This is a genomic window from Mycobacterium gordonae (genome assembly GCF_017086405.1).
GTDB classification, from domain to species: Bacteria; Actinomycetota; Actinomycetes; order Mycobacteriales; family Mycobacteriaceae; genus Mycobacterium; species Mycobacterium gordonae_D.
The window spans coordinates 1-57,671 of the sequence record NZ_CP070973.1 but is presented as its reverse complement, the minus strand read 5'-3'; the positions used below and the strand labels follow the sequence as shown (position 1 = coordinate 57,671).

The window sequence follows — 57,671 nt, the reverse complement described above, 5'->3', positions numbered from 1 at the left end:
GCGTAGGCCGTGGCCATGTCGATCACCCGGGTTTGGTACTGCCCCAACACGATTCCGTTGTTGGGCGGGCCACCCTTGCCGTCTTCGGACAGGGTGTGCGGGACGCCGGGGAAGCTCTCGGCGACGCCGGCCTGGTGCGCGGCGTCGGCGACGGCCTGCGGTCCGCCTTTGAGCTTGAGCATCAGCCGGTAGTAGGAGGTGTTGAGCGACATCTTCAGCGCTTCGGCCAGATTGCAGGTGCCGCAGCTCTCGCCCTCGACGTTGGTGATCTTGATGCCGTCGACGGTCAGCGGCGAACTGTCCACCTGGTAACCCAGCCCGATGCCCTGTTCGAGTGCGGCCACCAGGGCGAACACCTTGAACGACGACCCGGTCTGCAGGCCGGCCTGCGCGAAATCGAAGCCCAGTGCGTTGTTTCCGCCGTAATAAGCCTTCACCGCGCCGGTGCGCGGGTCGATCGAGACCGCCGCGGCGCGCATGTCGGGCTCTTGCCCGTCGAGGTACTTCGACACCGCCTTCTCCGCGGCCTGCTGCGCCTGTGGATCGATCGTGGTGGTGACCTGCAAGCCCTGGGTGTTCAAGGTCTGCTCGTCGATGTTGAACAGCTCGAGCAGTTCCTTGGTCACCTGGCGTTCGATCAGCCCGTTGGGCCCGGTGGTCTGATTCTCGGCGCGGGCCTGATCCGGCGAGACCGTCTTGGGGAAGACCTGTGTGGCGCGGTCATCGGCCGGCAGGGCCTTGGTCTCCACCATGCCGTCTAGGACCCAGTTCCAGCGCGCCAGCGCGCCCTCGGGATCGACGGCCGGGTCCAGCGTGGACGGCCGCCGGATCAGCGCGGCCAGCAGCGCGCCCTCGGACACGGTCAGCTGCTCGACGGGTTTGTCGAAGTAAGCCTTGGACGCCGCCGAGATCCCGTAGGCACCGCGGCCGAAGTAGATGATGTTCAGGTACGCTTGCAGCACATCGTCTTTGGACCACTCCCCCGCCATCTTGGTGGCGATGACCAGTTCCTTGGCCTTGCGCATCACACCGCTCCATCCGTGCTGCGCGGAGCCCACCAGGGCGTTCTTGACGTATTGCTGGGTGATCGTGGAGCCGCCCTGCAGATCGCCACCGAATAAATTGTTGCCGACCGCCCGGGCGAATCCACTGAACGAGAAGCCCGGATTGGAGTAGAAGCCGCGGTCCTCGGCGGCGATCACCGCCTGACGTACGTGCACCGGGACCTGGCTGAGGTTGACGTCGACCCGGTTACCTTCGGGCGGCACGATTTTGGCGATCTCCGAACCGTCACTGGCCAGGATCGTGGACACCTGGTTGGTGCGAATGTCCCCCGGCCGCGGCACGTCGACGATGAAGTAGGCCATGGTGAAAGTGACGATCGGGAGCAGGATCAGGACCGCCAGGCTCAGATACAACGCGCGCCGGACCCATCGCCAGTTGATTTGCTGGGACCAGGTCGGCTTCGGTCGGGGGCCCCGGCTGCCGGGGGACCCAGCCGGTCCCGACGGCGGCGGCCCGCCCGGCGGGCGTCGCCCGCCACTGAGCCGTTCGTGCCCGGGCCGCGGCGACGGGGAGTCCAGCGCGGCTTTGACCTGGCCGAGCGGGTCGGCAGGAGACGGCGAATCGAGAGCCGCCTTGACCTGGTCGATCGGGTCGGCGTGCCGGCCGGGGCGATCGTCGGACACCGTCGGGATGACCGTAGTCAGCCGGTCATCGGGCGGAACCGGACGGCGCGGGGGCGGCGGCTCACCCTGCTGCTCGCCACCGGAGTGTCCGCCGCCATCCGCTGTCGTCGACCCATCCGGTGAATCGCTGGACGACTGGTGGTGGCGCCCTCCGCTATTCACTGGCCGTGCGGGCGCCGTTGCGCGCCGTCCGCTTGCCGCCCGAGCCCCGCGGTGGGTGGGCGGGCACTGCCGCGCCCAGGACGTAGGACTTCACCAGGTGGTTCCAACTGCAGGTCCGGCACACTTCAACAACGTGCACAGCAAATTCCGAGAACCGCGTCGCCAGTAGCACCAACTCTTCTGCGGTACGCGCCGAACCCGAAACCGCACCGAGATGTTCGCCGAAAACCCAGGACACCAGCGTCAGCTGCTCTTTGCGGCAGATCGGGCACATCGTCTGGCTTTGTTTCCCGTGAAACTTCGCCGCGCGCAGCAAATAGGGATTGGCGTCACAGACCTCGGAGACACCGGTGCGTCCCGAGTAGACCTCGGCCAGCAGTGAGCGCCGCCGAAGGGCGTAGTCCACTACCTGTCGCTGCAGTCGCACGCTGACCAGAGTACGTCGCCCTCCCCGGCACCGGCACGCAACTGCGGCTGTTGTCGCGTGGGTGAGCAGGTATCCGGTGATCACAGGCTGTGCCGGTTGCGGGCCCGACTTCTACGATCATCCCGTGTCGAAATATCGGGGTGGGTCAGGTACCACGCGAGCCAAGGACAGCGACCGGCAGGACGCGTGCCGGATCCTGGACAACGCGCTCAACGACGGCGAGTTGTCGATGGAAGAGCATCGCGAGCGAGTCAGCATGGCCACCAACGCCGTGACACTAGATGACCTGCAGCTCCTGGTCGACGATCTGCAATCTGCGCAGAGCGCACCGGCCCAGAAGCCGGTGCAGGTGCCGATGATCCGCGCCAGGCGCAACGGGCTGGGCCTGGCTGCCGCCGCATTCGGCGTTACGGTGCTGCTGGGCATCGGGATCGGCTGGGGTCTGTACGGCAACACCACCTCGCCGCTGGACTTCACCTCCGATCCCGGTGCCAAGTCCGACGGGATCGGGCCGGTGGTGCTGACGCCACCCAAGCAACTGCAGTCCCTCGGCGGGCTGACCGGCTTACTGGAGCAGACCCGTAAGCGTTTCGGCGACACCATGGGCTACCGGCTGGTGGTTTATCCCGACTACGCCTCGCTTGACCGCATGGATCCGACCGACGACCGCCGGGTCCTCGACTACAACTACCGCGGCGGATGGGGCGATCCGAGCAGCTCCGCCCGCAACAGCAGCACCGACGCTGCCGTGGTCGACCTGGGCAAATTCGACGTCAAGACGGTGGTGGGCATCCTGCGCGGGGCCCCCGAGACCGTCGGCATCAAGCAGCAGGACGTCAAATCGATCTACTTGATCGTGGAGCCGGCGAAGGATCCCACCGCCCCCGGGGCGCTGTCGCTGACCGTCTACGTCTCCAGCGATTACGGCAGCGGGTACATCGAGCTGGCTGGCGATGGGACCGTCAAGCAGGTCCATTTTGTGAACTGAAGCCCGCCACCCGGGTGTGACAAACAGCGCATTAACGGACGGTGCTGTTGTCGCTAATATATCGGAGCGATACTATGACGCGAGACGTCGGATCGTCGTAACAAGCCAATGCACCGGGAGGTGAATCGATGCTGGAACTGGCAATTTTGGGGCTGCTCATCGAGTCACCCATGCATGGCTACGAGTTGCGCAAGCGGTTGACCGGCCTGCTCGGGGCCTTTCGGGCGTTTTCCTACGGCTCGTTGTACCCGGCGTTGCGGCGGATGCAGGCCGACGGGCTGATCGCCGAGAACGCGGCGCCGGCGGGGACGCCGGTGCGGCGCGCCCGGCGGGTCTACCAGCTGACCGATGAGGGCCGCCGACGCTTTACCGAACTCGTTGCCGACACCGGTCCGCACAACTACACCGATGACGGCTTCGGAGTGCATCTGGCATTTTTCAACCGCACTCCGGCGGAGGCGCGCATGCGCATCCTGGAAGGCCGGCGCCGTCAGGTCGAGGAGCGCCGGGAAGGTTTGCGTGAAGCAGTCGCGCGGGCCAGTAGCTCGTTTGACCGCTACACCCGCCAGTTGCATCAACTGGGGCTGGAGTCCAGCGAGCGTGAGGTCAAGTGGCTCAACGAGCTCATCGCCGCGGAACGGGCTGCTCCCAACACCGTCGAACAGACGTAGTCCACGCCAGATCCCCTCGCACCAACAACGATTACCAAGACAAACAAAGTTACCAAGACAAACAAAGTTACGAAGGTTAGGAGAACGCCCCATGAGTGGGAACACACAGGCGTCGACCGAGGTACGAGTCGCCATCGTCGGCGTCGGCAACTGCGCGTCCTCGCTGGTCCAGGGCGTCGAGTACTACTACAACGCCGACGACACCGCGTCCGTCCCTGGTTTGATGCACGTCCGGTTCGGCCCTTATCACGTCCGCGACGTCAAGTTCGTGGCCGCGTTCGACGTGGACGCCAAGAAGGTCGGCTTCGACCTGTCCGACGCCATCTACGCCTCGGAGAACAACACCATCAAGATCGCCGACGTGCCGCCGACCAATGTGGTGGTGCAGCGCGGCCCGACCCTCGACGGCATCGGCAAGTACTACGCCGACACCATCGAGTTGTCCGACGATGAGCCCGTCGATGTGGTGAAGGTCCTCAAAGACAACAAGGTCGACGTGCTGGTGTCCTACCTCCCGGTGGGCTCGGAGGAGGCCGACAAGTTCTACGCCCAGTGCGCCATCGACGCCGGCGTGGCATTCGTGAACGCGTTGCCGGTGTTCATCGCCTCGGACCCGGTCTGGGCCAAGAAGTTCAAGGACGCCGGTGTGCCAATCATCGGCGACGACATCAAGAGCCAGGTGGGCGCGACGATCACCCACCGCGTGATGGCCAAGCTGTTCGAGGACCGCGGCGTGACGCTGGACCGTACCTATCAGCTCAACGTCGGCGGCAACATGGACTTCAAGAACATGCTCGAACGCGAGCGCCTCGAGTCGAAGAAGGTCTCCAAGACCCAGGCCGTGACGTCCAACCTGACCGGCTCGCTCGCCGGCAAGGTCGAGGACAAGAACGTCCACATCGGCCCGTCCGACCACGTCGCCTGGCTGGACGACCGCAAGTGGGCCTATGTGCGCCTGGAAGGCCGCGCCTTCGGTGACGTGCCGCTGAACCTGGAGTACAAGCTCGAGGTCTGGGACTCCCCGAACTCGGCCGGCATCATCATCGACGCGGTGCGCGCGGCCAAGATCGCCAAGGACCGCGGCATCGGCGGTCCGGTGCTCCCGGCCTCGGCGTACCTGATGAAGAGCCCGCCGGAGCAGCTGGCCGACGACATCGCGCGTACGCAGCTCGAAGAGTTCATCAACGAGGGCTAACACCCTAGGGTGACTCGCCGAAACTGAAGAACCGCAGACCGTTACTCGTTTGATCGCTGCAGATCTTCTGCCTGGATGAATGCGCTGTGCGTCCAGGAACCTGGTGGTAGCCGTGTGCCAGTTCGTAGAGTCGGTGGGGTGACCGACGCCTCGCACACCGATGCAACGAGCAGTGCCGACGTTTCCGGGCTGTCGGAGTTTGATCTGCTGGCCGAAAACGCCGAGCAGGCGGGTGTTTCGGGACCGCTGCCGACGGTCGAGCGAGTGGATGCCGGTGCCATCAGCGCGCTGCGTTGGGGTGGCCCCCGGCCGCGGGTGGTCTTCCTGCACGGCGGCGGTCAGAACGCCCACACCTGGGACACGGTGATCGTCGGCCTCGGCGAACCCGCGCTGGCCGTGGACCTGCCGGGTCACGGCCATTCCTCCTGGCGGGACGACGGCGACTACTCACCGCAGCACAACGCCGACGCGTTGGCCCCGGTGTTGCGCGACCTCGCCCCCGATGCCGAGCTGGTGGTCGGGATGTCGCTGGGCGGCCTGACCGGCATCCGACTCGGTGCGCTGGCTCCGGAGCTGATCAGTGAACTGGTGCTCATCGACGTCACCCCGTCGGCTCTGCAGCGCCATTCCGAGATGACCAAGGAGCAACAGGGCACGGTCGCACTGATGCACGGGGAGCGGGAGTTCCCCAGTTTTCAGGCCATGCTGGACCTGACGATCGCCGCCGCACCGCACCGTGAGGTGAAGGCGCTGCGCCGCGGGGTTTTTCACAACTCACGTCAATTGGACAACGGCAACTGGACCTGGCGTTACGACGCCATCCGGGTCTTTCCGGACTTCAGCACCTTATGGGACGACGTCGATGCGCTGTCCGCGCCGGTGACCCTGATCCGGGGCGGCTCATCGGGGTTCGTCAACGACGACGACGTCGCCGAACTCGGCAGGCGTGCAACGCGTTTCAAGGGTGCTCACCTGGTCGCGAACTCGGGCCACTCGGTGCAGAGCGACCAGCCGCGCGCCCTGATCGATCTCGTTCGCACGGTGATCGACACGGCCCGATGAGGGCCTACGGTGGTGAGTATGAACTCCCCCGTCCTCCTCGACTTTCCCGTCCGCATCGGGGTGCAGTTGCAGCCCCAGCACGCCCCGCAATACGACCAGATCCGTGACGCCGTCCGCCGCTGCGAGGACATCGGCGTGGATGTCGCGTTCAACTGGGACCACTTCTTTCCGCTTTACGGCGATCCCGACGGTGCCCATTTCGAATGTTGGACCATGCTCGGGGCTTGGGCCGAACAGACCTCACGCATCCAGATCGGCGCATTGGTCACGTGCAACTCCTACCGCAATCCCGAATTGCTGGCCGACATGGCCCGCACCGTGGATCACATCTCCGACGGTCGGCTCATTCTCGGCATCGGCTCAGGCTGGAAACAGAAGGACTACGACGAGTACGGCTACGAGTTCGGCACCGCCGGCAGCCGCCTCGACGATCTGGCAGGCGCACTCCCCCGCATCACGGCGCGCTTGGCCAAGCTGAACCCGCCGCCGACCAGGGACATTCCGGTGTTGATCGGCGGGGGCGGCGAGCGCAAGACGCTGCGCCTGGTCGCCGAGCACGCCGACATCTGGCACAGCTTCGCCTCCGCTGATGAATTCCCGACCAAGGCCGCGGTGCTGGCCCAGCACTGCGAGGCCGTCGGCCGGGACCCGGCCACCATCGAACGGTCGGCCTCGGCCGGCAACGGCTCAGGGGTGGTGCACAATGCCGAAGCGCTGGCCGCACTGGGCGTCACGATGCTGACTGTCGGCTGCGACGGACCCGAATACGACCTCACCGACGCCGAGGCGCTCTGCCACTGGCGCGACAGTTTGTCTTAAGCCGCGCTTCATCTACGAAACATCTCAACCTACCCGGCCAGTCGTGAGAAACTTGCCGCGCACAGAGGCCGTCGGGTGGCTGGAAAAGAGATGCAAAAAACTGATGCCTAAGAAGTATGGGATCAAAGAAAAAGACCAGGTGGTCACGCACCTGCTGAACATGGTGCTCACCGGAAAACTGCGCAGCGGCGACCGTGTCGACCGCAACGAGATAGCGCAGGATCTGGGCATCAGCCGAGTTCCGATCCAGGAGGCGCTGGTCCAGCTGGAGCACGACGGCATCGTTTCCACGCGGTATCACCGCGGTGCGTTCGTCGAGCGCTTCGACGAGTCGACCGTACTGGAACACCACGAACTCGATGGCCTGCTCAACGGCATCGCCTCGGCCCGGGCCGCGGCCAATCCCACGCCGCGGATCCTGAGCGAACTCGACGCCCTGATGCGTTCACTGCGCATCGCCAAGGAGCCACGAAACTTCGCCGAGATCGCCTGGGAGTACCGGCGGGTGGTCAACGACGAATACGCCGGGCCGCGACTGCACGCCACGATTCGGGCGTCGCAAAACCTCATCCCCCGCGTCTTTTTCATGACTTATCAGCACGGCCGCGAGGACATGCTGCCGTTTTACGAAGAAGAGAATGCGGCCGTGCACCGGCGCGATCCCGAAGCCGCCCGGTCGGCATGTATCGGCCGCTCCGAGCTGATGGCCAAGACCATGGTGGCCGAGTTGTGCCGGCGTGGAGTCTTCGCTCCACGCGAGGAGCCTACGGACGCCAAAGTAGCCGTCCTTCCGGTGCCCCCTGATCCGGACCACAGCGCCGGGCGCTCGCCGGTCGTGCTTTGAGCGGGGCCCGCCACCGGCGCTCGACACGGCGGCGGTGATGGGGCGCAGTTGTTCGGACTGGCGGCGACGATCATGATCGTCGCCGGTCTGGCGTGCACTGCTCTCCATCGCGGACCGCAGTCAGGTGCGCACCACGCGCGCCCAGCCTCGGATTCCGTCGTCTTCATGGACCACGGCAAAGTCGTAGAGTCCGGGTCTCCGGAGCAGATCAATGCCGCCGCCGAGACCGGGGAGCTGCAGCGGTTCCTCTCCCAGATACCTTGACCCGGGCTTTTCGGGAACGGGCACGCCCGCATCACGCATTGTCTCCACCCGTGGGCGCAGCGGGTTAGACTGCCGACTTATGGCGGACAGCGAACCTACGGCCCCGGAGGTCTCGGAGCTGGCGGAAGGGTTGCACCGCTCCCTTTCCAAGCTGTCCACGATCCTGCGACGCGGCGATCCGGCCGGCGGTGCGGTGGCCGGTGAGTTGACGTTGGCTCAGCTTTCGATCCTGATCACCCTGCTCGACCGGGGTCCGATCAGGATGACCGATCTGGCCGCGCACGAACGGGTCCGCACTCCCACCACCACGGTGGCGATCCGCCGCCTGGAGAAGATCGGGCTGGTCAAGCGCTCGCGTGACCCCTCGGACCTGCGTGCGGTGCTCGTCGACATCACGCCGCAGGGCCGGGCGGTGCACAACGAGTCGCTGGCCAATCGTCACGCTGCCCTGGCAGCGATGCTCAGCCAACTGCCGAAGTCCGACCTGGACATTCTGATGGAAGCGTCAGCGCCGCTGGCCCGGCTCGCCAGCGGTGAACCGGCCGCACCGGCGACAGTCCCCGACGAGGCGTGAAAGTGTTTGTTGCCAATAGGATTGGTAATTACTGAACGATGCCCTCCGCACTCATCACCGGCGCCAGTGGCGGCATCGGCGCCGCCATCGCGGCGGCGCTGGCGCCCACACATACCCTGCTGCTGGCCGGTCGGCCCTCGTCGCGTCTGGATGCTGTCGCTGAAAGGCTGGGGGCCACCACGTTTCCGCTGGACCTGACCGACACGGATTCGATCGAATCCAGCTGCGAAGTCATCGATGAGCTCGACGTGCTCGTGCACAACGCCGGGGTGTCGATACCGGGCCGGGTCGACGAGTCCCACGTGGACGAATGGCGTGCTACGTTCAGCGTCAATGTCTTTGGCGCCGTGGCCCTTACGTTGACGCTGCTGCCCGCGCTGCGGCAGGCCCGGGGCCGGGTGGTGTTCATCAACTCCGGTTCGGGCCGCAATGTGTCGCCGGGCATGGCGTCGTACTCAGCCAGCAAATTCGCCCTGCGGGCTTTCGCCGATTCGTTGCGCGCTGATGAGCCGGACCTGCTGGTGACGTCGATACATCCTGGCCGAGTGGACACCGACATGCAGTGGGAGCTGGTCGCCTACGAAGGAGGCGAGTACGACCCGGCGAGATTCCTGCGCCCCGAGACCGTCGCCGAGGTGGTGGCCAACGTGGTGGCCACCCCCCGCGACGGTCAGGTGCACGAGGTGGTCATCCGCCCGCGCGGATGATCCTGGTCACACGACCAGGTTCACCATCCGGCCGGTTACCACGATCACCTTGCGCGGCGTGGCGCCCGCGAGGAAAGCCCGCACCTTTTCGTCGGCCAGCGCCGCGGCTTGCACCGCCTCGTGGGCCGCGTCGGACGCCACCACCACCCGACCGCGCACCTTGCCGTTCACCTGCACCGGGTACTCGACGGTGTCGTCCACCAGGTACGCCGGGTCGGACACCGGGAACGGGCCATGCGCCAACGAGGTGGTGTGACCCAGTCGCAGCCATAATTCCTCGGCCAGGTGCGGGGCCAGCGGCGCCAGCATCAAGACCAGCGGTTCGACCGCGGCGCGCGGCACCCCGTCGCGGCATTGCTTGGTGAGGTGATTGGTGTACTCGATCAACTTGGCGGCCGCGGTGTTATTCCGCAGTGCCACATAGTCTTCGGAGACACCGGCGATGGTGCGGTGCAACGTGCGAAGCGTCTCGGCGGTCAGATCGGCGTCGATGACCCGGGTGCCACCGCTCTCCTCGTCGATAACCAGCCGCCAGACGCGCTGCAGAAAGCGGTGTGCGCCGACGACATCCTTGGTGGCCCACGGCCGTGACGCCTCCAGCGGGCCCATCGACATCTCGTACACCCGCAGCGTGTCAGCGCCGTAGCCGTCGCAGATCTCGTCGGGTGAGATCGAATTCTTCAGGCTCTTACCGATTTTGCCGAACTCCTGGAAGACCTCGATCTCACCGTTGGGCCCCGGGTAGAAGAAACCGCCGTCGCGCTCGATGACTTCTTCGGCCGGCACATACGACCCGCGCGCGTCGGTGTAGGCGAAGGCCTGGATGTAGCCCTGGTTGACCAGCCTGCGGTAGGGCTCCCGGGAGCTGACATGCCCCAGGTCGTACAAAACCTTGTGCCAGAAGCGCGAATACAGCAGGTGCAGGACGGCATGTTCGGCGCCCCCGACGTAGAGGTCCACGCCGCCCGGGTCGTCCGGACCGTGCTCGGCCGGTCGCGGGCCCATCCAGTAGGCTTCGTTCTCCTTGCCGCAGAAGCGTTCTGAGTTGTGCGGATCGGTGTAGCGCAGCTCGTACCAGGAACTGCCGGCCCATTGCGGCATCACGTTGGTGTCGCGGGTGTAGGGCCTGAGACCGTCGCCAAGATCCAGTTCCACGTGTACCCAGTCGGTCGCCTTGCCCAGCGGCGGCGACGGCTCGCTGTCGGCGTCGTCGGGATCGAACGAGATCGGCGAGTAGTCCGGGACGTCGGGCAGTTCCACCGGCAACGCCGCTTCGTCGATGGCGTGCGCGCGTCCGTCGGCGTCGTAGACGATCGGGAACGGCTCACCCCAGTACCGTTGGCGCGCGAAAAGCCAGTCGCGCAGCTTGAATTGGATGCGGGCCTGGCCGCGCCCCTCGGCTTCCAGCCGTTGGGTCATGGCTTGCTTGGCATCGGCGACCGCCCTACCGTCCAGGAAGCCGGAGTTCACCAGGACGCCGTCACCGGAATGTGCGGCCTGCGAAATATCGCCGCCGGCAATGACTTCCAGAATCGGCAAGCCGAACTGCCGGGCGAAGTCCCAGTCGCGCTGGTCGTGTCCCGGCACGGCCATGATGGCGCCGGTACCGTAGCCGGCCAGCACGTAGTCGGCGATGAAGATCGGCACCGACGCTCCGTTGGCCGGATTGGTGGCGTAGCTGCCGAGGAAGACTCCGGTCTTCTCCTTGCTTTCCTGGCGCTCCAGATCGGACTTGGCCGCGATGGCGTGCCGGTAGGCGGCCACCGCCTCGGCGGGCGTGGCACCGCCGTAGGTCCAGGCCTCCTTGACTTCCGCGGGCCAACGAGCCGCGACCAATTCGTCGACCAGCTCGTGCTCGGGCGCCAGCACCAGGTAGGTGGCGCCGAACAACGTGTCGGGCCGGGTGGTGAAAACCTCGATGTCCGTGGCGGTGCTGTCAGCCTTCGTGGCGGCGAACAGCGCGGTGGCGCCCGTCGAACGTCCGATCCAATTGCGCTGCATGGTCTTGACCTGATCTGGCCAATCCAGGCTGTCGAGGTCGTCGAGCAACCGATCGGAGTACGCGGTGATCCGCATCATCCACTGCCGCAACCGCTTCCGGAACACCGGGAAGTTGCCGCGGTCACTGCGGCCGTCGGCGGTGACTTCCTCGTTGGCCAGCACAGTCCCCAGACCCGGGCACCAGTTGACCATCGAGTCGGCGCGGTACACCAGCCGGAACCCGTCGATTACGTCGGCCCGCTCCCCCGCCGACAGCTGCGCCCACTGCCTGCCGCCATCGAGGACCCTTGCACCGGAGTCGAACTCGGCGATCAACTCACGAATCGGGCGGGCCTTGTCGGCGGCGGTGTCGAACCAGGCGTTGTAGATCTGCAGGAAGATCCACTGCGTCCACTTGTAGAACTCCACATCGGTGGTGGAGAAGCTGCGGCGGCTGTCGTGGCCGAGCCCCAACCGGCCCAGCTGACGCCGGAAGTTGACGATGTTGGCCTCGGTCCTGGTGCGCGGGTGCGTGCCGGTTTGCACCGCATACTGCTCGGCGGGCAGCCCGAAAGCGTCGAAACCCAACGCGTGCAGAACATTACGACCGGTCATCCGATAGTAGCGGGCGTAGACGTCGGTGGCGATATAACCCAGGGGGTGGCCGACGTGCAGCCCCTCCCCCGACGGGTAGGGGAACATATCCTGCACGAACAGCTTATCCGCGGGAACGGGCGAGCCGTCCGCGGGCGCCAACGAGCCCACCGGGTTGGGCACGTTGAACGTACCCAGCTGAGCCCAGTTGTGCTGCCAAGTGCGTTCCAGCCCGGCCGCGAGCTCGGCGGTGTAGCGGTACCGCGGCGCGTCCGCGTCGGGTCCGGCGGTCGGCGATTCTGTCACGCCCAACAGGGTATAAGGGCCGCTGCGGAAGCGACCGCGCCGAGCCCGTCGGGCACGGGTTGGTATCGGTTGCGTTGCGCACCGATCAGGGGTTCATCCCAGCTCGATTTCGGGCATGGTCGACGCCGCTGAGCAGGGGTTACATTCGGCCTCGATGGTGGGCAGCGACGCCCCGGCAATTCCGGAGGGACCGATCGAGATGAAGCGGATCGCGCGCAGTTGGCGCACACTCGTGGGTGGTGCGGCCGCCGGTGTCGTCGGCGTCGTGATGGTGGCGGGCGGGACTGCTTCGGCAGAGCCTCTGGTTCCCCAGCCCTCGCTCCCCGGGCCGGTCCCCATGCAACCGGTCAACCCGCCTGGCCAGAACTCCGGCGTGTTCCCCGGCGGCGTCAATCGGTTCGCGCCCGCACCCGCGCAAGCGCCCGCCCAGCTTCCGTTGCCGCTGCAGATGCCGGCGCCGGTCGCCGCGCCGGTCCCAGCGGTGGCCCCCGCGGCCGTTCCGTCCACCGGACCGGCACCCGCGGCAACCGCCCCGCAGCCTCCTGCGGTCACTCCGGCCACGACCGGCACGCTGCGTGAATACCTCGAAGGCAAGGGCGTCAAGCTCGAGGCGCAACGTCCGCTCGGTTTCAAGGCGCTCGACATCACCGTCCCGATGCCCCCACGTTGGACCCAGGTGCCCGACCCCAACGTGCCCGATGCCTTCGTGGTGATCGCGGACCGGGTCGGCGGCAGCAGCGTCTACACCTCGAATGCTCAGGTGGTCGTCTACAAGCTGATCGGTGACTTCGACTCCGCGGAGGCGATCACCCACGGCTTCGTCGACAGCCAGCGACTGCTCGCGTGGCAGACCACCAACGCGTCGCTGGCCGGCCTCGGCAGCTTCCCGTCGTCGGTCATTGAGGGCACCTACCGCGAGAACGACATGACGCTGAACACGTCGCGCCGCCACGTCCTGGCCAATAGCGGCGCCGACAGATACCTCGTGTCGCTGTCGGTGACCACGGCTGCAAGCCAGGCAGTCAGCGATGCACCTGCCACCGACGCCATCGTCAGTGGCTTCCGGGTGACCACACCCGGAGTGGCCGGCCGAGTCCCGGCGCCCGCCCCCACGGCACCCGCGCCCACGGCACCCGCGGCGCCCGCACCCGCGGCGCCCGCACCCGTGGCACCCGCGGCGCCCGCACCCGTGGCACCCGCCCGCCCACCGGTGCCGCAGGCAACCGCTCCCTCGGCCGCACCGGCACCGCGGACGATTCCCACGCCCAGCCAGGTGCCGACCGAGCCGACCCTGGTCACCTTGACGCCGGCGCCTGGGCACTAGCCGGGCGCCGGAGGCCGGCGCGCGCAATGATCGGTGGGCTCGTATGGTTAGCGCATGCTTATCGCGGGCGTGGTGTGCGTGTGTGCGGCCGTAGCTTCGGCCGCATTCGGTATCTGGTCGCTGTCCCATACGCCCACCACTGACGCCACGCAGTTGGCCCTGCGCTCGATGGCCCCCACACAGTTCGCCGCTGCGGTGATGCTGGGTGCCGGCGGAGTGGTGGCCCTGGCCGCATCGCCGCACACCGCGCTGGTGGTGATGATCGTCTGCATCCTCGGCGCCCTAGGCACCCTGGCCACCGGTTCGCTACAGAGCGCGAAGTATGCGCTGCGCCATCAGCCCGGTCCCGCCAATCAGTCCGGCTGCACCGGTAGCTGCGGCGCCTGCACGCTGTCCTGCCACTGACCGCGAAGCCACCGACCCGCCGACCGGGCGGAGCGTTGGCACGAGGTCGAGCCGACTGCGGCCCGGGAAATCGTGCCGAAATTCCTGCCCAGCCAACTTCATACTTTGTTGATGAGCCAGAGCCCGGATCCGTCGGCCCAATCGGCCGACGCCTCGCCACTTTCTCCGGAGGCGCCCCCCGCGCGCCGAGCACAGTCAAACCGCCGCTACCGGATCGCCCTGTCCCTGGTGATCGCCGCGGCAGCCGCTTTCATCGCTACGGTCATGTCGCTTAACCGGCTGCCCTTGTTGGACGGAGTGGTCGGAGCAGGCGGCGGAATCGGGTGCCTGGGTCCGAAGATCACCTGCGGCCCGACTCGGACCGCGACGACGATTTCATCCACCACCCCGTCATCCACCACCGATCCCCGATGAATCCTGAGTTGTAGCGACTTCGGCGTGACTCGTTCGGCCACCGACGGGTACCAGGTGGCGGGTCCGGGCCCGTCACCTGGTCGCACTCGTCCCGAGCCGGGGTCCCCGGCGATCTCCTCGGTGACCAGGCCAACCGTTCAGATCCACCGGGTGCTAGCGACCGGGCTGTTGGTGCTGCAGGGAATCGAACTGATCGTGCTGACCGCGGCGGCGTCGATGCTGGTTGGCTGGAGCTGGCCGCACCCAGGGCTCAGCGCGAAACTGCCTGCCTTGGTGGCGGTGATGGCCGTTGTCGTCGTCGCGTGGCAAATCCGCCTGCTGCTGCGAGGACACCGGTCGTTGACGGTCGCTGGGCTGAGCGTTCAGGCAGGCATCTTGATTGCAGCAATCGCCTTAACCACCCAAAACCTCGCCGCCGGAACGGTGGGGATTGGGTTGCCAACCGCGATTATTGCCGGATGGGGTCGCTTGGCCAACGCCGGACCCGCGACGACGCCGGCGGCGCGATCGGTCGAGCACCCGCGGCTGGATGCCCACGACGCCGAAGGCACCTCGGCTGCCGAGCTAACCGACATCGGCAGCGAGCAGCCCGCGCTGGTAGCAGCGCGAACGCTAGCGTCGCAGCACCAGATCACCCCGGTCGTGGTCACGGTAGGGACCATTGTTGTGGTGCTGGCCGCGCTGAGCACGCGCGGCGGGATCGTGCTCGGGCTGCCGATTCTCGCCGCTATCTTCGTTCCGCTGGAGCGACTGTGGCCGCTACGCTACCGCCGAGTGCTGCGGCGAGGATGGCGAACCGACCTTGTTCACTATCTGGTCAACGGCGCCGCACTGAAGGTCGGTCTGATCGCGGCGGTGACGGTGACCGGCGGCGTCCTACACGCGTTGGTACCCCCACCGGTGCGCATCGCCATCGCCGCGTCGCCAGGCTGGGTGCAGATCGTGGCGGGACTGGCGATCTCGGCGGTAGGCGACTACGCGGGACACCGCGCTGCTCACGAGATACCGCTGCTATGGCGCTTTCACCGAGTCCATCACAGTATCCGCGAGATGGACTGGCTCGCCGCCAACCACCTGCACCCCATCGACGAGACCTTCATTCGATCTGCTGCCGTGCTGCCGCTGTACGCGCTCGGCTTCGGTCAGGTCAGCTTGGGTGCGTTTGTCCTGTTGATAACGCTGCAGGCCGTCTTCATCCACGCGAACGTGAATGTGAAGCTGGGCCCGTTGCGGTGGCTGACCGCCACGCCGCAATTCCACCACTGGCATCATGCCCGCGATCCGCGAGCCCGGAACAGCAACTTTGCCGGCGAGTTTCCCATCCTCGACGCGGTGTTCGGGACCCTGTATCTCCCGATCGACCGCTGGCCAACCAGTTATGGTCTCGACGAACCGGAACCGGATGGCTATCTACGTCAACTTGCCTGGCCGCTACGTGCCCGCTGCGCGGCAGCAAAACCCCACTCGGATGCCTGATTACTAATTGCGGCTCAGATCGATCGGGTGCGTGGCCAACATCGCCAACGGCAGCGGCTGGCGGCGCAACACCTGCCCCCACAGATCAGCCCTCGGCGGCGCCAGCACGTCAGAGGGCAGTGCGGACAGAACAATCCAGTCGTCGCGCTCGATTTCGCCTTCGAGTTGTCCGATGGTCCAGCCGGAGTATCCGGCGAAGATCCGCACGCCTTCCACGACGGGCGCGATCAGGTCCGGTTCGGCGTCGAGATCCACCATCACCATGCGGCCCGCGACATGCCGGAGACCGGGCACCCCGTCGGGATCGGCACCGACGCGCAGCACGGCCAGGCAGAGTGCCGCGTCCCGCTTCACCGGGCCCCCGATGAACATCGTCTTGGGTTTGGCAGCCAGCTTGGCCCACTGCGGCAGCACGTTGTAGACCGCGGTTTCGCTGGACCGGTTGAGGACCACACCCAGAGTTCCGCCCTCGTTGTGCTCGACGATGTAGATGACGCTGCGCCGAAACGTCGGCTCCAGCAGATCGGTGTTAGCTAGGAGCAAGGTGCCGGCCCGCACGCGTTGTGCAGCAGGGGCGGCATAGTCCTCGGGATCTTCGTGCTGCGCCACTACCACATCATCGCACTCCAGGTCGGATCACCGGTGCAAACAGCCTCGGTCAGCAGAGATTTGTACTGTGATTGAGACGGCGCAGATCCGACCCGTCCTTTCCTGTGCCGAACGTGGAAGTGGGTTCAGTGATTCGCACCCGGATGCAGGCCAGCGCACCCGTGGAATTGTGGCGCTCAGTGCGAGCCCTGCCCGACTTCTGGCGTCTGATGCAGCTGCGCATGGCCAGCCAGTTCGGCGACGGTCTGTTCCAGGCGGGTCTGGCGGGAGCGCTGCTGTTCAACCCCGATCGCGCCGCCGATCCGCCGGCGATCGCGCGCGCGTTCGCGGTGTTGTTTCTGCCGTATTCGCTGCTCGGCCCGTTCGCCGGCGCGCTGATGGACCGGTGGGATCGGCGCTTGGTGCTAGTCGGCGCGAACAGCGCACGGTTGTGCTTCATCGTCGCGATCGGAACGATTCTCGCGGTCGGCGCCAGCGATTGGGTGCTGTTGTGTGCCGCGTTGTTGGCCAACGGTCTGGCCCGGTTCGTGGCGTCCGGTTTATCGGCGTCGTTGCCGCATGTGGTGCCGCGCCAGCAGGTGGTCACGATGAACTCGGTGGCCACGGCATCCGGGGCGATCGCCGCGTTTCTGGGCGCCAACTTCATGCTGCTGCCGCGTTGGCTCGGTGGGGCGGGCGATCACGGCGCGGCGGCGGTCATCTTCACCGCCCTGATTCCGGTGACGCTGGCGCTACTGCTGTCGCTGCGGTTCGCCCCGGGGGTACTCGGTCCGGATGACACCAACCGGGCGATCCACGGCTCCGCGGTGTATGCCGTGGTCACCGGATGGCTGCACGGCGTGCGGACGGTAATTCAGCTCCCGTCGGTAGCCGCCGCCCTGTCGGGGCTGGCCGCACACCGGATGGTCGTGGGGATCAACTCGTTGCTGATCCTGCTGCTGGTGCATCACATGAAGAACGTCGACGTCGACGGGTTGGGCACCGCTCTGGTTTTCTTCGCCGCGACCGGCTTAGGAGCTTTCCTGGCCAATGTGCTGACCCCGGTGCTGGTGCGGCGCTGGGGTCGGTATGCGACGGCCAATGGCGCGCTGGTGGCGGCGGCCGTGATCCAGACCGCGGGCGCCGGGTTGTTATTGCCGGTCATGGTGGTGTGCGGTTTCCTGCTGGGCGTCGCGGGCCAAGTGGTGAAGTTGTGTGCGGACTCGGCGATGCAGATCGACGTCGACGACGCGCTGCGTGGGCACGTGTTCGCCGTCCAGGACGCCCTGTTCTGGGTTTCGTTCATCGTCGCGGTCACCGTTGCCGCCGCATTCATTCCCGACGACGGGCGCGCACCCGCGTTTGCGCTGTTCGGTTCGGTGATCTATCTGATTGGGCTGCTGGTACACAGCCTGGTCGGCCGTCGAGGACGTGCTAGGGAGGTTCTGGGATGACTGGTTCGGCTGCGTTCGTCGCGGATCTGCAAGCCGAGAGCGACGAGCTCGACGCGTTGGTGGCGCCGCTGCCCGGGGAAAGGTGGGCGGCGATGACACCCGCCCCGGGGTGGACCATCGCCCATCAGATCGGGCATTTGCTGTGGACCGACCGGGTGTCGCTGCTGTCGGTGACCGACGAGGCCGCGTTCGGCGAGGCGCTCACGGCTGCCGCCGCTGACCCTGCCGGATTCGTCGACGCCGGCGCCGAAGAACTGGCGGCGATGCCCCCCGCCGAGTTGCTGGCCGAATGGCGCGACACCCGTCGGCGACTGCACGAGGCACTGCTCGGTGTCGCCGACGGCCGGAAGTTGCCCTGGTTCGGACCGCCGATGAGCGCATCGTCGATGGCGACGGCGCGGCTCATGGAGACCTGGGCGCACGGACTCGACGTGGCGGACACCCTGGGCGTCACCCGGCCGCCGACGGACCGGTTGCGCTCGATCGCTCACATCGGCGTGCGTGCGCGTGACTACGCCTACCTGGTCAATGGTCTGACGCCGCCCGGCGAGCCGTTCTACGTCGAGTTGCGCGGGCCGGGCGGGGACACCTGGTCCTGGGGCTCACCGGATGCCGCTCAGCGGGTGACGGGTTCGGCGGAGGATTTCTGCTTCCTGGTAACGCAACGGCGGCCGCTGGGCGCACTCGATGTGACGGCGGTGGGGCAGGAGGCCCAGCAGTGGCTGGGGATCGCGCAGGCATTCGCTGGCCCGCCCGGGGTTGGCCGATCCTGAAGCTTGCCCGCGACCGTGCGGCTGGCGGGACACGCGAACGCCCGGTCAGCCGTTATGACCGGGGGTCGACGACGACCCGGGCGCGCAGCACGTCCTTGTCGGCGTCTTTGCCCGCTTCGCCGCGCGCCAACATCCCGGCCGGCGTCATCGGCATGGGGGCACCTCCGGTCGACACCGTCGGCCCGCGCACTTCGGCGGCATTGAGCACGCCGGCCCGCAGACCGGTCGGCTTCCCTCCGGCCTCGGGTTCGAAGCTGCTGGTGGGCCGGGTGTAGCTGGTCAGTCCGGCTCCTGGGAATCCGCCGGCCGCGCCGCCGCCACCGCCTGCTGAGCCGGCCATGCCCCCCGCTGCCACCGCGGATTCGGCGGCGGCCACGCCACTGGGCGCCCCCGCGGCCGGAAACATCCCGCCGAATCCCTGCATCATGCTCTGCGGCAGGCTGGTGACGCCCTGCATGGCCTGCATCGGCGCCTGCAGCATTTGCTTGAGCGGTTCGGTGGCCGACGACACCATCTGCATCGGCTGCAGAAGCGAACTCAGCTGACCGGTCGCCTCGGCGGGGGAGGCGGCGCCCTGACCGGCGCTCTGGGCGACCTGGCCCGACGCCTGGACCGCGTTATGCATGCCGGTCTGTGCGGCGGCTTGGGCGACCGCTTCGGCCGCTGCGGCCGGCGCGACCGGTGATGCGCCCATAGGCGCGATCGGCGGAGGTACCGTCAACGCCGCGATCAACGCGCTCAGCGCGCCGGAGTACGCCCAGCCCACGCCGGAATTGTGTGGCCAGTGCTCGCCGAAGTACTCGCAATCTCGCTCCACGATCCCCGGAGTGTTCTGGCCGAACCAAGGCGTCTGGGCCGGGGTCAAGCTGCCCGGCGGCCAATACCGCAAACGTGAACAGCTCGCTCAGGCCCATGAGGTGCTGCGACAGATCGCCGCGGGGGAGATCAACGCCCGAGAGCTGCCCGAGAATGCGGCGCTGTTGGCGCGCCGCGAGAACGACCGCGAGATCGTGCGGGCGAACGCGGTGGTCCTCCACCTTCCTGCCACGCAGCGGGGTCCCCGTTCGGCGGCCTGACCGGAACTGGGGCGGATAGGGGGCCGACACTGCGGGTATACGGCGCTCGACAGTGCCCCGTCCAGGCTGAGACAACTGAATTAGAGGCAACCATGACATTCGACGTGACCCCCACCGCAGCACAGCACGATCTCGCCCGACGGACTCACGAGTTCTCCACGGAGGTGATCCGGCCGGTCGCCCTGGAATACGACCAGCGGCAGGAGTTTCCGTGGCCGGTACTGGAGGAGGCCGCCGAGCGCGGTTTCTACAGCCCGCTGTTCTACCGGGACCTGATCGGGGACCCGACCGGCGTTTCGCTGCCAATGTTCATGGAGGAGTTGTTCTGGGGATGCGCGGGGATCGGCTTGGCGATCGTCATGCCGGCTCTGGCGCTGTCGGCGATCGGCCAGGCCGCGTCCCCGGAGCAGATGCTGCAGTGGGCCCCGGAATGTTTCGGGACACCCGGGGATCTCAAGCTGGCCGCATTGGCCATCTCCGAACCCGAAGGCGGCAGCGACGTCCGCAATCTACGCACCCATGCACGGCGCGACGGTGACGACTGGATCATCGACGGTCACAAGATGTGGATCGGCAACGGCGGCATCGCCAACGTGCACGTGGTCAACGCGGTGGTGGACGAGGAGCTCGGCCACCGTGGTCAGGCGTTGTTCGTGGTTCCGGGTGGCACCCCCGGGCTGGAGCTGGTGCGCAAGCTGGACAAATTGGGCTGCCGGGCCTCCCACACGGCGGAGTTGCGGTTCAATGGTGTGCGGGTGCCCGGCGCCAATCTGCTTGGCGGACAGGACAAACTCGAACACAAACTGGCCAAGGCCCGCGAAGTGGTGGCCGGCGCCAAGAAGTCCGGATCCGCCACGCTGGGTACCTTCGAACAGACCCGTCCGATGGTGGCGGCGCAGGCGATCGGCATCGCGCGGGCCGCGCTCGAGTACGCGACTGCCTATGCGACGGAGCGCGAAGCGTTCGGCGGACCCATCATCGACAACCAGGGGATCGCATTCCCGCTGGCCGACTTGGCGACTCAGATCGACGCCGCCCGGCTCCTGACCTGGCGTGCCTCCTGGATGGCCGCCAACGGCGTCCCCTTCGAGCGGGGCGAAGGCTCGATGTCCAAGCTCGCCGCCAGTGAGGTCGCGGTCAAGGCCACCGAGCGGGCCATTCAGACGATGGGCGGCTGGGGATACATCACCGACCATCCGGTCGAGAAGTGGTATCGAGATGCCAAGCTGTACACCATCTTTGAGGGCACGAGTGAGATTCAGCGGATGGTCATCGCCAATGCACTGGGTTCCTCGGTCGACGTCCCGCCGCTGCACGTGACGGTCGAGCCGACCGGGGGAACGTTCAACCGGATGTTCGGCAGAGGCACACCGCTGCGCTCCCGCGCTGCCGATCGGGCGCTGGCGCTCAAGGATCGGATTCCCGAGCCGGTGATGCGGGTCGCCATGAAGGCTCTGCAACCGCCGGGCCGGTGATCGCGTCCTGCGGAGTAGGGTCGCGAGGGTGAGCAATCTCGAGACCGGCCCGGCCGAAGTTGCTTGCGGCGCTTCGCAGGTCGCAACCGACACGCCGACGGTGGAGGTGCTGCGGCCGCGGGAGGTGCCGCTGGGTGGACCACGGGCCATGGCCGTGCAGCGCACCCTGCCGCAACGGCAACGTTCGCTGATCGGTGCCTGGTGCTTTATCGATCACTATGGGCCCGTGACCGGAAGCGCCGCGCGGATGGATGTTCCACCGCATCCGCACACCGGCTTGCAGACCGTCAGCTGGTTGTTCAGCGGGGAGGTGGAGCACCGCGACAGCGCCGGCGTACATGCCATGGTGCGACCCGGCGAACTCAACCTGATGACGGCCGGCGCCGGCATCTGTCACTCCGAGGTCTCGGTGGATACGGGGGTTCTGCACGGCGCCCAGATGTGGGTTGCCCTGCCGGATTCGGCGCGCGATACCGGACGCGACTTCGCGCACCACCAACCGGAACCGGTGTCGATGCCGGGCGCGCGGGCATCGGTGTTCCTGGGCGAGTTGGCTGGAAGTCTTTCGCCGGTAACGACTTTCACCCCGTTGCTCGGGGCTCAGATCGACGTGGACGCGCACGCCGATGTCGAATTCGAGATCGACCCGACGTTCGAGCACGGAGTGCTGTGCGACACCGGCGAGATCCAACTCGGCGGGATTCCCTTGTCTGTCGCTGAGCTGGGGTACCAAGGACCCGGCCGCTGCGTGTTGCGGCTGCGCAATGCGGGGGAGCGGCCCGCCCGGGTACTGCTACTGGGTGGCGCCCCGCTCCGCGAAGAGCTGGTGATGTGGTGGAACTTCGTCGGCCGCACTCACGAGGAGATCGTCGCCTACCGCCAACAGTGGCAGGACGGCGCGGAGCGCTTCGGCGCCGTCCGGGGTTATCAGGGTTCAGTCACCCGACTGCCCGCCCCGCCAATGCCGACCACCCGGCTGGTTCCCCGATCAATCCCCAACCAGAAGGAGCACTCATGACAACCGACAAGACCGGCGCAGAGGTCGACATCCGCGCCGAAGACCGGCGTTACACGATCGCAGTCGGGGGCCGACAGGTCGGCCTCGCCGACTTCGCCGACCGCGGCGATCAGCGCGTGTTCCATCACACCGAAATCGATCCCGCCTACGGCGGCCGCGGCTTGGCGACGCTGCTTCTCGAGGACGCTCTGCAGGCGACCCGCGCCGACGGCAAGCGGATCGTGCCGGTGTGCTCCATGGTCGTCACGGTGCTCAAGAAACACCCCGAATACAACGACATCACCGACCCCGTGACAGCCGACGTCGTGGGGTGGGTCAACACACAGCCGAGCAACTGAGGCTACCGAGCGTCCGAGTCCCACGTTGTGGGCAGCATCGGAACCGTCGGGCCACCACCGCGTTCGGCGGCCAGGGCCACCAGCCCCGCCGCGTCGGCGTCGCCCAAAGCCGTGGTACCACCGAATCCCATCGCGCCGGCACTGCTGCTCGAGGCCGTCGCCACCGGCTCGTCGGTCGGCGCGGGGTCCGGCTCTGGATCGTAATCCAAGACCTCGTCGGCGTACTGGTGCTCCGGCATGGGGGTCTTGCGCCGGCGTCGGGACCGGCGCTTGTCCCGGGCCGGCACCCCGGTGGCGGCCGCCGGAATACCCTGCGCCGGCGCCTTTGCTCTGGAACCCTCGCGGAACGTCGGCGTGAAGCCTTCGCCGGGGTCGACCCCGAGAACCGCATACGGCACCGCCGACGCGACCGGTGCGGGCGCGGCGGATGCGGGCGCTGAAGAGGCGGACGCGGTGGCCGAGGCCGCAGGTGCGCCCGCCGGGCCGGCGATGGTCGGAGCCAGAGTCGCCAGCGGCCAGGTCGAGGAGCGATTCGCAGCGCCTGCCACCGCGGTCGGGGGCGCCGCGCCTTCGGCGACGACGGCCGGTACCTGCTGCAGGTACTCGTAACCCACCCCGATCACCACACCCAGGGTGATCGACAGCAAGGGATCCAGCAGCAACTGGGGATAGGTGAGACTCGCGCCCACCCAGGAGAAGGCCTGGTAGGCGACGGCCAAGAGGAATGGCCCCCAGGTCACGAGCGCCTGTGCCGGGTTGGTCAGGAAGTCGTTGATCAGCTGAAATGTGTTGCCTACCGGGTTCTGCAGAAAGTTGATGATGGGCTCATACAGCTCCTGCACATATTGCAGGTACTGCTGCAGCAACTGGGTGATGATGTCGGCGAGATTGAGTTGGGCCCCCGAATCGGCGGCGGGAGCGGCCGCGGCGAGCTGGCTGATCTGGGCAGTGGCATCGGATTTGAGGACTGCCGGCGCCGGCGTGGTGGGCGGGACGGCTGCCACAGCAGCTGCCGAGGCTGCCTCGTAGCCGCTCATGGCCGTGGCGGCCTGCAGCCACATGCGGACATAGTCGGCTTCATTCAGCGCGATCGGAATGGTGTTGATGCCAAAGAAATTCGTTACTACCAACGCCCCGTGGACTAAGTGGTTGGCGGCCAACTCGGGCAGCGTCGGCATCAGCGCCAGTGCCGTTGTATAGGCCGCGGCGGCCGCCTCGTGTTGGGCGGCGGCGGCTTGACTGGTGGCCTGTGCCTGGACCAGCCAGCCCAGGTAAGGCGCGTGCGCGGCGACGTACTGGGCGGCGCTCGGACCCTGCCAGGAACTCTGCGCCACACCGAGCACACCCAACAGATCGGCCGCCGCCTCGGCGTACTCGGCACCCAGGGCGTGCCAGGCGCCCGCGGCCGCCGACAGCACCCCCGGTCCCGGCCCACTGGATAACAACGCCGAGTGCAGTTCGGGAGGTGAGGCAATCCAGATCGGTGTCGTCACGGCGCACTCACCGCCGGCCAACCCCTCGGCATCACACCCATCAGCAACTGGTCCTCCCCATGCTGCGTAGCCCGGGCCGCCTGCGGCGGGCCGGATTCGGCTCGCGCTGCAGTCAGGGCAGCTGACGCAGCGGGCGGATGACCTGACCCGACGGGAGGGGACCGCTAGATTAGGTTCGCCTAACCAAACACTAGACGCCTCCGGTTGCGGCCGGCAACGGGCCTATGCCAGCGCGGCTACCTACCGTTGCGCTCGCGGTGTTTGCATCCCGGCCAGCAGCAGGGCCTGCGCTTGCCTTCCTCGAGTTCTTCCTGCGTCCGCCGGATGCGGCGTTCGCGGGTCGCCGCCTGTTTGGCGTCCTCGACCCAGCAGATGAACTCGTTGCGCGCCAGCGGAGTAATGTCCTTCCACAGCTTCAAAGCCGTCGAGTTCGCAACCAGCGCCTGACGAAGATCGGCCGGCATCTCGTGCACGACGCCGCCGGGTATTTGGTGGCCGCTCACGTTGCCAGGTTAACGCTCGTCCTCGTCGTCGATCGACCGTGACCGGGAGTCGTCGCGTTCACCGACGGACGGACGGCGAGGCGCCTGGTGGCCGTAAACGCCTTCTGGATAAGCCGTTTCGGCATGCTCGCTGAGGTCGATCCCGCCCTTCTCGTCCGCGGAGCTGAGCCGGAAGCCCATGAAGCGGTCGATCAGCTTGCCCAGCACGAAGCTTACGGCGAAGGCATAGATGGCGACCGCCACCATGCCCAGGGACTGCTTGCCGAGCTGGCCCAATCCGCCGCCGTAGAAGAGACCCTTGGGACCACCGGTCATTACCGCGGTGGCGAACAGCCCGATCAGGAAAACGCCCACCACGCCGCCGACGAAGTGCACCCCGACCACGTCGAGGGAGTCGTCGTAGTTGAGCTTGAATTTGACCAGGATCGCGTAGGAGCAGACGACGCCGGCGACCAATCCGACCACCGCGGCGCCGAAGGTGTTCACCGTCCCGCACGACGGCGTGATCGCCACCAGCCCGGCCACCACACCCGAGGCGGCGCCGAAGGTGGTCGGCTTGCCGTCGCGGAACTGCTCGACGGTGAGCCAGCCCAGCATGCCCAGGCAGCCGGCCACCAGGGTGTTGAGGAAGATCGCCGAAGCCAGCCCGTTGGCGGCCAGCGCGGAGCCCGCGTTGAACCCGAACCAGCCGAACCAGAGCAGCCCCACCCCGAGCAGGACGAAGGGCAGGTTGTGCGGGCGCATGGCCTCGACCTTGAACCCGATGCGCGGCCCGAGCACCAGTGCCAATGCCAAAGCCGACGAGCCCGAAACGATTTCGACCACCAGTCCGCCCGCGTAGTCGAGCACTCCCAGCTTGGCGAGCCACCCGGTGGGCGCCCAGACCCAGTGCGCGATGACGGCATAGACCGCCACCGACCACACCAGCACGAACACCATCCAGGCCGCGAACCTGGCACGGTCGGCGATGGCGCCGCTGACCAGAGCGGCGGTGATGATGGCGAAGGTCAATTGGAAAGTGGCGTACAGCAGCTCCGGGACCTGCCCGTGCAAAGTCTCGGGACCGATTCCACTCATGCCGGCATGCGCCAGCCCGCCGACGAAACCGCCCGCACCGCCGTCGGAAAAGGCCAGGCTGTAGCCCACCAGCAGCCACGTCACCGTGACCAGTGGGATGGAGATGAAGCTCATCATGATCATGTTGAGCACGCCGGTGGTGCGCATCATGCCGCCGTAGAAAATTGCCAGGCCGGGGGTCATGAGTAGTACCAGCGCGGTGCTGGCTAGCAACCAGGCGGTGGCCGCGGGGTCGATATTCACGCTGCGACTCCTTCGATAGCTGTCGAAGAGAATGTAGACGGCCGCCGAACGCTTCCGTCATCGCGTCGTAGTGCGCCGCGAGCGTGCGGGAAATGTCGGCGACACCGCCGTGTCTCGTCCAGCGCTCCACGTTCATACACCACGATTCGGCACGAATTTCATTCGATCGCGTGATGCCTATTCCGAAGATGCGATTGACCGACTACTTTTCGGACCCTCGTGATGTGCCGTTTCGACGGCTAGCTGATCGTCTGATGGAAGTGGGCGTGATGTCGTTTCTGTCGGTGAGTCCGGAATTGTTGGCTGCGGCGGTGTCGGATTTGGCGGGTGCCGGTACGGCGTTGAATGCGGCGAATGTGGCGGCGGCCGGGCCGACGGCGGTGAGGCTGGCGGCCGGGGCCGACGAGGTGTCGGCCGCCGTCGCGGCGTTGTTCAACGGGTATGCGCAGGAATATCAGCGGGTGGGTGTTGAGCTCTCAGGCTGGTACGAGCTGTTTGCGCAGGGACTGGGTGCGGCGGTAGGGGCCTATGGCAGTGCCGAAGCGCTCAACGCATCGCCGTTGCAGGTGGTGGAGCAGAGTTTCTGGGGGGCGCTCAATGCGCCCACCCAGGCGTTGTTGGGTCGGCCGTTGATCGGTGATGGGGCGGACGGGGGGCCTGGGCAGGCCGGTGGGTCGGGCGGTTTGTTGTGGGGCAACGGAGGCAGGGGCGGCGATGGTCTGGCCGGGCAAGCCGGCGGCAATGGTGGTACCGCGGGACTGTTGGGCAACGGTGGCGCCGGAGGTCGTGGCGGAGACGGCGCGGCCGGCGGTCACGGCGGTACCGGAGGCTGGTTGTTCGGTCATGGTGGCGGGGGTGGGCACGGCGGTGATGCCGTTGCCAGCGTCAATGGTGGGCTGGCCGGTGCTGGGGGCAGGGGCGGCAATGCGGTGCTCTTTGGTGACGGCGGAGCCGGTGGGCAAGGCGGGCAGGGCCGCACCGGGGCCGATGGCGTCAACGCGGTAGCCACCACCACCGCAGCCACCGGCACCGCGGGCAGGGACGACACCCTGGCCGGTGCTAGCGAATGGACGGGTGGTGATGGCGGTCCTGGTGCGGACGGTGGCGCGTCTGCCACCGGAGGCGCCGGTGGAGTGGGTGGGGAGGCGCGGTCGGATTCGGGTGCTTCTGGCCTGGTTGCCGGGGGTGCTGGCGGAGATGGGGGCAATGGCGTCAACGGCGGTGCCGGCGGTCACGGCGGTGACGCACGTTCCTTCAGAGGAGTGGCGCAGGCGGGCAACGGCGGTAATGGGGCAAACGGCAGCGGCGCCGGAGGATTCGGCGGCGATGGCGGAGAAGGAGGCGACGCTAGGTCGGTCACTAACGTTGCCGGCACGCGGGCCTTGGGCGGATACGGCGGGGCAGGCGGGGCCGGGTCTGCCGGCGCATCTGGCAATACGGGGGGCATCGGCGGCGGGGGTGGTGCCGGCGGCGACGGGGGTCTGTTCGCAGGCAACGGCGGTGCCGGGGGTGCCGGTGGTACCGGCGGCAACGGCGGAATTGGTGCGCTGGGGGGCGCTGGTGGTGGCGGCGGTCATGGCGGGTTTGCTCAGGTTGCCGAGCGGGCCCCGTTCGGAGGGATGGGTGGTAGTGCGGGTGCCGGCGGCACGGGTGGGATGGGCGGCCAGGGGGGCGATGGCGGAGTTGGTGGTAACGGGGGCCGCGGCGGTCTGCTGTTCGGCAACGGCGGCGCCGGCGGCAGCGCCGGCGGCGGAGGTTCGGGCGGCATCGGAGGCGAAGGCGCCGCGGGTGGTATCGGCGGCAATGGCGGCGGGGGTAGTGGTCAAGGCTTCGGCGGTAATGGCGGCGATGGCGGCGATGGCGGCGCCGGGGGGACGGGCGGTGACGGCGGCCGTAGCGGGTTCGGAGGAATTGGTGGGACCGGGGGACTGTTGTCCAGCCGGTCGGGCATCAACGGTGCCGCAGTCCCGGGCGGTGCAGGTGGTGCTGGTGGCACCGGAGGCGAACTTGGTAAGGGCGGCGCCGGCGGGACGGGTTTGAGTTCCGGCAACCGCGGTATTGACGGCAAAGCGGGCGGGTCTGGGTTGTCGGGGCAGCCGGGGGTGAGCCGTTGATGTGTGGGGCGGTCGGCGGCAGTGGCGCCGTGGGCCTGAGTTCGACGCGATCGTGCGATGCCTTTATCGAAAAGGTGACTGATTGATTTGTTTTCGGACGCTCGTGATGTGTGTCGTTTCGTGGCTAGGTAATCGTTTTGGTGGAAGTGGGCGTGATGTCGTTTCTGTCGGTGAGTCCGGAATTGTTGGCTGCGGCGGTGTCGGATTTGGCGGGTGCCGGTACGGCGTTGAATGCGGCGAATGTGGCGGCGGCCGGGCCGACGGCGGTGAGGCTGGCGGCCGGGGCCGACGAGGTGTCGGCCGCCGTCGCGGCGTTGTTCAACGGGTATGCGCAGGAATATCAGCGGGTGGGTGTTGAGCTCTCAGGCTGGTACGAGCGGTTTGCGCAGGGACTGGGTGCGGCGGTAGGGGCCTATGGCAGTGCCGAAGCGCTCAACGCATCGCCGTTGCAGGTGGTGGAGCAGAGTTTCTGGGGGGCGCTCAATGCGCCCACCCAGGCGTTGTTGGGTCGGCCGTTGATCGGTGATGGGGCGGACGGGGGGCCTGGGCAGGCCGGTGGGTCGGGCGGTTTGTTGTGGGGCAACGGAGGCAGGGGCGGCGATGGTCTGGCCGGGCAAGCCGGCGGCAATGGTGGTACCGCGGGACTGTTGGGCAACGGTGGCGCCGGAGGTCGTGGCGGAGACGGCGCGGCCGGCGGTCACGGCGGTACCGGAGGCTGGTTGTTCGGTCATGGTGGCGGGGGTGGGCACGGCGGTGATGCCGTTGCCAGCGTCAATGGTGGGCTGGCCGGTGCTGGGGGCAGGGGCGGCAATGCGGTGCTCTTTGGTGACGGCGGAGCCGGTGGGCAAGGCGGGCAGGGCCGCACCGGGGCCGATGGCGTCAACGCGGTAGCCACCACCACCGCAGCCACCGGCACCCCCGGGGACACCGCGATAATCGACGGCTCTCCGGGCCCGATGATCGGTGGCAACGGCGGCCCTGGTGGGGACGGTGGCGTGACCAGCATTGGCGGCACCGGTGGCTCAGGTGGACAGGCCGCGGTTTACAACGCGGTAGGCGATGGGACCGGTGGCGACGGTGGAGTTGGTGGACCCGGCGCCGCCGGCGGTGCAGGCGGCAGAGGCGGCGACGCGACAGTCCAATTTTCCACCGCCAAGGCGGGCGATGGCGGAAACGGGGGAGTCGCCACCGCACCCGGTGGCGCCGGCGGTAACGGAGGTGCCGGGGGCAGTGCAATTGCTTACGAGGGCGTCCGAGCCAATGGCGGTTCTGGCGCCGCCGGCGGGACCGGTGCTGCCGGCGCGTCCGGCGATGCCGGCGGCGCCGGCGGTAACGGAGGTGCCGGCGGCAATGGCGGGCTGTTCGTGGGCAACGGGGGTGCCGGGGGTTCCGGCGGCACCGGCGGCACAGGCGGAATCGGCGCACCGGGCGGCATTGGTGGCAGCGGAGGTCAAGGAGGCTTCGGGGGTGTGGACACCGACCCGCCCGCCTATACCGCTGTCTTCGGGGGTAGCGGCGGGTCCGGTGGGACCGGCGGGCCCGGTGGGATCGGCGGAGTAGGGGGCGATGGTGGGTCAGGTGGTAGCGGTGGTCGCGGCGGGTTGCTGTTCGGCCATGGTGGTGCCGGGGGCGCGGCTGGTGACGGGGGCGCCGGCGGCACAGGCGGAATCGGCGGCGCGGGCGGCCTGGCAGGCGATGGCGGCATCGGCACGGCCCGCAGTGGTGAGGGCAGGGGTGGGGTTGGTGGTGACGGCGGCGATGGTGGCACCGGGGGAACGGGTGGCGACGGTGGCAGCAGCGGCACCGGCGGGATCGGCGGGGCCGGGGGACTGTTGTCCGGCCGGTCGGGTATCAACGGTACTGGTGCGCTCGGCGGCGCAGGTGGCTCCGGCGGGGCCGGAGGCGACCTGAGTAAGGGCGGCTCCGGCGGCTTAGGCTCCAGCGGCGGAGGGGCAGGCATTCGAGCCCCCAACGGCGCGGACGGTATCGCAGGTGGCGTCGGAGGCTCCGGTCGACCGGGCTGATATCAACTGGCCCCATGTCGGCTCGGCGGAGTTGCTCGACCAATTCGGAACTCAATTCCCCCAGTAGCCCCGTTCCATCCCGACCGGACGGGGTTCACCAGCAACTGCTCAAACTGGTGCCTGAAATCGGCGATTCTTCATTTCGGACTCACCCTGGTCAATATTCTCTGATGGAATGCGAACTTGTCAGCGGCCGCCGGCGATTCGCCCGGGTTCACATCCAGCGGTGCCACCGTCCACCCCCTCACCGAATCCATCGCGGCAGCGATCGAACCTACAAAATCGCCGCGCCGGCGCGAAGCGCGCCCTACCCGCCCGGACTGCGACGGGTTTTCGCGCGCCCCAACGACGCCCCGGTCGCTGGCGGCGCCCGCCAAACACAAAGGTCACGGACCATTTCTGGTTCGTGACCTTTGCGTCTGCAGTTCGTAGAACCGCTCGTGGTGGGCGAAGGGGGACTTGAACCCCCACGTCCCGAAGGACACTGGCACCTGAAGCCAGCGCGTCTGCCATTCCGCCACTCGCCCGAAACAACCGGAGGACCATATCACTGTAGTGGGTTGTCGCCCCAACCGCGCGACCGGGGCCTACCGCGCGCGACCGTGCATCCCCCCGGCCCATCACCCGCCCATCACCCTCGAAAAGGTCTCCGAACAGTATCGATGTGATTCTCAGGATTCTCGCGGTGCCCCCGCGTCCCGCTGTCCCGATACGATTGACAGTCAACAAGTCACGCGGCCGGGTTCATTCGCCCTCGACCGACGACTCCCGTGCACATGTAGTGAGGCGAGCGCGAAAATGGGTAGCCAACGAGGGCTGGTTCAGCGCATCGAGCGCAAACTCGAATCAACAGTTGGTGATGCGTTTGCCCGGATGTTCGGGGGATCGATCGTGCCGCAAGAGGTGGAAGCCCTATTGCGCCGCGAGGCTGCCGATGGCGTCCGGTCCCTACAGGGCAATCGCCTTTTGGCACCCAACGAATACATCATTACCCTCAGTGTGCGCGACTTTGAGAAGTTGGGCGGCGACCCGGAGCTCACGTCGAGCGCTTTTGCTCGGTACTTGGCGGACTATATCCAGGAACAGGGGTGGCAAACGTATGGTGAAGTGGTCGTCCGGTTCGAGCAGGCCTCGAACCTGCACACCGGCCAGTTCCGCGCCCGCGGGACTGTCAACCCTGACGTCGAGCCCCGCCCGACGGCTACCGATTCCGCCCAGCCACAATCAAATCATGCGTTTGGCGCAGAACCAGGAGTACGACCGATGACTGACAATCCAGGCTACCGCGGCGGTCAGGGGCAGGGGCGGCCCGACGAGTACTACGACGACCGCTACCCGCCGCGGCCGCATGAGGGTGGCCAGCCGCCGTACCCGCCGGAAGCCGGCGGCTACCCGCCACAGCAGGGCGGCTACCCGCCGCCACCGCCACAGGGTGGCTACGGACAAGGCGGCTACCAGGATCCGGGCGGCTACGGACAGGGCCAGGCCGGCTATGGACAACCTCAAGGTCAATCGCCAGGCCAACCCCAGGGCGGCTACGACCAGCGCGGCTACGGCGAACAGGGCGGCTATGACCAGCGCGGCTATGGCGACCAGCGCGGCTACGGCGACCAGGGCGGCTACGGCGACCAGGGTCAGAGCAACTACGCGCCCACCTACGAGGCACCTCCCCCCGCCGCGCCCCAGGGTCCGCCCGCCGGCGGCTACGGGAGCCAGGGTGGCTACGGCCAGGACCAGGGCTACCAGCAGGGCGGCTACGGTCAGCCGCAAGGTGGCCAGCAGGGCTACGGCGGCGGCTACGGCGAGTACGGCCGCGAGCCCGCCCGTCAGGACGAGGGGTATGGCGCACCCAGCGCCCCACCGGCTCCCCCGGAGCCCCAGCGGCCGTCCTACGAGCAGGGCGGCGGTTACGGCCAGGACCAGGGCTACCAGCAGGGCGGCTACGGTCGTCAGGATTACGGCACCGGGGACTACACCCAGTACGCCGAGGCGTCGGCCCCCGGCGGGTACGCCCCGCAGGGCGGCTACGGCGAGCCGCAAGGCTATGGCGAGCCGGCGGGCCGCGAGTACGGCGATTACGGCCAGCCACCGGCTGCCGACTACGGCCAGCCGCCGACCCAGGATTACGGTCAGGCGAGCGGCGGCTACGGCGGCTACGGTCAGGGCGGCTACGGAGCGGTGGGGGCTCAGGTCACCTTGCAGCTCGACGACGGCAGCGGCCGCACCTACCAGCTGCGTGACGGCTCCAACATCGTCGGTCGCGGCCAGGACGCCCAGTTCCGGCTGCCCGACACCGGTGTGTCACGCCGGCATCTGGAGATCCGCTGGGACGGTCAGGTCGCATTGCTTTCGGACCTGAACTCCACCAACGGCACCACCGTCAACAACGCCCCGGTGCAGGAGTGGCAGCTGGCTGACGGCGACGTCATCCGCCTCGGTCATTCCGAGATCATCGTCCGCATTCACTGAACCCACTGATCGGAAGCCGCCGCGCATCTCCCCGCGCCGATCACCGTCGAAGTATGGTGACTTTGCTGAGGTGCACGGCATCACGTGCGCGGGGTGGGCAGTGCCGGGACGGAAAGGACCGCCGGATGCAGGGGTTGGTACTGCAACTGACGCGTGCCGGGTTCTTGATGCTGTTATGGCTGTTCATCTGGTCGGTGTTGCGGATCCTGCGTACCGACATCTATGCGCCCACCGGCGCGGTCATGGTGCGTCGCGGGTTGACGCTGCGCGGCAATCTGCTGTCCCCGCGGCAGCGCCGCGACACGGCGCGGTATCTGGTTGTGACTGAGGGGGCGCTGCAGGGCGCTCGGATCACGCTGAGCGGCCAACCGGTGCTCATCGGCCGCGCGGACGACTCAACCTTGGTTTTGACTGACGATTACGCGTCAACTCGGCACGCCAGGCTGTCTCAGCGCGGCTCCGAATGGTATGTGGAAGATCTAGGATCGACCAACGGCACATACCTCGACAGGGCCAAAGTGACAACTGCTGTGCGAGTTCCCATCGGCACGCCGGTTCGGATCGGCAAGACCGCAATAGAGTTGCGCCCGTGACCCCCTCCTACGACGAAGACGCCGGCGCAGCCGGGGGCGTGCAGGTACCGCCCGCCAGCGGGGGAGAATTGCGCCCGTGACCCTGGTCCTGCGATATGCCGCCCGCAGCGACCGGGGCCTGGTACGCGCCAACAACGAAGACTCTGTCTACGCCGGCGCACGGCTGTTGGCTCTGGCAGACGGCATGGGTGGCCATGCCGCCGGCGAAGTCGCCTCCCAGTTGGTGATCGCCGCCCTCGCCCACCTCGACGACGACGAGCCCGGCGGCGACCTGCTGGCCAAACTCGACAGCGCCGTGCGGTCCGGCAATGCCGCCATCGCAGCCCAGGTCGAGATGGAGCCTGACCTCGAAGGCATGGGCACCACGCTCACCGCCATCCTGTTCGCGGGCAACCGGCTCGGCCTGGTGCACATCGGCGACTCCCGCGGCTACCTGTTCCGCGACGGTGAGCTCACCCAGATCACCAAGGACGACACCTTCGTCCAGACCCTGGTCGACGAGGGCCGCATCACCGCGGAAGAGGCACACAGCCATCCGCAGCGCTCGCTGATCATGCGGGCGCTGACCGGCCATGAAGTTGAGCCCACCCTGACCATGCGGGAAGCCCGCGCGGGCGACCGTTACCTGCTGTGCTCCGACGGGCTTTCCGACCCGGTCAGCAACGAGACCATTGCCGACGCGCTGCAGATTCCCGACGTGGCCGAAAGCGCGTACCGCCTGATCGAACTGGCGCTGCGCGGTGGCGGCCCCGACAACGTCACGGTCGTCGTCGCCGACGTCGTGGACGACGAGTTCGGTCAGACCCAGCCGATCCTGGCCGGGGCGGTTTCCGGCGACGGCGATGACGACCAGCTGACGCTGCCGAACACCGCGGCGGGTCGCGCCTCTGCCATCGGCCCGCGCAAGGGCGAAGTGACCAAACGGGCTGCGCCGCAGGCCGAGCCGCCACCGAAGAAGCGCTGGTCACGGCGCCGGTTGACGCTTGTCATCGGGCTGACGGTGCTGGTGCTGATCGCCGGCCTGGTGATCAGTCGCCTCGTCATCCGCAGCAACTACTACGTCGCCGACCACAACGGCACCGTTGCGATCATGCAGGGAGTGCAAGGCTCGCTGCTGGGCTTCTCGTTGCACAGCCTTCATTCGTTGGGCTGTGTGAACGCCAAGGACGACATCTCCGAGGTCGGTGCGGGTCAGCCGACCAAGGACTGCCAGTTGATGAAGGTCAACGATCTGACGCCGTCGGGCCGGGCGTCGGTTCAGTCGTTGCAACTCCCCTCCGGCACTCTCGACGACGCCCGTAAGCAGTTGCGCGAGTTGGCCAAGTCGTTGAAACCGCGGTGCCATCAGGGCGCCACCTCGGCGCCCGAGCCGTCGGCCCCGTCGACGAACAGCAGCGGCACACCGGAACCGAGCTATGTGCCGTCCGCACCCGCTTCGGCCTCGCCGTCGTCGACCACCCCCTCCGCGGCGCCGACTTCGGCGCCCACCACCACGCCATCGACGCGCTCCAGCACCACCCCGGCAGCGCCTGCTACGCCGTCGTCGACTACGCCCAGCTCCGCCGCCCCGACGACCGAAACCCCGCAGCAGGCCGATTGCCGACCCGCGGCATGACCACAACGGAACTGCCGGCACCGGTAGCGGTGACACCCCCGTTGCCCACTCGGCGCAATGCCGAGTTGCTGTTGTTGTGTTTCGCCGCCCTGATCACCATTGCGGCGCTGTTCATCGTCGAGGCCAACCAGGAGCGCAGTCTGCACTGGGACCTCACCATCTACGGATTGGGTTTCCTCACCCTGTTCGGTATCGCTCATCTGGCGCTGCGGCGCTTCGCGCCCTACACCGATCCGCTGCTGCTGCCGGTGGTGGCGCTGCTCAACGGGTTGGGCCTGGTGATGATCCACCGTTTGGACCTGGTCGAGAAGCAGGTGGGCCGCCACGGACATCCCAGCGCCTACCAGCAGATGCTGTGGACCCTGGTCGGCGTCACTGCGTTCGCACTGGTGGTGACGTTCTTGAAGGATCACCGCCAGCTCGCGCGCTACGGCTACATCTGCGGTCTGGCGGGTCTGATTTTCCTGGTGATTCCCGCGCTGCTGCCGGCGTCACTGTCCGAGCAGAACGGCGCCAAGATCTGGATTCGGTTGCCGGGCTTCTCGATTCAGCCGGCCGAGTTCTCCAAGATCCTCCTGCTCATCTTCTTTTCCGCGGTGCTGGTGGCCAAGCGAAACTTGTTCACCAGCGCGGGCAAGCACGTGCTGGGGCTGACGCTGCCGCGGCCCCGTGACTTGGCCCCGCTGCTGGCCGCCTGGGTGATCTCGGTGGGTGTGATGGTCTTCGAGAAGGACCTCGGCACATCGCTGCTGCTGTACACGTCGTTTCTAGTGGTCGTCTACCTGGCCACTCAGCGATTCAGCTGGGTGATGCTGGGCCTGGTGCTGTTCGCCGGCGGAAGCCTGGTGGCCTATCACCTGTTCGCGCACGTGCGAGTTCGGGTGCAGACCTGGCTGGACCCGTTCGCCGACCCTGACGGCACCGGGTATCAGATGGTGCAGGCGCTGTTCAGCTTCGCCACCGGCGGCATCTTCGGGACCGGTCTGGGTAACGGCCAGCCCGACACCGTCCCCGCGGCCTCGACCGACTTCATCATCGCCGCGTTCGGAGAGGAGCTGGGTCTGGTCGGCCTGGCCAGCATCCTGATGCTGTACACGATCATCATCGTCCGCGGCATGCGCACCGCGATTGCCACCCGTGACAGCTTCGGCAAGCTTCTGGCCGCAGGTCTTGCCTCCACGCTGGCGATTCAGCTGTTCATCGTCGTAGGCGGGGTCACCAAGCTGATCCCGCTGACCGGTCTGACCACGCCGTGGATGTCCTACGGCGGTTCATCGCTGCTGGCCAACTATGTGCTGCTGGGCATCCTGGCCCGCATCTCCGACGGAGCCCGCCGTCCGTTGCGCACCCGGCCGCGCAAGAAGTCACCGATCGCGGCCGCCAGCACCGAGGTGATCGAGCGCGTATGAACACCTCGCTGCGCCGAATCTCGATGACCGTGATGGCGTTGATCGTCCTGCTGCTCCTCAACGCCACCATGACACAGGTCTTCACCGCTGACGGGTTGCGGGCCGATCCGCGCAATCAGCGGGTGTTGCTGGACGAATATTCGCGTCAACGCGGGCAGATCATCGCCGGTGGCCAGTTGCTGGCCTACTCGGTGGCCACCGACAGCCGTTTCCGTTTCCTGCGCGTGTATCCCAATCCGGCGGTGTACGCGCCGGTCACCGGTTTCTACTCCTTGCGCTATTCCAGCGCCGGCCTGGAACGTGCCGAGGACTCCCTGTTGAACGGTTCCGACGAACGGCTTTTCGGGCGGCGCCTGGCGGACTTCTTCACCGGACGCGACCCCCGCGGCGGCAACGTCGAAACCACGATCAACCCCCGGATCCAGCAAGCCGGGTGGGACGCGATGCAGCAGGGCTGCGGCGGGTCGCCATGCAAGGGCGCCGTCGTCGCTCTGGAACCGTCCACCGGCAAGATCCTGGCGCTGGTGTCCTCACCGTCCTACGACCCGAATCTGCTCGCATCGCACAACCCGGACATCCAGGCCCGAACCTGGCAAAATCTCCGCGACAACCCGGACAATCCGCTGATCAACCGCGCGATCTCGGAGACCTATCCGCCCGGGTCCACCTTCAAGGTGATCACCACCGCGGCGGCCCTGCAGGCCGGGGCCACCGATACCCAGCAGCTGACGGCGGCGGCCCGGATCCCGCTGCCTAACAGCACCGCGACCTTGGAGAACTACGGCGGCACCCCCTGCGGACCCGGCGACACGGTGTCGCTGAGCGAGGCGTTCGCCAAATCCTGTAACACCGCGTTCGTGCAGCTCGGCCTGATCACCGGAACCGACGCGGTGCGCAGCATGGCGCACGCCTTCGGAATGGACACCGCCCCCGAGCCCATACCGCTGCAGGTCGCCGAATCCACGGTCGGGTCCATCCCGGACGCGGCCGCGCTGGGCATGACCAGCATCGGTCAGAAGGACGTCGCGTTGACCCCGCTGGAGAACGCGGTGGTGGCCGCCACCATCGCCAACGGTGGCGTCATGATGCAGCCGTACCTGGTAGAAAGCCTCAAGGGGCCGGATCTGGCCAATATCAGCACCACGGCCCCGTACCAGCAGCGCCGCGCGGTGTCGCCGCAGGTCGCCGCTAAGCTAACAGAGCTGATGGTCGGCGCCGAGAAAGTCGCACAGCAGAAAGGGGCCATCCCCGGCGTGCAGATCGCATCCAAGACGGGTACCGCCGAGCATGGCACCGACCCGCGGCATACTCCACCGCACGCGTGGTACATCGCCTTCGCACCCGCGCAGGCCCCAAAAATTGCCGTGGCGGTGCTGGTGGAAAACGGCGGCGATCGCCTGTCCGCGACCGGGGGCGCATTGGCCGCGCCCATCGGGAGGGCAGTGATCGAGGCTGCTTTGCAAGGGGGACCATGAGTCGCCACAGGCGAGTGAGAATCGCAACGATGGCACCGGCCGTGGCGATCGCTAGCGTAGCCGTGGAGATCGCTGGCGCGGCACAGCCGGGCGCAGCGGGTCGCCACCGTCGGATCGGACCGGAGCGAGGCAAAACATGAGTCCCCGTGTTGGGGTGACGCTGTCAGGCCGGTATCGGCTGCAGCGGCTCATCGCCACCGGTGGCATGGGCCAGGTATGGGAGGCGGTGGACAGCCGCCTGGGCCGGCGCGTCGCGGTCAAGGTGCTCAAGCAGGAATTCTCCCAGGACCCGGAATTCATCGAGCGGTTCCGCGCGGAGGCACGCACCACCGCGATGCTCAACCATCCCGGCATCGCCCAAGTCCACGATTACGGCGAGAGCACGATGGACGGAGAAGGTCGCACGGCCTACCTGGTGATGGAGCTGGTCAACGGTGAGCCGCTGAATTCGGTGCTCAAACGCACCGGGCGGCTGTCGCTGCGGCACGCGCTGGACATGCTCGAGCAGACCGGTCGCGCGTTGCAGGTGGCCCACGCCGCCGGCCTGGTGCACCGCGACGTCAAGCCGGGCAACATCTTGATCACGCCCACCGGGCAGGTGAAGATCACCGACTTCGGCATCGCCAAGGCCGTCGACGCGGCACCGGTGACCCAGACCGGGATGGTGATGGGCACCGCGCAGTACATCGCCCCCGAGCAGGCCCTCGGCCATGACGCCACCCCCGCCAGTGACGTATACGCGTTGGGAGTCGTTGGGTACGAAGTAGTTTCGGGTAAGCGGCCGTTCACCGGCGACGGCGCCCTGACCGTGGCGATGAAGCACATCAAAGAGCCGCCGCCGCCGCTGCCCGCCGACCTACCGCCCAACGTCCGCGAGCTCATCGAGATCACGCTGGTCAAGAATCCCAGCCAGCGCTACCGCAGCGGCGGCCCGTTCGCCGATGCGGTGGCCGCGGTCCGGGCCGGTCGTCGCCCGCCGCGGCCCAGCCAGTCACCGCCGCCGGGGCGCGCCGCCCCCGCGGCCATCCCGTCGGCCACCCCCGCGAGGATCGCGCCGGCTCCCGCCACCCGGGCCACGGCACCGCGCCGGGCCGCCGGGCACCGCCCGCCGGCGCGGCGAACATTCTCGTCGGGTCAACGGGCGCTGCTCTGGGCCGCCGGTGTGCTCGGGGCGTTGGCGATCATCATCGCGGTGCTGATCGTGATCAACTCCAAGGCGGACAGTCAGCCGTCGCCCCCGCCGACGGTCACCAACACCGGCAGCGTTCAGACCGACGACCTCGGGCCCGCGCCGGACGCGGATCTCGACTGGACGGACAGCCCGCAAACCGGTAGTTCTGTACTGCACGCGTCGCTGGCCCGATTTGAGATACCGCGATGACCACCCCCCGGCACCTGTCCGACCGCTACGAACTGGGCGACATCCTCGGATTCGGAGGTATGTCCGAAGTTCACCTGGCCCGCGACCTACGGCTACACCGCGACGTCGCGGTCAAGGTGCTGCGCGCTGACCTGGCCCGCGATCCCAGTTTCTACCTGCGTTTCCGGCGCGAGGCGCAGAATGCCGCCGCACTGAACCACCCCGCGATCGTCGCGGTGTACGACACCGGCGAGGCGGAGACCCCAGCGGGTCCGTTGCCCTACATCGTGATGGAATACGTCGACGGGGTCACGTTGCGTGACATTGTGCACACCGAGGGCCCGATGACGCCCAAGCGGGCCATCGAAGTGATCGCCGACGCCTGCCAGGCGCTCAACTTCAGCCATCAGGCCGGCATCATCCACCGCGATGTCAAGCCCGCCAACATCATGATCAGCTCCGGCAACGCGGTGAAGGTGATGGACTTCGGCATCGCTCGTGCGATCGCCGACGGCGGCAACAGCGTCACCCAGACCGCCGCGGTGATCGGCACCGCACAGTATCTGTCCCCCGAACAGGCCCGCGGCGACTCGGTGGACGCCCGCTCCGACGTCTACTCGCTGGGCTGCGTCCTGTACGAAATGCTCACGGGTGAACCACCTTTCACCGGTGACTCGCCGGTATCGGTCGCCTACCAGCATGTGCGGGAGGACCCGGTACCGCCCTCGGAGCGCCATGAGGGGATCTCCGCCGACCTCGACGCCGTCGTGCTCAAGGCGCTGGCCAAGAACCCGGAGAACCGGTACCAGACGGCGGCGGAGATGCGCGCCGACCTGGTCCGGGTGCACAACGGTGAACCGCCGGAAGCGCCCAAGGTGCTCACCGGCGCCGAGCGTAAGGCCTTCATGTCGTCCTCGGGCATGGGCCACGGCGGTCCGCGCACCGACCCGCTGCCCCGACAGAACTTCGACGGCTCCGACCGCGACCGCCACGCCGGCTCGGTGGGTCGTTGGGTGGCCGTGGTCGCGGTGCTGGCGGTGCTGACGATCGTCGTCACGATCGCGATCAACACGTTCGGCGGAAACACCCGCAGCGTTCAAGTTCCCGACGTGCGCGGCCAGACCTCCGCAGATGCGATCGTGGCCCTGCAGAACAAGGGCTTCAAGACCCGCACCCAGCAGCGACCCGACTCTCAGATCCTGCCGGACCACGTCATCGGGACCGACCCGGCCGCGAATTCGTCGGTGGGAGCCGGCGACGAGATCACCATCAACGTCTCCACCGGGCCGGAGCAGCGGGAAGTGCCCGATGTGTCCTCACTGACCTACTCCGAGGCGGTCAAGAAACTGACCTCGGCCGGTTTCACCAAGTTCAAGCAGTCGAACTCCCCGTCCACCCCGGAGCTGCTGGGCAAGGTGGTCGGGACCAACCCGCCCGCGAACCAAACGTCGGCGATCACCAACGTGATCACGATCATCGTCGGCTCCGGCCCGGAGACCAAGCAGATCCCCGACGTGACGGGGCAGACCGTCGACGTCGCGCAGAAGAACCTCAACGTCTACGGATTCACCAAGATCACCCAGACCCAGGTGGACAGCCCCCGCCCGGCCGGTGAAGTCATCGGAACCAATCCGGCCAAGGGTGAGACCCAGCCCATCGACACCGTCATCGAACTGCAGGTGTCCAAGGGCAACCAGTTCATCATGCCCGACGTGACGGGCATGTTCTGGACCGACGCCGAACCGCGGCTACGGGCGCTGGGGTGGACCGGTGTGCTGGACAAGGGTCCCGACGTCGACGCCGGGGGCAACCAGCACAACAAGGTCGTGTATCAGAGCCCGTCAGCCGGTAGCGGTGTGAACCGGGACGGTGTGATCACGCTGAAGTTCGGTCAGTAGCCCCGGCATCACCGGGGAAGTGCGGCCGGATCGCGGTGAGCACCTCGTTCTCCAACCGGCGGACTAACGTGTCGTCGCGCGCCCAGCCGCAGTAGCTCAGCCAATTGGCCAGCATCCGGTGTCCGCCTTCGGTCAGGATCGACTCGGGATGGAATTGGACACCGTGGATCGGCAGCGACGTGTGCCGCACGGCCATGATCACCCCGCTCTGGGTGTGTGCGATGGCCTCTAGTTCGGCGGGCAGCGACTCGGGCAGGATGGTCAGGGAGTGGTACCGGGTGGCGGTGAACGGATCTGGAAGTCCTTGCAGCACACCGACATTAGTGTGGAACACGCTGCTGGTCTTGCCGTGCAGCAGCTCCGGCGCGCGGTCGACGATGGCGCCGAAGGCCACACCGATCGCCTGGTGTCCAAGGCAGACACCGAGCAGCGGGGTCTTCGTGGCGGCGCAGGCGCGCACCAGCGCGATGGATGCGCCTGCCCGCTCCGGGGTGCCGGGGCCGGGGCTGAGCAGGACGCCGTCAAATTCGCTGGCAACCTGTTGCGGGCCGTCCGTACCGGTGAGCCTGGCGTCGTCGTTGCGCCACACCGCAGCCTCGACGCCCAGCTGGCCCAGGTACTGCACCAGGTTGAACACGAAGCTGTCGTAGTTGTCGACGACCAGGATCCGCATCGTGACAGGTTACCGTCCGGCGGGAGGCGCCGCCGTCAGTAGCCGATCGGGCCGATGGGCTGCGCGAAGTGCAACCGCACCGGTTCGCCGTGTCCGACCACGGCGACGTCAGACTTGACGTCCTCCCGGTAGCCCAGCCCGAAGCGGACCACGTACTGCTTGTAGAGCGTGACCAGGGGAGCGGCGGCCAACGCCGCCTGCATGGCCGCCGCGTTGCCGATCGCGGTGATGGAATACGGCGGGCTGTAGGTGCGGCCGTTGAGCAGGAGCGTATTGCCGACGCACCGGACTACCGAGGTGGCGATGATGCGCTGATCCTGCATCTGGATCGCCTCCGCGCCGGCGCTCCACAACGCGTTGAGCACGCCGTCGATGTCTTGCTGGTGCACCACGAGGTCGTCCGGTGTGGCGTCGCGCGGAAACCGCCCATTGGCGTCGCGCTGGGCGTCGTTGAGGACGACGACCAGACCTGGGCCGTGCACCGGGTTCATGTCTGCCTCGCCCGCCAGCTCGGCAGCACGCTTGAGCATGGCCTTCAGCGCGACGTCCGATGACCGTCCGTGCGCGGCGTCGATCGTCCTGGTCAGCGCTTCACGCTCGGAATCCAGGTGCTCGACCGAGGAGCGCGTTTCTCGCACCAGGTCGACCAGGCGGGGTGCATCGCTGCGGCGGATCTCCGCGCCGCCGGAGACCCCGTGCGTGGCAGCCAGCAGCAGTCCGGCCAGCAGACACACCAGAGGGACACCGAAGCGCCACGGCGAACGGCGCCGATCGTCCATGGAGTCTCCCGTGGGCTAGTCTCGTATCCGAGCTCTACCTGCATGCAACCGTAATCGTTGCACCGTCCCGCTTGTTGTTGAGGTATCAGAGGTACACATGCCCAAGTCGAAGGTCCGCAAGAAGAACGACTTCACCGTCAGCGCGGTGAGCCGCACCCCGGTGAAGGTGAAGGTCGGGCCGTCGAGCGTGTGGTTCGTCGCGTTGTTCATCGGCCTGATGCTGATCGGCCTCATCTGGTTGATGGTTTTCCAGCTGGCAGCCTACGGTCCGCAGGCTCCGACAGCCCTGCACTGGATGGCGGAGCTGGGTCCGTGGAACTACGCGATCGCGTTCGCCTTCATGATCACCGGGTTGTTGCTCACGATGCGCTGGCACTGAGCAGTCACGACCGGAATCGACAGCCATTTCAATGCATTCATTCGGAGAGGGTTCGGTGATCACGCCAGCAACCTTCCGGCCACGCAATCACACGCGTGTGATTCATCCCCACTGTTGATAGCGTCTGTGGATAACCGCATCTGCCGTGGTGAGGGGGGCGCAGTCCCGCATGCAGCAAACTGAGTGGGCGCCGCAGACGGCGGGAATCGCTGGTTGCGGGATTGGCGGCCTCGTGCTGGCTATCGCCACTGTGACCCTCGTCACAGATCCGCCGGGGCGGGTCATCGCGGGGATCGCTGCAGTGGGTCTGCTCTTGTTTGCCCTGGCCTCGTGGCGCGCACGGCCGAAGCTGGCAATCACCCCCGAGGGATTGGCGGTGCGCGGATGGTTCCGCACACAGGTATTCAGCCGAGGCGTCATCAAGATCATCCGCATCTCGGAGTTCCGTCGCCACGGGCGCCGGGTCCGTCTGCTGGAGCTCGAAACCGTCGATGGGGGACTGCTCGTGCTGTCCCGCTGGGACCTGGGCACCGACCCATTAGAGGTGCTGGACGCGCTCACCGACGCCGGCTACGCGGGCTAGCTTTCTCTCGGGTCCTCGCCTGGCCGCGACGGTGCGCTTCGCTACGACGACCCGCGGCCTGACTTGCGGCCGGCGAACGTGCGCGTCTGTACACCGAAACGCCGCTGCGACCGGCATTAAGTGCACGATCGCGGCGGCAGCAGGTGCGCGCCAGTCGCTTGCGGCGGCGGCAGGGCGCTCGGGGCGGCGCCCGTCAGGAAATCGTGATCGACTCGATGACGACCGGATTGGTGGGACGGTCGCTGCCGTCCGTGGCGGTGGTGGCGATCGCGTCGACAACGCCCTGCGAGTCGGGGTCGATGACCTCGCCGAAAATGGTGTGGCGCCGGTTCAGGTGCGGGGTCGGGCCGACGGTGATGAAGAACTGGGAGCCGTTGGTGCCCGGTCCGGCATTGGCCATCGCGAGCAGGTACGGACGGTCGAACTGCAACTCGGGGTGGAATTCGTCGGCGAACTTGTAGCCGGGGCCGCCGCGACCGGTGCCGGTCGGGTCGCCGCCCTGGATCATGAAGCCCCGGATCACCCGGTGGAAGACCGCGCCGTCGTAGAACGGGCCCGACGGACCGCCCGAGGCGTTCTGGGTGGAGTACTCCTTCGTGCCCTGCGCCAGGCCGACAAAATTGGCGACGGTCTTGGGCGCGTGGTTCCCGAACAGGGCGACCTTGATGTCTCCGCGGTTGGTGTGCAGCGTGGCGGTGGCGGTCTGAATGGGGCTGTTAGTCACGGCACCACAGTCTGCCACTACGCGGGTCTTGCCCCACACCCGGTGCCGTCGCTCGGCACGCCAGTGCCTGCGCTCTAGCTCTAGGGCCCCGGTACCTGATAGGACTGCGTAGGACTTGAGCTGTACATCGAAAGGCGGCAGATGAGCCAGAAGGCGGAAGCCTCGTTGACCCCACGCGAGCGACTGACCCGTGGCCTGACCTACACGGCGGTGGGACCGGTGGATGTCACTCGCGGCGTGGTGGGTCTCGGGGTCCAGTCAGCCCACTCCACCGCGACGGAAGTTCGCCGTCGCTACCGGGAGGGCCGGCTGGCACGTGAGCTTGCCGCCGCCCAGCAGACCATCGGGCAGGAGCTCGCCGCCGCTCAGGAAGTGGTCGCCAACCTGCCGCAGCTGCTGCAGGAGGCCCGGCGCGATCAGCGACGCAGCAAGAAGCCGTGGCTGATCGCCGGAGCGGCCGCCGTCGTGGTGTTGGCCGGTGGCGCTGTCGCTTTCAGCGTGGTGCGGCGCTCGTCGAAGCCGGAGCCCTCGCCACGCCCGCCGAGTGTGGACGTCCAGCCGAGGCCGTAGCGGCTGGACCATCAGCCTCGCCAGCGGGTGTCGACTCCTCCGGGGCGGCTATTGAACCGGAGTGAGCGTGAACCTGTCGTGGTGATCGCCGATTTCGCAGGGCGCCGTGCTGGCCAGAAAGTGGACTTCGCCCTGGAGCGTGGCCGGGTCCCACCACTGCAAGACCTGCACAGGATGCTCACCGGCATCCCAAAGCGTTTCTCCCAGCATGTAGTCCGGGCACGACAGGCCGGCCGGGACGGATCGGTTCACGGTGTACACACCGTCGACCAGCACGGCATCGAATCCACGCCCCGGTCCCGTCTCCACATGTGCGACGCAGTTCGGATCGCACGTGGTAGCGATAGTCCACGTGCCGAAGTCGCCGTCCTCGTCCACATAGCTGTAAACACCGTTCATCTGAGCCGAGTCTGCTCGGGCGGTTGGTACTGCTGCGCCAAAGCCCGTCGCGCCGAAGATCCCCAGCGCGAACAAGTACGAAATACGTTTCATAATTAAAGATTATCGAATAAAAGGTTGGTGGTGGTCCCGGGGACCTGCCGCACGTTCTTCGCCCGCTGCGCCTACCACCGGCAGGCGAGGTTCGCTTCGTCAACGTATGAACCCGGCGGGACCGTCGCTGCGGCGGTCACTGTGGGACGCGCGCGGACCCCAGTACGGGCGCGACCGCCGCAACTCCAACAACTCGGCCTCCACCACCGCCGGCATCTGATGCGGACACGACACCGGCCGATGCGACCGATCCACCAACCCCTCCAGGCCCTCGGCCTCATACCGGGCCAACCAGGCGTGCAGCGTCTGGCGCGACACCCCCGTCTTCTCGGCCACCTGACAAATCGACAAACCATCGGCAATCACGGCCATCACGGCCTGATACCGCTGCTCGGCCACGCTCAACTCCCTCATCTAGGGAGTGTCAAGGATCAACCGAAGTAACTGTCAAACATCAGCCGAAACACTGTCAGGCATCAACCGAAACCGAAATGCCAAGCATCAGCCGAGGTCATACACAAAAAGAGTGGAGCCTAGGGGAATCGAACCCCTGACACCCGCCTTGCAAAGGCGGTGCTCTACCAACTGAGCTAAGGCCCCTCTGGTCTGTCAGGCACGTCGCCAGGGGTTACATCCGGTGCCACATGCCAGACCTCGACGTCACGGCGCGAACGCACCACCGCCGCAGCGCCCAGCGCGGCGGCCGCTGCCAGCGGCAGCGCGAATTTCACACGACGTCTTGACGGGCACATGATCGTGGGCCTAGGAGGACTCGAACCTCCGACCTCTTCGTTATCAGCGAAGCGCTCTAACCGCCTGAGCTATAGGCCCGTACTGGCACTATCTGGACATCAATGGCCGAGCGCCGAGATTACCGCACCGGCCGCCTGACTCCCAAAACGCGTCCACCCTAGTCCCGGTCTGCCAGCGTCACTTCGATTCCACCGATCAGGTCGGTCGTCAGGTTGTAGACGAATGCGGCGATGGTGGCCATCGCGGTCATCAAGACGATGTTGACCAAGCCGATCAGCACGGCCCCACCGAAGATGGTTCCGCTCGAGACGAGTTCACCGCTGCTGCCGCTGGTGTTGTTCAGCAGATCCCCGACGTTGCTGTTCAACTTCGACCACACGCCCATGCCGCCGAGGACCAGGTAGAGGAACGCCACAGCGATCATCCACACGAAGAACAGGGCCACCGACAGCAGCAGCGACACCTTGAGGGTGCTCCAGGGGTCAATGCGCCGGATCTGCATGCTGGCCCGCACCGGTCCCCGACCCCGTCGGGAACCCACCGCGACGCCCCGCGCTTCTCGCGCCTCGCCGGCCGCCGGGCGGCTTGGGGACGATGCCGGCGCCTCGGCGGGACGTTCCGGTTTGCGCGGCGTGCCCCGCGGAATCGGACCCGACAAATCCGGCAACTCGCTGGCGTACGCCTCCGCGGGTGGGTTTTCACTGCGCACGGCTGGCACCTCCGCCTGTGGGCCGGGCGTCGGCGCAGACGTCCCGGAGATGAAACGGTTGAGCCGCGCCTCGGAACTCGTGGGCGTCCGCACGTCGGTGGGCGGGTCGGCCGCCGGACGTGGCCCGCTCTGCGACCCTGCCCGGGTCGCCCCCCGCTGCCACGGCGGCGAGTCTGCGGCCTCCGGTAACCGTCCGGGCCCGGTCGTCGCCCGGTGCGCTCCGGCGCGTTCGACCGACCCGTCCCCGTTCGGGTTGTCACCCTGACTGGGGCCGCCCGACTCGTTCGGTGAACTCACCCCGACTCCTTACATGTCTGCTCAAGTAGCTGAGTCTATGCCGGGTACGCGGTGAGCCCACCCCCCGCCCGGGTCAGCTATTCGACTCCTCGCCCTCAACCTCGGCGTCGGCATTCTCTTCAGCATTGCGCGCGATGGCCAATAACGTGGCGCCCTCGCCCAGATTCATCAGCCGGACGCCCTTGGTTTGCCGCCCGGCCTTGCGGACCTGTTTGGCGGTGGTGCGGATGACCCCGCCTCCAGACGTGATGGCGTAGAGCTCACTCTCGTCGTCGACGATCAACGCGCCGACCAGCCTGCCGCGTCGCCGGTCGTACATGATGGTCAGCACCCCCTTGCCGCCGCGGCCCTGCACGGGATACTCCTCGATCCCGGTGCGCTTGGCGTAGCCGCCGGCCGTGGCGACCAGCAGGTAGGTGCCTTCCCGCACCACGTTGAGCGACAGCAACCGGTCGTCGGCGTTGAACCGCATGCCCTGCACGCCGGAGGTGGCGCGGCCCATCGGCCGCAGCGCCTCGTCGGTCGCCGAGAACCGGATGGACTGCCCGTTGGCCGAGACCAGCAACAGATCCTCCTCGGCCGAACACAACACCGCACCGACCAGCTCGTCGCCGTCGCGCAGGTTGACGGCCACGATCCCGCCGGAACGGTTGGAGTCGAAGTCGGTCAGCTTGGACTTCTTCACCAATCCGTTCTGGGTGGCCAGCACCAGGTACGGCGCATCCTCGTAACTCTTGATCTGGATGACCTGGGCGATGCGTTCCTCGGGCTGGAAGGCCAGCAGGTTCGCGACGTGCTGGCCGCGCGCGGTGCGAGAGGCCTCCGGCAGCTCGTAGGCCTTGGCCCGGTATACCCGGCCCTGGGTGGTGAAGAACAGGATCCAGTCGTGGGTGGAACACACGAAGAAGTGCCGCACGATGTCGTCCTGCTTGAGGCCGGCGCCCTGCACACCCTTGCCGCCCCGCTTCTGGCTGCGGTACAGGTCGGTCTTGGTGCGCTTGGCGTACCCGGTCTCGGTGATGGTGACGACGACGTCCTCGCGGGCGATCAGGTCTTCGTCGCTGACGTCCCCATCGGCCGCGATGATGCGGGTACGACGGTCATCGCCGTGCTTCTCCACGATCTCGCCGAGTTCGTCGCGCACGATCCCGCGTTGCCGCTCGGGTTTGGCGAGAATGTCTTCCAGGTCGGCGATTTCGGCTTCGATCTTGGCCAGGTCGTCGACGATGCGCTGCCGCTCCAGGGCCGCTAGGCGGCGCAACTGCATGTCCAGGATCGCCTGCGCCTGAATTTCGTCGATGTCGAGCAACTCGATCAGACCTTGGCGGGCGATGTCGACCGTCTGCGACGCGCGGATCAACGCGATCACTTCGTCCAGCGCGTCGAGCGCCTTGACCAGACCGCGCAGAATGTGGGCCCGCTCGTTGGCTTTTCGCAACCGGTAGGTGGTGCGGCGGATGATGACGTCGAGCTGGTGCTCGACGTAGTAGCGAATCATCTGGTCCAGCCGTAGCGTGCGGGGGACGCCGTCGACGATGGACAGCATGTTGGCGCCGAAGCTGGTCTGCAGCTGGGTGTGCTTGTAGAGGTTGTTCAGCACCACCTTGGCCACGGCGTCTCGTTTGATCTCCACGACGATGCGCAAGCCGACCCGGTCGCTGGACTGGTCTTCGATGTTGGAGATGCCGGCCAGCCTGCCGTCGCGAACCTGCTCGGCGATCGAGGTGATGAAGTTGTCGTGGTTGACCTGGTACGGCAACTCGGTGATCACCAACGACGTGCGGCCGCGCGAATCTTCTTCTACCTCAACGACTCCGCGCATCCGGATGGAACCGCGGCCGGTCTTGTAGGCATCGGAGATCCCTTGCGATCCCACGATCAGACCGGAAGTGGGGAAGTCGGGGCCCTTGACCCGCTCCATCACGGCGGCCAGTGTCGCCTCTTCGTCGGCGTCGTAGTTCTCCAGACACCAGAACACCGCCTCGGCGAGCTCGCGCAGGTTGTGAGGCGGGATGTTGGTGGCCATGCCGACGGCGATGCCGCCCGAGCCGTTGGCCAGCAGGTTGGGGAACCGGCTGGGCAGCACGGTCGGTTCCTGCACCCGGCCGTCGTAGTTTGGGATGAAATCGACTGTCTCCTCGTCGATTTCGCGCAACATCTCCATTGCCAACGGGGTAAGCCGCGCCTCGGTATATCTCATCGCGGCCGGTGGGTCGTTTCCCGGCGAGCCGAAGTTCCCCTGGCCGTCGACCAGCGGGTACCGCAGCGACCACGGCTGCGCCATGCGCACCAGGGTGTCGTAGATCGACGCGTCGCCGTGCGGGTGGTAGTTACCCATGGTCTCAGCGACCGAGCGCGCCGACTTGGCGTGGCTGCGGTCCGGCCGGAATCCGGAGTCGTACATGGCATACAGCACACGGCGGTGCACGGGCTTGAGGCCGTCGCGGACTTCCGGCAGGGCGCGGCCGACGATCACGCTCATCGCGTAGTCGATGTAGCTGCGCTGCATCTCCTGCTGAATGTCAACCGGCTCGATCCGGTCTGCCGGCCCGTCACCAGGAGGCAGCGTGGTGTCAGTCATCTATTCCTCGGTTTGTCGTTAGTTGCGACGGGCCGCATATCCCCAACTGGGTGATATGTCGTACTCGCCGGCTTTCGGTTTGGTCACTTGATGCTGTCCAGAGCCGTCGGCGTTTACTACGAAAATTGCCTGGCCACCGATGTCGAAAAGCGTTTCTGCGTAAGCAATCTGGCTACCGTCGGGCGAGAAACTCGGTGCAATGTATCCACCGCCGGTATCTGCGAGCTCCACGAGTTTGCGCGGGTTGCTGAAGTTGGCATCGGCGATGAACAGTGCGCTGCAGCTTCGGACCGAAAGCTGGTAGACGATCTTCGACCCGTCGCGCGAGTACTGCAGCTGCGCAGGTACACCACGGAAGTCCTCGGTTCGCCCGACGGCGTTGTCTGGAACCGGAAGGCGGAGCGTTTCCGTGGCGCCAGTGCGCACGGCATTGGTCTCAAACTCATTTCTGCCGTTGGACTCTTTGACGAAGGCGTCGTACACCACCGCCTGGCCGTCCGGTGCGAACACCACCCGCACACTCGGAAACGGTGGGCGTCCTTTGAGCGGCCCGACCAGCTGCTTGGGTGTCCCACCAGCCGCATCCACGACGAAGATCGTGTTCCCCGCAAGTCTGGAATCCACATAGGCGATCCGCCTGCTGTCGGGAGAGAAGGCGACGAGACGCTTGCTTGGGTGGGCTTCGGTCGGAGCATCCTTCGTCAGTTGTTGTGCGTTCCCGAGGTTGTCGTGGGTGACGAACACCTGCTTGGGCTCGCCCGCCACGTACGCCAGCCGCTGTCCGTCGGCGGAAAACGCCGGCAGATCGGCGATCTGGCCTACTGGTGTCGGGACGTGGTCACCGCTGCCGTCGACGCTGATGATGTGCATCGCTGACGCGCTTCCCTTCCCCAGCGCGTAGGCGATCACCAGTACCTCGTCGGTCTTGGCGTTCGGCGTTGTGGGGTGATTGCCGCAACCCGACAACAGGAGCGCAATCACTCCCAACGCCGCAAAGACCGCGGGCGGCGGCTTACACATCAAGGAAGCGAACATCTTTGGCATTGCGGGTGATAAAGCTGCGGCGCGCCTCGACGTCCTCGCCCATCAGGATGGAGAACAGTTCATCGGCCGCGGCGGCGTCGTCGAGGGTCACCTGACGTAGCACCCGCACGGACGGGTCCATGGTGGTTTCCCACAGCTCCTTGGCATCCATCTCACCCAGACCCTTGTAGCGCTGGATGCCGTCTTCCTTGTTGATCTTCTTGCCGGACTTCAGCCCGGCCTCCAACAGGCCGTCACGTTCCCGGTCGGAGTAGGCGAATTCGGGCTCGGAGCGTTGCCACTTCAACTTGTACAGCGGCGGTTGCGCCAGGAACACGTGGCCGTGCTCGAGCAGTGGACGCATGAAGCGGAACAACAACGTCAACAGCAGCGTCGAAATGTGTTGTCCGTCAACGTCGGCGTCGGCCATCAGCACGATCTTGTGGTAGCGGAGTTTGGAGATGTCGAACTCGTCGTGGATCCCGGTGCCCAGCGCGGTGATGATGGCCTGGACTTCGGTGTTCTTCAGCACCCGGTCGATGCGCGCCTTCTCGACGTTGATGATCTTGCCGCGCAACGGAAGGATCGCCTGGAACATCGAGTCCCGACCGCTCTTGGCCGAGCCGCCGGCGGAGTCTCCCTCCACCACATACAACTCGGACTTGCGGGGGTCCGTCGAACGGCAGTCGGCCAACTTGCCCGGTAGCCCACCGAGATCGGTTGCGCTCTTGCGACGCACCAACTCTCGCGCCTTGCGCGCCGCGATCCGCGCCTGGGCGGATGACACCGCCTTGTTCACCACGGTTTTGGCTTCCGAAGGATTCGCCTCGAACCAGTGCGTGAGCTGTTCGTTGCACACTTTCTGCACGAATGACTTGACCTCGGTGTTGCCCAGCTTGGTCTTGGTCTGGCCCTCGAACTGCGGTTCGGCGACCTTCACCGAGATCACCGCGGCCAATCCTTCGCGGATGTCGTCGCCGGTGAGGTTCGGGTCCTTCTCCTTGAGCAGCTTCTTATCTTTGGCGTACTTGTTCACCACCGACGTCAGCGCACTACGGAAACCCTCTTCGTGGGTCCCACCCTCATGGGTGTTGATCGTGTTGGCGAACGTGTGCACCGATTCGGAGTAGCCGCCGTTCCACTGCATCGCGATCTCCACTTCGTGGCCGGTACCTTTGCCTTCGAAGTCGATCACGCTCTGCTGGATGGGGCTCTTGGTGCGGTTGATGTGCTTGACGAAGTCGACCAGGCCGCCGGGGTAGTGGAAGGTGCGCTGCTTGACCTTGTGCGGTGCCTTGGATTCGGCCGCCTTCTCCTCGGCGGATTTCGGAGCGTCGGCGGTGTCGCTGACGACTTCGTCGACGACTTCGTCCTGCTCGACCCGCTCGTCGGTGAGGTTGATGGTCAGACCCTTATTCAGGAACGCCATCTCCTGCAGCCGGCGAGCCACCGTCTCGAAGTCGTATTCGGTGGTTTCGAAGATCTCCGGATCGGCCCAGAACCGAATCGTCGTTCCGGTCTTGCGGGTCGCCTCGCCTTGCTTGAGGGTGCCCGGCACGGCGCGCTCGTAGTACTGCGACCACTCGTGTCCGTCGCGTCTGATGTCGACTTCCAGCCGGGTGGACAGGGCATTGACCACCGATACGCCCACCCCGTGCAATCCGCCACTGACGGTGTAGCCGCTGTTCTCGCCACCGAACTTCCCACCGGCGTGCAGTTGCGTCATGACCACGTCCACCGTCGGCGCCCCGGTGGCGTGCATCGCCACCGGAATGCCGCGGCCGTCGTCGGCGACTTCTACACTGCCGTCGTCGAGCAACCGCACGTCGACCTTGCTGGCGTAACCGGCCATCGCCTCGTCGACCGAGTTGTCGACCACCTCCCAGATGAGGTGGTGCAGACCACGCTCTCCGGTGGAGCCGATATACATGCCCGGACGTTTGCGGACCGCCTCCAATCCCTCGAGGACGGTGATGGCTGAAGCGCCGTATTCGTTCTGTGCCTTCTTCTTAGGGGCAGCCACGGTCGGAATGCTCTCCTTGGGGTTGCATGCGAGCGGTCACCTCACCGCAGCGGTCGCATCCGACTACTCTACCGCTAAGGGACGACAGCACCGATTTTGTGGGCGCGTTTCCACCCTTCTGATTGCGCCGTGCGCTCAATTTCTTCGCTGTCGCCGCGTCCCGACGTTCCAGATAAGGGTTCGTCAATTTCTGGCGGCTCTCAGACGGCTGCGGTCTGTGCCTCGTTCACCTCGGAAGGACAACCCTAACCATAGGTGTCGCGAGGACCCCGACCGGCGATGTGACGGGGCCCCTTGCGCCACGACGGCGCCGCCGGGCCGGTGATTTTCAGCGAGGTCACCACGCCGTTGCCGACGGCAGCGGCGATCTTGGCGAGCAGCTGCGCATGCATGAGGCGCAGCTGCGTCGCCCACGCGGTCGATTCGGCCGTCACGCTGAGGACCCCGTCATGCAGTGCGGCGGGCGTGGCATGTTCGGCGATCTGCGCGCCGACCACCGAGGACCAGTGGCCGAATACCGTGCCTTCGGCCACATGGGCGGTCCACCCCTGCTGCTTGGCCAGGTCACGAGTCAGCCGACCCAACGGCTGGGGATCACGTGCATCGGGCCCTGGGCCCGACCAGCTCCGGCGCCCCGCGGCACCTCGGCGGCGAGGCATCGGGCCGGCACGGCCACGTCCAGCGTCCTGCCCGCGCTCGCGAGCGGCCGCGCGGGCCTCTTCCAGGGTTCGCCGCACCAGATCGAGACCCCGCTGGTTCACCTCATCCTGTTGTTCTTCCCTCATTGCCGCACCTCCGATACCGGACCGAGGTCGGTGTCGACCAGTTCGACGGACACTCGACGGGCTTCCCAGCCGTCGGGAATGTCTTCTGGGACCGCGGCGGTGACCAGCACCTGTTCGGCCGATTCGGCCACGGTGGCCAGCGCCCGCCGGCGTTTGGTGTCCAGCTCGGCGAAGACGTCGTCGAGCAACAACACCGGGTCGCTGCCATCGGTGCGCAGCAACTCGTAGGCCGCCAATCGCAAGGCCACCGCGAACGACCACGACTCGCCGTGGCTAGCGAAACCTTTGGTGGGTTGGTCTCCCAGGCGCAGTTCCAGATCGTCGCGGTGCGGGCCCACCAGGCACACCCCACGTTCCAGTTCCGCGTTTCGCCGTGCTGCCAGCGCGCGCAACAGAGCAGCCTCCAGCGATTGCTGGTCGTTCCCCGCCGGCACCGCCACCACATCCGTACTGGCACGGTAACCGATTGCCGCAGAACGTGATTCGGGATCCAGAAGGTGATATGCCTTGGCCACCTCCGGTGCCAACTGGTTCACCAGATCGATGCGCGCGGCCATCAACGCCGCCCCGTGCTCGGCCAGCCTGCTGTCCCACACGTCCAGCGTGTCCAGGGCGCCCCGGTCACCGCGGAACCGGGCACCGGAAAGCGACTTGAGCAACGCCGTGCGCTGCCGCAACACCTTGTCGTAGTCGGCACGCACGCCGGCAATGGTCGGCCGGCGCAGCGTCGCCAGCTCGTCGAGGTACCGGCGTCGGTCGGAAGGATCCCCGCGCACCAACGCTAAATCCTCTGGAGCGAACAACACCGCCCGCAACACACCGATGACCTCACGCGTGCTACGTACCGGGGACCGGTTCAGCCGCGCCTTGTTCGCCCGGCCCGCGGCGATCTCGAGGTCGACGGCACATTCCCGGCCCTCTTTGACCACGATGGTCGAGACCACCGCGCGATCGGCGCCCGCCCGGATCAACGGTGCGTCGGTACCCACCCGGTGCGAACCCATGGTGGTCGAATACCACAGCGCCTCAAGAAGATTGGTTTTTCCGAAGCCGTTGCGGCCGACGAACACGGTGCGCCCCGACTCGAGGTCGAGATCCACCTGGGCCCATGAGCGGAAATCCCGCAACACCAAACGCCGGACGTACACCTACGTCGCACCTATGCCGCGGCCCGCCGCGATCAGCCCGGCAGCCGCACCGGCATCAGCAGATACACGTAATCCGTCGGCACCGCAGCGAATGGACCGCTGCCGGTCGGCACCGGGTCGTCGGCTGACGCCGGCCGCAGCAACGCCGGCTTGCCGGGCGTGGTGAACCCGAACGACACCCGCTCGGAATGCAGCGAACCCAGACCGTCCGTCAAGTAGGTCGGGTTGAACGCGATCGTCAACGGTTCTCCCGCGTAGTCCACAGCGAGATCTTCCTCGGCTCGCCCGACATCATCGGCGCCGGCCGACAACCGCAGCATTCCGTCGGCGAACTCCATGCGGATCTGCGCGCCGCGGTCGGCCACGAGTGCCACCAGCTTGATGGCCTCGGTCAGTTCCGCCACGTTGATACTCGCAACCGCGGTGTGCTCGGCGGGCAGCAGCTGGCGGAACTTGGGGAATTCCGCGTCCAGCAGTCGGGTGGTGCTGCGCTTACCGTTGCCGGTGATCCCCAGCAGGCCGTCCTTGCCGACGCCCGGACCGGCGCCCAGCGACAGCCTAACCTCCGTACCGTCCCCACCGGCCTTGGCCGCCTCGGCCAGAGTCTTCGCCGGAACCAGCACCGCAGCCTCGATATCCGGGGACAACGCCGACCAGGTCAACTCGCGTACCGCGAGCCGGAACCGGTCGGTAGCCGCCAAAACCACCGTCTCGCCGGATATCTCGACCCGGATGCCGGTCAGCATCGGCAACGTGTCATCACGCCCGGCCGCGATCGCGACCTGCCCGATCGCCTCGGCGAACAACTCCGCGGGCAACGTCCCGGTCTCCTCGGGCAAGGTCGGCAGGGTCGGATAGTCCTCCACGGCCATCGTCGGCAACGAGAATCGCGCGCTTCCGCAGGTCAGCGCGACACGGTTGCCGTCGACATAGAAATCGACCGGCTTGTTGGGCAATGCTCTGGTGATGTCGGACAACAACCTACCCGACACCAAAACACTTCCCGGGGAGGCTATTTCAGCGGCCACCTGGACTTCGGAGGAAACCTCGTAATCGAATCCGGAAATGGTCAGACCGTCGTCAGTGCCGGTGAGCAACACCCCCGAGAGCACCGGGACAGTCGGCCGGGACGGCAGGTTCTTGGCTACCCACGAGACCGCTTCGGCGAAGGATTCCCGGACCAAACGAAACTTCAAGTCGGTGACAGCCCGTGTTGTAGCCGCGTCCATTGCGTCCCTTCACCTAACCTGACTTCCAATCGTGCCCAGCTCCCCCGCCGGCGTTGGGGACCCTCCGTGACGAACGCCGCTTGCTCGGTGATTCGCCGCGACGGCCGCAACAGCAGTCGAACAACAACCGTAGAGCTTCTGAGGCCAACTTGAAAGCTAGTCGGCGACGGGGACAAGGCGTGTATGGGGCTGCTCTGCGGATCGTCAACGACGAACGTCCCCAGGGCTTTACTTCAAACGACAAACTACGAAGAGATTTCAATATCAGTATTAAGGGCTGTGCAAGCTGGGGACAGCTTGGTCTTGCCGCAGCGTGCGGGCACGAGGCGGGTGTGGATGACTATGCAGCAGCCTGTGTGGTTCGCGGTGCGGGGCTGGGGACGAATCACCGATGTGCACGACGGGACGCGCGTGGCACGGCAGTTTGAGGAGGTTGTTCACAGCGGTACCCACAGCGCGGCGGTGATGCTCATGTGACTCAAGGGAGAGAAGTTTTTTGGAAAAATATCCGACGGGACGTGATTTTCAGCGCTTGGAGCGCTGCCGGATGCGCGTGGTGAGTTCTTTGACGTTGTCGAAGATCTCGCGGCGTTCGGCCATCTCGTTGCGGATCTTGCGTTCGGCGTACATCACCGTGGTGTGATCGCGGCCGAAGGCCTGCCCGATCTTGGGCAGTGAAAGGTCGGTGAGCTCGCGGCACAGATACATCGCGATCTGGCGCGATTGTGCGAGGGGACGGGCCTTGCCCGGGCCGCGCAACTCCTCGACGGTGGTGTCGAAGTATTCGGCGGTGGCCGCCATGATGGTGGCGGCGCTGATCTGCATGCCGCTGGCGTCGGCGATCAGGTCGCGCAGCACGATCTCGGCCAGAGATTTGTCGATCGCGGTCTTGTTCAGCGACGCGAATGCGGTGACCCGGATCAGTGCACCCTCGAGTTCGCGGATGTTGCGTTCGATGCTGCTGGCGATGAGTTCCAGCACATCGTCGGGTACCGCCAGACGTTCCACTTGTGCTTTCTTGCGGAGGATGGCGATGCGGGTTTCGAGATCCGGCGGCTGAACGTCGGTGATCAATCCCCACTCGAAGCGGGTGCGCAGCCGGTCTTCGAGCGTGGCGAGCTGTTTGGGCGGCCGATCGGAGGAGATGACGATCTGCTTGTTGGCGTTGTGCAGGGTGTTGAAGGTATGGAAGAACTCTTCCTGAATACCGTCCTTGCCCTCGATGAACTGAATGTCATCGACAAGCAGCACGTCGACGTCGCGGTAGCTGCGCTTGAACGACACCTTGCGGTCATCGCGCAGCGAGTTGATGAAGTCGTTGGTGAATTCTTCGGTGGAGACGTACTTGACGCGCATACCTGGAAACAACCGCTGGGCGTAATTGCCGGCGGCGTGCAACAGGTGAGTCTTGCCCAGACCCGACTCACCCCAGATGAACAGTGGGTTGTAGGCGCGAGCGGGTGCCTCGGCGATCGCCAGCGTGGCCGCATGGGCGAACCGGTTGGACGATCCGATGACAAAGGTGTCGAAGGTATAGCGCCGGTTGAGGCTGGTGCCCGAAGCTGCCGAGGTGTCGGAGGTGCTCGGTCGCTCGGCGAAATAACTCGGCCAGTTCTGCCCCGGGCCCACGACGGTGTCGCCTTGGTCGTGGTCGGCGACGCGTGCCTCGGCCCGCTCGGAAGTCTCGGCCGGGACGGGCGAGTCAGGAGGGGAGTAGGTGCTGTCGTCCTCGGTGGACGGCGGGGCGATGCGGACGCCGAGTTGGATCTGTTGTCCGAGACGACGGCTCAGCGCGTCGGTGATCGGAGTACGCAGGTGGCGTTCGATCTCGTTCTGGACGAAGACACTCGGCACGGAGAGCAGAGCAAATCCCTCGACGATGGTGAGGGGTTGTACGAGTTTGAGCCAGGCCCTTTGCTGGGCGGTCAGCGGAGTGGTGAGGGTGGAGCCGTTGCCGGCCTCACCGTTGAGCTCGGAGACGACCGCGTTCCATACCGAGGCGAATCCGGAACCGGGGTCATCGGTCAA

At 66.8% G+C, this 57,671-nt stretch carries 50 protein-coding genes, 3 tRNA genes and 2 pseudogenes (1 of these 55 running past the window's edge); 30 read left to right on the top strand and 25 right to left on the bottom strand.

Annotated elements, in window-relative coordinates:
- Together JX552_RS00275 and JX552_RS00270 are read right to left on the bottom strand one after the other, a co-directional pair.
- Nucleotides 1–1,709: the 5' portion of a transglycosylase domain-containing protein gene (locus JX552_RS00275; protein WP_431196025.1), read on the bottom strand. Its footprint begins 649 nt before the window's first position; the window shows 1,709 of its 2,358 coding nt (coding positions 1–1,709); it begins with the start codon at nucleotides 1,707–1,709; its stop codon lies beyond the left edge, outside the window.
- Nucleotides 1,710–1,842: 133 nt separating this feature from the next.
- Nucleotides 1,843–2,277 carry a DUF5318 family protein gene (locus JX552_RS00270; RefSeq protein WP_205875566.1) on the bottom strand — a complete coding sequence of 145 codons (435 nt, stop codon included), beginning with the start codon at nucleotides 2,275–2,277 and terminating at the stop codon, nucleotides 1,843–1,845.
- Nucleotides 2,278–2,401: 124 nt separating this feature from the next.
- Between JX552_RS00270 and JX552_RS00265 the strand changes: the two genes are divergently transcribed.
- The 9 genes and pseudogenes from JX552_RS00265 (at nucleotide 2,402) to JX552_RS00225 (ending at nucleotide 9,401) form a co-directional block, all read left to right on the top strand.
- Nucleotides 2,402–3,265, top strand: a complete 864-nt coding sequence (locus JX552_RS00265; RefSeq protein WP_205875565.1) for a DUF1707 SHOCT-like domain-containing protein — start codon at nucleotides 2,402–2,404, stop codon at nucleotides 3,263–3,265.
- Between the two features lie 128 nt (nucleotides 3,266–3,393).
- Nucleotides 3,394–3,936: a PadR family transcriptional regulator gene (locus JX552_RS00260; RefSeq protein WP_065136886.1), complete on the top strand. Its 543-nt coding sequence runs from the start codon at nucleotides 3,394–3,396 to the stop codon at nucleotides 3,934–3,936.
- Between the two features lie 91 nt (nucleotides 3,937–4,027).
- Nucleotides 4,028–5,131, top strand: a complete 1,104-nt coding sequence (locus JX552_RS00255) for an inositol-3-phosphate synthase (RefSeq protein WP_205875564.1) — start codon at nucleotides 4,028–4,030, stop codon at nucleotides 5,129–5,131.
- Between the two features lie 138 nt (nucleotides 5,132–5,269).
- A complete protein-coding gene (locus JX552_RS00250; protein ID WP_241010785.1) occupies nucleotides 5,270–6,193 on the top strand; it encodes an alpha/beta fold hydrolase in 924 nt (307 codons plus the stop codon).
- Nucleotides 6,194–6,211: 18 nt separating this feature from the next.
- Nucleotides 6,212–7,012 (top strand): LLM class F420-dependent oxidoreductase, encoded by an 801-nt coding sequence (locus JX552_RS00245; protein WP_205875562.1) that lies wholly within the window; start codon nucleotides 6,212–6,214, stop codon nucleotides 7,010–7,012.
- A gap of 103 nt (nucleotides 7,013–7,115) precedes the next feature.
- Nucleotides 7,116–7,856, top strand: coding sequence for a GntR family transcriptional regulator (locus JX552_RS00240; RefSeq protein WP_205875561.1), 741 nt, complete (start codon nucleotides 7,116–7,118; stop codon nucleotides 7,854–7,856).
- 135 nt (nucleotides 7,857–7,991) lie between these two features.
- Nucleotides 7,992–8,120, top strand: a pseudogene (locus tag JX552_RS00235) (peptide ABC transporter ATP-binding protein); the annotation flags it as partial.
- 79 nt (nucleotides 8,121–8,199) lie between these two features.
- Nucleotides 8,200–8,694 (top strand): MarR family winged helix-turn-helix transcriptional regulator, encoded by a 495-nt coding sequence (locus tag JX552_RS00230; RefSeq protein ID WP_205875560.1) that lies wholly within the window; start codon nucleotides 8,200–8,202, stop codon nucleotides 8,692–8,694.
- 38 nt (nucleotides 8,695–8,732) lie between these two features.
- The gene (locus JX552_RS00225) at nucleotides 8,733–9,401 is read left to right on the top strand and encodes an SDR family oxidoreductase (RefSeq protein ID WP_205875559.1); all 669 of its coding nucleotides are present in this window, start codon (nucleotides 8,733–8,735) and stop codon (nucleotides 9,399–9,401) included.
- 6 nt (nucleotides 9,402–9,407) lie between these two features.
- Here the strand turns inward: JX552_RS00225 and leuS are convergent, their stop codons facing one another.
- A complete protein-coding gene (leuS, locus tag JX552_RS00220) occupies nucleotides 9,408–12,281 on the bottom strand; it encodes a leucine--tRNA ligase (RefSeq protein WP_205875558.1) in 2,874 nt (957 codons plus the stop codon).
- A gap of 199 nt (nucleotides 12,282–12,480) precedes the next feature.
- Here leuS and JX552_RS00215 point away from each other — a divergent pair, with 199 nt between their 5' ends.
- Nucleotides 12,481–13,605 (top strand): LpqN/LpqT family lipoprotein, encoded by a 1,125-nt coding sequence (locus tag JX552_RS00215; protein WP_205878109.1) that lies wholly within the window; start codon nucleotides 12,481–12,483, stop codon nucleotides 13,603–13,605.
- A 54-nt stretch (nucleotides 13,606–13,659) separates the two neighbouring features.
- Complete coding sequence (locus JX552_RS00210; protein WP_205875557.1) at nucleotides 13,660–14,010, top strand: hypothetical protein; 351 nt, start codon at nucleotides 13,660–13,662, stop codon at nucleotides 14,008–14,010.
- Nucleotides 14,011–14,216: 206 nt separating this feature from the next.
- Here the strand turns inward: JX552_RS00210 and JX552_RS00205 are convergent, their stop codons facing one another.
- Nucleotides 14,217–14,465, bottom strand: a complete 249-nt coding sequence (locus JX552_RS00205; RefSeq protein WP_205875556.1) for a hypothetical protein — start codon at nucleotides 14,463–14,465, stop codon at nucleotides 14,217–14,219.
- Nucleotides 14,466–14,619: 154 nt separating this feature from the next.
- Here JX552_RS00205 and JX552_RS00200 point away from each other — a divergent pair, with 154 nt between their 5' ends.
- Entirely contained in the window at nucleotides 14,620–15,900 is a 1,281-nt protein-coding gene (locus tag JX552_RS00200; protein WP_205875555.1) for a sterol desaturase family protein, read from the top strand.
- A gap of 3 nt (nucleotides 15,901–15,903) precedes the next feature.
- Here the strand turns inward: JX552_RS00200 and JX552_RS00195 are convergent, their stop codons facing one another.
- Nucleotides 15,904–16,509 (bottom strand): YqgE/AlgH family protein, encoded by a 606-nt coding sequence (locus JX552_RS00195; RefSeq protein WP_205875554.1) that lies wholly within the window; start codon nucleotides 16,507–16,509, stop codon nucleotides 15,904–15,906.
- Nucleotides 16,510–16,613: 104 nt separating this feature from the next.
- Between JX552_RS00195 and JX552_RS00190 the strand changes: the two genes are divergently transcribed.
- Nucleotides 16,614–17,942 (top strand): MFS transporter, encoded by a 1,329-nt coding sequence (locus tag JX552_RS00190; protein WP_205875553.1) that lies wholly within the window; start codon nucleotides 16,614–16,616, stop codon nucleotides 17,940–17,942.
- Nucleotides 17,939–18,715, top strand: coding sequence for a TIGR03084 family metal-binding protein (locus tag JX552_RS00185; protein ID WP_205875552.1), 777 nt, complete (start codon nucleotides 17,939–17,941; stop codon nucleotides 18,713–18,715). The genes JX552_RS00190 and JX552_RS00185 overlap by 4 nt, the downstream gene beginning before the upstream one ends.
- Nucleotides 18,716–18,767: 52 nt before the next feature.
- On the opposite strand, the gene JX552_RS00180 is transcribed toward JX552_RS00185, so the two are convergent.
- Complete coding sequence (locus JX552_RS00180; RefSeq protein ID WP_205875551.1) at nucleotides 18,768–19,532, bottom strand: hypothetical protein; 765 nt, start codon at nucleotides 19,530–19,532, stop codon at nucleotides 18,768–18,770.
- On the opposite strand from JX552_RS00180, the gene JX552_RS33865 reads away from it, so the two are divergent.
- From JX552_RS33865 to JX552_RS00160, 4 genes are all read left to right on the top strand, one after another.
- A complete protein-coding gene (locus JX552_RS33865) occupies nucleotides 19,417–19,791 on the top strand; it encodes a transcriptional regulator (RefSeq protein WP_431196024.1) in 375 nt (124 codons plus the stop codon). The two genes, JX552_RS00180 and JX552_RS33865, sit on opposite strands and share 116 nt — an antisense overlap.
- A gap of 92 nt (nucleotides 19,792–19,883) precedes the next feature.
- Complete coding sequence (locus tag JX552_RS00170) at nucleotides 19,884–21,266, top strand: acyl-CoA dehydrogenase family protein (RefSeq protein ID WP_205875550.1); 1,383 nt, start codon at nucleotides 19,884–19,886, stop codon at nucleotides 21,264–21,266.
- A gap of 28 nt (nucleotides 21,267–21,294) precedes the next feature.
- Nucleotides 21,295–22,284 carry a pirin family protein gene (locus tag JX552_RS00165; RefSeq protein ID WP_205875549.1) on the top strand — a complete coding sequence of 330 codons (990 nt, stop codon included), beginning with the start codon at nucleotides 21,295–21,297 and terminating at the stop codon, nucleotides 22,282–22,284.
- Nucleotides 22,281–22,622 (top strand): GNAT family N-acetyltransferase, encoded by a 342-nt coding sequence (locus JX552_RS00160; RefSeq protein WP_205875548.1) that lies wholly within the window; start codon nucleotides 22,281–22,283, stop codon nucleotides 22,620–22,622. The genes JX552_RS00165 and JX552_RS00160 overlap by 4 nt, the downstream gene beginning before the upstream one ends.
- 2 nt (nucleotides 22,623–22,624) lie before the next feature.
- Here the strand turns inward: JX552_RS00160 and JX552_RS00155 are convergent, their stop codons facing one another.
- The 3 genes from JX552_RS00155 to JX552_RS00145 form a co-directional block, all read right to left on the bottom strand.
- Nucleotides 22,625–24,115, bottom strand: coding sequence for a PPE family protein (locus JX552_RS00155; RefSeq protein ID WP_205875547.1), 1,491 nt, complete (start codon nucleotides 24,113–24,115; stop codon nucleotides 22,625–22,627).
- Between the two features lie 236 nt (nucleotides 24,116–24,351).
- Nucleotides 24,352–24,618 carry a YdeI/OmpD-associated family protein gene (locus JX552_RS00150; protein WP_205875546.1) on the bottom strand — a complete coding sequence of 89 codons (267 nt, stop codon included), beginning with the start codon at nucleotides 24,616–24,618 and terminating at the stop codon, nucleotides 24,352–24,354.
- Between the two features lie 9 nt (nucleotides 24,619–24,627).
- On the bottom strand, nucleotides 24,628–25,938 hold the full coding sequence (locus JX552_RS00145) for an ammonium transporter (protein ID WP_277396018.1): 1,311 nt from the start codon (nucleotides 25,936–25,938) through the stop codon (nucleotides 24,628–24,630).
- 269 nt (nucleotides 25,939–26,207) lie between these two features.
- Between JX552_RS00145 and JX552_RS00140 the strand changes: the two genes are divergently transcribed.
- A complete protein-coding gene (locus JX552_RS00140; protein WP_205875545.1) occupies nucleotides 26,208–28,052 on the top strand; it encodes a PE family protein in 1,845 nt (614 codons plus the stop codon).
- A 155-nt stretch (nucleotides 28,053–28,207) separates the two neighbouring features.
- A complete protein-coding gene (locus JX552_RS00135) occupies nucleotides 28,208–30,076 on the top strand; it encodes a PE family protein (RefSeq protein ID WP_205875544.1) in 1,869 nt (622 codons plus the stop codon).
- Between the two features lie 441 nt (nucleotides 30,077–30,517).
- On the opposite strand, the gene JX552_RS00130 is transcribed toward JX552_RS00135, so the two are convergent.
- A tRNA-Leu gene (locus tag JX552_RS00130) sits at nucleotides 30,518–30,603 on the bottom strand.
- 271 nt (nucleotides 30,604–30,874) lie between these two features.
- On the opposite strand from JX552_RS00130, the gene JX552_RS00125 reads away from it, so the two are divergent.
- The 7 genes from JX552_RS00125 to pknB all read left to right on the top strand — a co-directional run bounded on the left by JX552_RS00125 (nucleotide 30,875) and on the right by pknB (nucleotide 40,895).
- Nucleotides 30,875–32,545 carry an FHA domain-containing protein gene (locus tag JX552_RS00125; protein WP_205875543.1) on the top strand — a complete coding sequence of 557 codons (1,671 nt, stop codon included), beginning with the start codon at nucleotides 30,875–30,877 and terminating at the stop codon, nucleotides 32,543–32,545.
- 125 nt (nucleotides 32,546–32,670) lie between these two features.
- Nucleotides 32,671–33,138, top strand: a complete 468-nt coding sequence (locus JX552_RS00120; protein ID WP_065047758.1) for an FHA domain-containing protein FhaB/FipA — start codon at nucleotides 32,671–32,673, stop codon at nucleotides 33,136–33,138.
- 76 nt (nucleotides 33,139–33,214) lie between these two features.
- Nucleotides 33,215–34,753: a PP2C family protein-serine/threonine phosphatase gene (locus tag JX552_RS00115; RefSeq protein ID WP_205875542.1), complete on the top strand. Its 1,539-nt coding sequence runs from the start codon at nucleotides 33,215–33,217 to the stop codon at nucleotides 34,751–34,753.
- Nucleotides 34,750–36,162, top strand: coding sequence for an FtsW/RodA/SpoVE family cell cycle protein (locus JX552_RS00110; protein WP_205875541.1), 1,413 nt, complete (start codon nucleotides 34,750–34,752; stop codon nucleotides 36,160–36,162). The genes JX552_RS00115 and JX552_RS00110 overlap by 4 nt, the downstream gene beginning before the upstream one ends.
- Nucleotides 36,159–37,637 carry a D,D-transpeptidase PbpA gene (pbpA, locus tag JX552_RS00105; protein ID WP_205875540.1) on the top strand — a complete coding sequence of 493 codons (1,479 nt, stop codon included), beginning with the start codon at nucleotides 36,159–36,161 and terminating at the stop codon, nucleotides 37,635–37,637. The genes JX552_RS00110 and pbpA overlap by 4 nt, the downstream gene beginning before the upstream one ends.
- Before the next feature lie 136 nt (nucleotides 37,638–37,773).
- On the top strand, nucleotides 37,774–39,018 hold the full coding sequence (locus tag JX552_RS00100; RefSeq protein WP_431195904.1) for a serine/threonine-protein kinase: 1,245 nt from the start codon (nucleotides 37,774–37,776) through the stop codon (nucleotides 39,016–39,018).
- On the top strand, nucleotides 39,015–40,895 hold the full coding sequence (gene pknB, locus JX552_RS00095) for a Stk1 family PASTA domain-containing Ser/Thr kinase (RefSeq protein ID WP_205875539.1): 1,881 nt from the start codon (nucleotides 39,015–39,017) through the stop codon (nucleotides 40,893–40,895). The genes JX552_RS00100 and pknB overlap by 4 nt, the downstream gene beginning before the upstream one ends.
- On the opposite strand, the gene JX552_RS00090 is transcribed toward pknB, so the two are convergent.
- Nucleotides 40,873–41,568 carry an aminodeoxychorismate/anthranilate synthase component II gene (locus JX552_RS00090; protein ID WP_205875538.1) on the bottom strand — a complete coding sequence of 232 codons (696 nt, stop codon included), beginning with the start codon at nucleotides 41,566–41,568 and terminating at the stop codon, nucleotides 40,873–40,875. The genes pknB and JX552_RS00090 overlap by 23 nt on opposite strands.
- 35 nt (nucleotides 41,569–41,603) lie before the next feature.
- Complete coding sequence (locus tag JX552_RS00085) at nucleotides 41,604–42,347, bottom strand: DUF881 domain-containing protein (RefSeq protein WP_205875537.1); 744 nt, start codon at nucleotides 42,345–42,347, stop codon at nucleotides 41,604–41,606.
- Nucleotides 42,348–42,444: 97 nt separating this feature from the next.
- Between JX552_RS00085 and crgA the strand changes: the two genes are divergently transcribed.
- Both crgA and JX552_RS00075 read left to right on the top strand, forming a co-directional pair.
- Nucleotides 42,445–42,726, top strand: coding sequence for a cell division protein CrgA (gene crgA / locus JX552_RS00080; RefSeq protein WP_205875536.1), 282 nt, complete (start codon nucleotides 42,445–42,447; stop codon nucleotides 42,724–42,726).
- Between the two features lie 169 nt (nucleotides 42,727–42,895).
- Nucleotides 42,896–43,309, top strand: a complete 414-nt coding sequence (locus JX552_RS00075; protein WP_205875535.1) for a PH domain-containing protein — start codon at nucleotides 42,896–42,898, stop codon at nucleotides 43,307–43,309.
- Nucleotides 43,310–43,502: 193 nt separating this feature from the next.
- On the opposite strand, the gene JX552_RS00070 is transcribed toward JX552_RS00075, so the two are convergent.
- The gene (locus JX552_RS00070; protein ID WP_205875534.1) at nucleotides 43,503–44,051 is read right to left on the bottom strand and encodes a peptidylprolyl isomerase; all 549 of its coding nucleotides are present in this window, start codon (nucleotides 44,049–44,051) and stop codon (nucleotides 43,503–43,505) included.
- Nucleotides 44,052–44,174: 123 nt separating this feature from the next.
- On the opposite strand from JX552_RS00070, the gene cwsA reads away from it, so the two are divergent.
- A complete protein-coding gene (cwsA, locus tag JX552_RS00065; protein ID WP_205875533.1) occupies nucleotides 44,175–44,603 on the top strand; it encodes a cell wall synthesis protein CwsA in 429 nt (142 codons plus the stop codon).
- Between the two features lie 48 nt (nucleotides 44,604–44,651).
- Here cwsA and JX552_RS00060 read toward each other — a convergent pair whose 3' ends face one another.
- The 12 genes and pseudogenes from JX552_RS00060 to dnaA form a co-directional block, all read right to left on the bottom strand.
- Nucleotides 44,652–45,002 carry a hypothetical protein gene (locus JX552_RS00060; RefSeq protein ID WP_205875532.1) on the bottom strand — a complete coding sequence of 117 codons (351 nt, stop codon included), beginning with the start codon at nucleotides 45,000–45,002 and terminating at the stop codon, nucleotides 44,652–44,654.
- Nucleotides 45,003–45,245: 243 nt separating this feature from the next.
- A pseudogene (locus tag JX552_RS00055) lies at nucleotides 45,246–45,509 on the bottom strand (helix-turn-helix domain-containing protein); the annotation flags it as partial.
- Between the two features lie 113 nt (nucleotides 45,510–45,622).
- A tRNA-Ala gene (locus tag JX552_RS00050) sits at nucleotides 45,623–45,695 on the bottom strand.
- 157 nt (nucleotides 45,696–45,852) lie between these two features.
- Nucleotides 45,853–45,926 (bottom strand) — tRNA-Ile (locus JX552_RS00045).
- 79 nt (nucleotides 45,927–46,005) lie between these two features.
- Nucleotides 46,006–46,854, bottom strand: coding sequence for a DUF3566 domain-containing protein (locus JX552_RS00040; protein WP_205875531.1), 849 nt, complete (start codon nucleotides 46,852–46,854; stop codon nucleotides 46,006–46,008).
- A 73-nt stretch (nucleotides 46,855–46,927) separates the two neighbouring features.
- Entirely contained in the window at nucleotides 46,928–49,435 is a 2,508-nt protein-coding gene (gene gyrA, locus JX552_RS00035) for a DNA gyrase subunit A (RefSeq protein WP_205875530.1), read from the bottom strand.
- An 18-nt stretch (nucleotides 49,436–49,453) separates the two neighbouring features.
- Entirely contained in the window at nucleotides 49,454–50,344 is an 891-nt protein-coding gene (locus JX552_RS00030) for a TolB family protein (RefSeq protein WP_205875529.1), read from the bottom strand.
- A gap of 103 nt (nucleotides 50,345–50,447) precedes the next feature.
- Nucleotides 50,448–52,481, bottom strand: coding sequence for a DNA topoisomerase (ATP-hydrolyzing) subunit B (gene gyrB / locus JX552_RS00025; protein WP_205875528.1), 2,034 nt, complete (start codon nucleotides 52,479–52,481; stop codon nucleotides 50,448–50,450).
- A gap of 245 nt (nucleotides 52,482–52,726) precedes the next feature.
- Entirely contained in the window at nucleotides 52,727–53,266 is a 540-nt protein-coding gene (locus JX552_RS00020) for a DUF721 family protein (RefSeq protein WP_205875527.1), read from the bottom strand.
- Nucleotides 53,263–54,414, bottom strand: coding sequence for a DNA replication/repair protein RecF (gene recF / locus JX552_RS00015; protein ID WP_205875526.1), 1,152 nt, complete (start codon nucleotides 54,412–54,414; stop codon nucleotides 53,263–53,265). The genes JX552_RS00020 and recF overlap by 4 nt, the downstream gene beginning before the upstream one ends.
- Nucleotides 54,415–54,446: 32 nt before the next feature.
- Nucleotides 54,447–55,643 (bottom strand): DNA polymerase III subunit beta, encoded by a 1,197-nt coding sequence (gene dnaN / locus JX552_RS00010; protein ID WP_205875525.1) that lies wholly within the window; start codon nucleotides 55,641–55,643, stop codon nucleotides 54,447–54,449.
- A 525-nt stretch (nucleotides 55,644–56,168) separates the two neighbouring features.
- Entirely contained in the window at nucleotides 56,169–57,671 is a 1,503-nt protein-coding gene (gene dnaA / locus JX552_RS00005) for a chromosomal replication initiator protein DnaA (RefSeq protein ID WP_205875524.1), read from the bottom strand.

Coding starts and splice junctions, on each gene's coding strand:
- JX552_RS00260 (WP_065136886.1), top strand. CDS start 3,394: ATGCTGGAACTGGCAATTTTGGGGCTGCTCATCGAGTCACCCATGCAT.
- JX552_RS00255 (WP_205875564.1), top strand. CDS start 4,028: ATGAGTGGGAACACACAGGCGTCGACCGAGGTACGAGTCGCCATCGTC.
- JX552_RS00245 (WP_205875562.1), top strand. CDS start 6,212: ATGAACTCCCCCGTCCTCCTCGACTTTCCCGTCCGCATCGGGGTGCAG.
- JX552_RS00240 (WP_205875561.1), top strand. CDS start 7,116: ATGCCTAAGAAGTATGGGATCAAAGAAAAAGACCAGGTGGTCACGCAC.
- JX552_RS00230 (WP_205875560.1), top strand. CDS start 8,200: ATGGCGGACAGCGAACCTACGGCCCCGGAGGTCTCGGAGCTGGCGGAA.
- JX552_RS00225 (WP_205875559.1), top strand. CDS start 8,733: ATGCCCTCCGCACTCATCACCGGCGCCAGTGGCGGCATCGGCGCCGCC.
- JX552_RS00215 (WP_205878109.1), top strand. CDS start 12,481: ATGAAGCGGATCGCGCGCAGTTGGCGCACACTCGTGGGTGGTGCGGCC.
- JX552_RS00210 (WP_205875557.1), top strand. CDS start 13,660: ATGCTTATCGCGGGCGTGGTGTGCGTGTGTGCGGCCGTAGCTTCGGCC.
- JX552_RS00185 (WP_205875552.1), top strand. CDS start 17,939: ATGACTGGTTCGGCTGCGTTCGTCGCGGATCTGCAAGCCGAGAGCGAC.
- JX552_RS00170 (WP_205875550.1), top strand. CDS start 19,884: ATGACATTCGACGTGACCCCCACCGCAGCACAGCACGATCTCGCCCGA.
- JX552_RS00160 (WP_205875548.1), top strand. CDS start 22,281: ATGACAACCGACAAGACCGGCGCAGAGGTCGACATCCGCGCCGAAGAC.
- JX552_RS00140 (WP_205875545.1), top strand. CDS start 26,208: ATGTCGTTTCTGTCGGTGAGTCCGGAATTGTTGGCTGCGGCGGTGTCG.
- JX552_RS00135 (WP_205875544.1), top strand. CDS start 28,208: ATGTCGTTTCTGTCGGTGAGTCCGGAATTGTTGGCTGCGGCGGTGTCG.
- JX552_RS00125 (WP_205875543.1), top strand. CDS start 30,875: ATGGGTAGCCAACGAGGGCTGGTTCAGCGCATCGAGCGCAAACTCGAA.
- JX552_RS00120 (WP_065047758.1), top strand. CDS start 32,671: ATGCAGGGGTTGGTACTGCAACTGACGCGTGCCGGGTTCTTGATGCTG.
- JX552_RS00110 (WP_205875541.1), top strand. CDS start 34,750: ATGACCACAACGGAACTGCCGGCACCGGTAGCGGTGACACCCCCGTTG.
- pbpA (WP_205875540.1), top strand. CDS start 36,159: ATGAACACCTCGCTGCGCCGAATCTCGATGACCGTGATGGCGTTGATC.
- JX552_RS00100 (WP_431195904.1), top strand. CDS start 37,774: ATGAGTCCCCGTGTTGGGGTGACGCTGTCAGGCCGGTATCGGCTGCAG.
- pknB (WP_205875539.1), top strand. CDS start 39,015: ATGACCACCCCCCGGCACCTGTCCGACCGCTACGAACTGGGCGACATC.
- JX552_RS00090 (WP_205875538.1), bottom strand. CDS start 41,568: ATGCGGATCCTGGTCGTCGACAACTACGACAGCTTCGTGTTCAACCTG.
- JX552_RS00085 (WP_205875537.1), bottom strand. CDS start 42,347: ATGGACGATCGGCGCCGTTCGCCGTGGCGCTTCGGTGTCCCTCTGGTG.
- crgA (WP_205875536.1), top strand. CDS start 42,445: ATGCCCAAGTCGAAGGTCCGCAAGAAGAACGACTTCACCGTCAGCGCG.
- JX552_RS00075 (WP_205875535.1), top strand. CDS start 42,896: ATGCAGCAAACTGAGTGGGCGCCGCAGACGGCGGGAATCGCTGGTTGC.
- cwsA (WP_205875533.1), top strand. CDS start 44,175: ATGAGCCAGAAGGCGGAAGCCTCGTTGACCCCACGCGAGCGACTGACC.
- JX552_RS00060 (WP_205875532.1), bottom strand. CDS start 45,002: ATGAACGGTGTTTACAGCTATGTGGACGAGGACGGCGACTTCGGCACG.
- gyrA (WP_205875530.1), bottom strand. CDS start 49,435: ATGACTGACACCACGCTGCCTCCTGGTGACGGGCCGGCAGACCGGATC.
- JX552_RS00020 (WP_205875527.1), bottom strand. CDS start 53,266: ATGAGGGAAGAACAACAGGATGAGGTGAACCAGCGGGGTCTCGATCTG.
- dnaN (WP_205875525.1), bottom strand. CDS start 55,643: ATGGACGCGGCTACAACACGGGCTGTCACCGACTTGAAGTTTCGTTTG.